The organism is Streptomyces sp. NBC_00377 (genome assembly GCF_036075115.1).
Classification (GTDB): Bacteria; Actinomycetota; Actinomycetes; order Streptomycetales; family Streptomycetaceae; genus Streptomyces.
The window spans coordinates 3,491,784-3,547,964 of record NZ_CP107958.1; the positions used below are offsets into that span (position 1 = coordinate 3,491,784).

52 protein-coding genes (1 of these 52 cut by a window edge) are annotated in these 56,181 nt (G+C 71.6%); 30 read left to right on the forward strand and 22 right to left on the reverse strand.

The features are described 5' to 3' along the window. On the forward strand, positions 1–1,161 hold the 3' portion of the coding sequence (locus OHS71_RS15605) for an amino acid deaminase (protein WP_328479988.1). The gene continues 114 nt to the left of window position 1, outside the view; only the last 1,161 of its 1,275 coding nucleotides appear in the window; the start codon falls outside the window, past its left edge; its stop codon occupies positions 1,159–1,161. A gap of 35 nt (positions 1,162–1,196) precedes the next feature. Next, complete coding sequence (locus tag OHS71_RS15610; protein ID WP_328479989.1) at positions 1,197–2,822, forward strand: N-acyl-D-amino-acid deacylase family protein; 1,626 nt, start codon at positions 1,197–1,199, stop codon at positions 2,820–2,822. Positions 2,823–2,845: 23 nt separating this feature from the next. Here OHS71_RS15610 and OHS71_RS15615 read toward each other — a convergent pair whose 3' ends face one another. Continuing rightward, the gene (locus tag OHS71_RS15615) at positions 2,846–3,733 is read right to left on the reverse strand and encodes a S1 family peptidase (RefSeq protein ID WP_328479990.1); all 888 of its coding nucleotides are present in this window, start codon (positions 3,731–3,733) and stop codon (positions 2,846–2,848) included. A 143-nt stretch (positions 3,734–3,876) separates the two neighbouring features. Continuing rightward, positions 3,877–4,521 carry a hypothetical protein gene (locus OHS71_RS15620; protein ID WP_328479991.1) on the reverse strand — a complete coding sequence of 215 codons (645 nt, stop codon included), beginning with the start codon at positions 4,519–4,521 and terminating at the stop codon, positions 3,877–3,879. A 125-nt stretch (positions 4,522–4,646) separates the two neighbouring features. Between OHS71_RS15620 and OHS71_RS15625 the strand changes: the two genes are divergently transcribed. The 7 genes from OHS71_RS15625 (at position 4,647) to OHS71_RS15655 (ending at position 11,154) form a co-directional block, all read left to right on the forward strand. Next, complete coding sequence (locus tag OHS71_RS15625) at positions 4,647–5,858, forward strand: pyridoxal phosphate-dependent aminotransferase (protein ID WP_328479992.1); 1,212 nt, start codon at positions 4,647–4,649, stop codon at positions 5,856–5,858. A gap of 118 nt (positions 5,859–5,976) precedes the next feature. Then, on the forward strand, positions 5,977–6,408 hold the full coding sequence (locus tag OHS71_RS15630; protein WP_328479993.1) for an SCO4983 family protein: 432 nt from the start codon (positions 5,977–5,979) through the stop codon (positions 6,406–6,408). Between the two features lie 128 nt (positions 6,409–6,536). After that, on the forward strand, positions 6,537–6,665 hold the full coding sequence (locus OHS71_RS15635) for a hypothetical protein (protein ID WP_328479994.1): 129 nt from the start codon (positions 6,537–6,539) through the stop codon (positions 6,663–6,665). A 117-nt stretch (positions 6,666–6,782) separates the two neighbouring features. Beyond that, positions 6,783–7,847, forward strand: a complete 1,065-nt coding sequence (locus OHS71_RS15640) for a substrate-binding domain-containing protein (protein ID WP_328479995.1) — start codon at positions 6,783–6,785, stop codon at positions 7,845–7,847. Between the two features lie 13 nt (positions 7,848–7,860). After that, positions 7,861–9,030 (forward strand): toxic anion resistance protein, encoded by a 1,170-nt coding sequence (locus tag OHS71_RS15645; RefSeq protein WP_328479996.1) that lies wholly within the window; start codon positions 7,861–7,863, stop codon positions 9,028–9,030. Next, complete coding sequence (locus OHS71_RS15650; RefSeq protein WP_328479997.1) at positions 9,027–10,565, forward strand: vWA domain-containing protein; 1,539 nt, start codon at positions 9,027–9,029, stop codon at positions 10,563–10,565. The genes OHS71_RS15645 and OHS71_RS15650 overlap by 4 nt, the downstream gene beginning before the upstream one ends. Then, complete coding sequence (locus OHS71_RS15655; RefSeq protein WP_328479998.1) at positions 10,552–11,154, forward strand: hypothetical protein; 603 nt, start codon at positions 10,552–10,554, stop codon at positions 11,152–11,154. Before OHS71_RS15650 ends, OHS71_RS15655 begins: the two co-directional genes overlap by 14 nt. 229 nt (positions 11,155–11,383) lie before the next feature. Here the strand turns inward: OHS71_RS15655 and OHS71_RS15660 are convergent, their stop codons facing one another. Then, the gene (locus OHS71_RS15660) at positions 11,384–13,207 is read right to left on the reverse strand and encodes a phosphoenolpyruvate carboxykinase (GTP) (protein WP_328479999.1); all 1,824 of its coding nucleotides are present in this window, start codon (positions 13,205–13,207) and stop codon (positions 11,384–11,386) included. Positions 13,208–13,516: 309 nt separating this feature from the next. Between OHS71_RS15660 and trhA the strand changes: the two genes are divergently transcribed. The 4 genes from trhA (at position 13,517) to OHS71_RS15680 (ending at position 17,336) form a co-directional block, all read left to right on the forward strand. Continuing rightward, positions 13,517–14,230 (forward strand): PAQR family membrane homeostasis protein TrhA, encoded by a 714-nt coding sequence (trhA, locus tag OHS71_RS15665; RefSeq protein WP_328480000.1) that lies wholly within the window; start codon positions 13,517–13,519, stop codon positions 14,228–14,230. A gap of 109 nt (positions 14,231–14,339) precedes the next feature. Beyond that, complete coding sequence (locus tag OHS71_RS15670) at positions 14,340–15,941, forward strand: DHA2 family efflux MFS transporter permease subunit (RefSeq protein ID WP_328480001.1); 1,602 nt, start codon at positions 14,340–14,342, stop codon at positions 15,939–15,941. 5 nt (positions 15,942–15,946) lie between these two features. Next, positions 15,947–16,576, forward strand: a complete 630-nt coding sequence (locus tag OHS71_RS15675) for a TetR/AcrR family transcriptional regulator (protein WP_443046959.1) — start codon at positions 15,947–15,949, stop codon at positions 16,574–16,576. A gap of 34 nt (positions 16,577–16,610) precedes the next feature. Continuing rightward, complete coding sequence (locus tag OHS71_RS15680) at positions 16,611–17,336, forward strand: Mut7-C RNAse domain-containing protein (protein ID WP_328480003.1); 726 nt, start codon at positions 16,611–16,613, stop codon at positions 17,334–17,336. A 239-nt stretch (positions 17,337–17,575) separates the two neighbouring features. Here OHS71_RS15680 and OHS71_RS15685 read toward each other — a convergent pair whose 3' ends face one another. After that, entirely contained in the window at positions 17,576–19,621 is a 2,046-nt protein-coding gene (locus tag OHS71_RS15685; RefSeq protein WP_328480004.1) for a thioredoxin domain-containing protein, read from the reverse strand. Positions 19,622–19,787: 166 nt separating this feature from the next. Here OHS71_RS15685 and OHS71_RS15690 point away from each other — a divergent pair, with 166 nt between their 5' ends. Then, complete coding sequence (locus OHS71_RS15690; protein WP_328480005.1) at positions 19,788–22,988, forward strand: tetratricopeptide repeat protein; 3,201 nt, start codon at positions 19,788–19,790, stop codon at positions 22,986–22,988. A gap of 158 nt (positions 22,989–23,146) precedes the next feature. Here the strand turns inward: OHS71_RS15690 and OHS71_RS15695 are convergent, their stop codons facing one another. Beyond that, complete coding sequence (locus OHS71_RS15695; RefSeq protein ID WP_328480006.1) at positions 23,147–23,437, reverse strand: hypothetical protein; 291 nt, start codon at positions 23,435–23,437, stop codon at positions 23,147–23,149. After that, positions 23,430–24,290: a mycothiol conjugate amidase Mca gene (gene mca / locus OHS71_RS15700; protein WP_328484526.1), complete on the reverse strand. Its 861-nt coding sequence runs from the start codon at positions 24,288–24,290 to the stop codon at positions 23,430–23,432. The genes OHS71_RS15695 and mca overlap by 8 nt, the downstream gene beginning before the upstream one ends. A 125-nt stretch (positions 24,291–24,415) precedes the next feature. Here mca and OHS71_RS15705 point away from each other — a divergent pair, with 125 nt between their 5' ends. Together OHS71_RS15705 and greA are read left to right on the forward strand one after the other, a co-directional pair. Next, complete coding sequence (locus OHS71_RS15705) at positions 24,416–24,817, forward strand: DUF4307 domain-containing protein (protein ID WP_328480007.1); 402 nt, start codon at positions 24,416–24,418, stop codon at positions 24,815–24,817. Between the two features lie 193 nt (positions 24,818–25,010). Next, positions 25,011–25,511 carry a transcription elongation factor GreA gene (gene greA / locus OHS71_RS15710; protein ID WP_328480008.1) on the forward strand — a complete coding sequence of 167 codons (501 nt, stop codon included), beginning with the start codon at positions 25,011–25,013 and terminating at the stop codon, positions 25,509–25,511. Between the two features lie 101 nt (positions 25,512–25,612). On the opposite strand, the gene OHS71_RS15715 is transcribed toward greA, so the two are convergent. The 3 genes from OHS71_RS15715 to ilvA form a co-directional block, all read right to left on the reverse strand. Then, positions 25,613–26,476, reverse strand: a complete 864-nt coding sequence (locus tag OHS71_RS15715) for an ABC transporter permease (protein ID WP_328480009.1) — start codon at positions 26,474–26,476, stop codon at positions 25,613–25,615. Beyond that, entirely contained in the window at positions 26,473–27,486 is a 1,014-nt protein-coding gene (locus OHS71_RS15720) for an ATP-binding cassette domain-containing protein (RefSeq protein WP_328480010.1), read from the reverse strand. Before OHS71_RS15720 ends, OHS71_RS15715 begins: the two co-directional genes overlap by 4 nt. 193 nt (positions 27,487–27,679) lie before the next feature. After that, complete coding sequence (gene ilvA, locus OHS71_RS15725) at positions 27,680–28,909, reverse strand: threonine ammonia-lyase (protein ID WP_328480011.1); 1,230 nt, start codon at positions 28,907–28,909, stop codon at positions 27,680–27,682. Between the two features lie 163 nt (positions 28,910–29,072). Between ilvA and OHS71_RS15730 the strand changes: the two genes are divergently transcribed. From OHS71_RS15730 to OHS71_RS15740, 3 genes are all read left to right on the forward strand, one after another. Further along, the gene (locus OHS71_RS15730) at positions 29,073–29,582 is read left to right on the forward strand and encodes a MarR family winged helix-turn-helix transcriptional regulator (protein WP_328484527.1); all 510 of its coding nucleotides are present in this window, start codon (positions 29,073–29,075) and stop codon (positions 29,580–29,582) included. A 257-nt stretch (positions 29,583–29,839) separates the two neighbouring features. Further along, positions 29,840–30,352, forward strand: a complete 513-nt coding sequence (locus tag OHS71_RS15735; protein WP_328480012.1) for a sigma factor-like helix-turn-helix DNA-binding protein — start codon at positions 29,840–29,842, stop codon at positions 30,350–30,352. Then, entirely contained in the window at positions 30,349–30,597 is a 249-nt protein-coding gene (locus tag OHS71_RS15740) for a hypothetical protein (protein WP_328480013.1), read from the forward strand. The genes OHS71_RS15735 and OHS71_RS15740 overlap by 4 nt, the downstream gene beginning before the upstream one ends. 56 nt (positions 30,598–30,653) lie before the next feature. On the opposite strand, the gene OHS71_RS15745 is transcribed toward OHS71_RS15740, so the two are convergent. Further along, positions 30,654–31,808: a cystathionine gamma-synthase gene (locus OHS71_RS15745; protein ID WP_328480014.1), complete on the reverse strand. Its 1,155-nt coding sequence runs from the start codon at positions 31,806–31,808 to the stop codon at positions 30,654–30,656. Between the two features lie 141 nt (positions 31,809–31,949). Here OHS71_RS15745 and OHS71_RS15750 point away from each other — a divergent pair, with 141 nt between their 5' ends. From OHS71_RS15750 to OHS71_RS15760, 3 genes are all read left to right on the forward strand, one after another. Beyond that, positions 31,950–33,068 carry a hypothetical protein gene (locus OHS71_RS15750; RefSeq protein WP_328480015.1) on the forward strand — a complete coding sequence of 373 codons (1,119 nt, stop codon included), beginning with the start codon at positions 31,950–31,952 and terminating at the stop codon, positions 33,066–33,068. Between the two features lie 123 nt (positions 33,069–33,191). Continuing rightward, positions 33,192–33,908 (forward strand): peptide-methionine (S)-S-oxide reductase MsrA, encoded by a 717-nt coding sequence (gene msrA, locus OHS71_RS15755; protein ID WP_328480016.1) that lies wholly within the window; start codon positions 33,192–33,194, stop codon positions 33,906–33,908. Between the two features lie 128 nt (positions 33,909–34,036). After that, on the forward strand, positions 34,037–35,134 hold the full coding sequence (locus OHS71_RS15760) for an AI-2E family transporter (protein ID WP_443047166.1): 1,098 nt from the start codon (positions 34,037–34,039) through the stop codon (positions 35,132–35,134). Positions 35,135–35,189: 55 nt separating this feature from the next. On the opposite strand, the gene OHS71_RS15765 is transcribed toward OHS71_RS15760, so the two are convergent. The 3 genes from OHS71_RS15765 to OHS71_RS15775 form a co-directional block, all read right to left on the reverse strand. Further along, positions 35,190–35,642, reverse strand: a complete 453-nt coding sequence (locus tag OHS71_RS15765; RefSeq protein ID WP_328480018.1) for a DUF5707 domain-containing protein — start codon at positions 35,640–35,642, stop codon at positions 35,190–35,192. Positions 35,643–35,851: 209 nt separating this feature from the next. Then, positions 35,852–37,096 carry a D-mannonate dehydratase ManD gene (gene manD, locus OHS71_RS15770; protein ID WP_328480019.1) on the reverse strand — a complete coding sequence of 415 codons (1,245 nt, stop codon included), beginning with the start codon at positions 37,094–37,096 and terminating at the stop codon, positions 35,852–35,854. A gap of 77 nt (positions 37,097–37,173) precedes the next feature. Then, positions 37,174–38,619 (reverse strand): gluconokinase, GntK/IdnK-type, encoded by a 1,446-nt coding sequence (locus tag OHS71_RS15775; protein ID WP_328480020.1) that lies wholly within the window; start codon positions 38,617–38,619, stop codon positions 37,174–37,176. A gap of 353 nt (positions 38,620–38,972) precedes the next feature. Here OHS71_RS15775 and OHS71_RS15780 point away from each other — a divergent pair, with 353 nt between their 5' ends. The 4 genes from OHS71_RS15780 to OHS71_RS15795 all read left to right on the forward strand — a co-directional run bounded on the left by OHS71_RS15780 (position 38,973) and on the right by OHS71_RS15795 (position 42,261). After that, positions 38,973–39,230, forward strand: a complete 258-nt coding sequence (locus tag OHS71_RS15780; RefSeq protein ID WP_328480021.1) for a hypothetical protein — start codon at positions 38,973–38,975, stop codon at positions 39,228–39,230. A 214-nt stretch (positions 39,231–39,444) separates the two neighbouring features. Beyond that, positions 39,445–40,113, forward strand: a complete 669-nt coding sequence (locus tag OHS71_RS15785) for a DUF4389 domain-containing protein (RefSeq protein WP_328480022.1) — start codon at positions 39,445–39,447, stop codon at positions 40,111–40,113. A 105-nt stretch (positions 40,114–40,218) separates the two neighbouring features. Next, a complete protein-coding gene (locus OHS71_RS15790) occupies positions 40,219–41,349 on the forward strand; it encodes a serine hydrolase domain-containing protein (protein WP_328480023.1) in 1,131 nt (376 codons plus the stop codon). A 75-nt stretch (positions 41,350–41,424) separates the two neighbouring features. After that, a complete protein-coding gene (locus tag OHS71_RS15795; RefSeq protein WP_328480024.1) occupies positions 41,425–42,261 on the forward strand; it encodes a hypothetical protein in 837 nt (278 codons plus the stop codon). Between the two features lie 133 nt (positions 42,262–42,394). Here OHS71_RS15795 and OHS71_RS15800 read toward each other — a convergent pair whose 3' ends face one another. Continuing rightward, positions 42,395–43,438 carry an NAD(P)-dependent alcohol dehydrogenase gene (locus OHS71_RS15800; RefSeq protein WP_328480025.1) on the reverse strand — a complete coding sequence of 348 codons (1,044 nt, stop codon included), beginning with the start codon at positions 43,436–43,438 and terminating at the stop codon, positions 42,395–42,397. 175 nt (positions 43,439–43,613) lie between these two features. Between OHS71_RS15800 and OHS71_RS15805 the strand changes: the two genes are divergently transcribed. Next, positions 43,614–44,519, forward strand: a complete 906-nt coding sequence (locus OHS71_RS15805) for a helix-turn-helix domain-containing protein (RefSeq protein ID WP_328480026.1) — start codon at positions 43,614–43,616, stop codon at positions 44,517–44,519. 92 nt (positions 44,520–44,611) lie between these two features. On the opposite strand, the gene OHS71_RS15810 is transcribed toward OHS71_RS15805, so the two are convergent. From OHS71_RS15810 to OHS71_RS15830, 5 genes are all read right to left on the reverse strand, one after another. Continuing rightward, positions 44,612–45,403: a group II truncated hemoglobin gene (locus OHS71_RS15810; protein WP_328480027.1), complete on the reverse strand. Its 792-nt coding sequence runs from the start codon at positions 45,401–45,403 to the stop codon at positions 44,612–44,614. A gap of 158 nt (positions 45,404–45,561) precedes the next feature. Beyond that, the gene (locus OHS71_RS15815; protein WP_328480028.1) at positions 45,562–46,248 is read right to left on the reverse strand and encodes an ABC transporter ATP-binding protein; all 687 of its coding nucleotides are present in this window, start codon (positions 46,246–46,248) and stop codon (positions 45,562–45,564) included. A gap of 50 nt (positions 46,249–46,298) precedes the next feature. Next, positions 46,299–47,753: an ABC transporter permease gene (locus OHS71_RS15820; protein WP_328480029.1), complete on the reverse strand. Its 1,455-nt coding sequence runs from the start codon at positions 47,751–47,753 to the stop codon at positions 46,299–46,301. 175 nt (positions 47,754–47,928) lie between these two features. Beyond that, positions 47,929–49,176, reverse strand: coding sequence for a L,D-transpeptidase (locus OHS71_RS15825; protein ID WP_328480030.1), 1,248 nt, complete (start codon positions 49,174–49,176; stop codon positions 47,929–47,931). A 217-nt stretch (positions 49,177–49,393) separates the two neighbouring features. Then, the gene (locus OHS71_RS15830; RefSeq protein WP_328480031.1) at positions 49,394–49,750 is read right to left on the reverse strand and encodes a hypothetical protein; all 357 of its coding nucleotides are present in this window, start codon (positions 49,748–49,750) and stop codon (positions 49,394–49,396) included. 109 nt (positions 49,751–49,859) lie between these two features. Between OHS71_RS15830 and OHS71_RS15835 the strand changes: the two genes are divergently transcribed. Together OHS71_RS15835 and OHS71_RS15840 are read left to right on the forward strand one after the other, a co-directional pair. Then, positions 49,860–50,240 carry an LPXTG cell wall anchor domain-containing protein gene (locus OHS71_RS15835; protein ID WP_328480032.1) on the forward strand — a complete coding sequence of 127 codons (381 nt, stop codon included), beginning with the start codon at positions 49,860–49,862 and terminating at the stop codon, positions 50,238–50,240. 42 nt (positions 50,241–50,282) lie between these two features. Then, complete coding sequence (locus OHS71_RS15840; protein WP_328480033.1) at positions 50,283–51,068, forward strand: hypothetical protein; 786 nt, start codon at positions 50,283–50,285, stop codon at positions 51,066–51,068. 270 nt (positions 51,069–51,338) lie between these two features. Here OHS71_RS15840 and hutH read toward each other — a convergent pair whose 3' ends face one another. From hutH to OHS71_RS15855, 3 genes are all read right to left on the reverse strand, one after another. Then, positions 51,339–52,877: a histidine ammonia-lyase gene (hutH, locus tag OHS71_RS15845; RefSeq protein ID WP_328484528.1), complete on the reverse strand. Its 1,539-nt coding sequence runs from the start codon at positions 52,875–52,877 to the stop codon at positions 51,339–51,341. Between the two features lie 99 nt (positions 52,878–52,976). Next, complete coding sequence (locus OHS71_RS15850) at positions 52,977–54,119, reverse strand: GGDEF domain-containing protein (protein WP_328480034.1); 1,143 nt, start codon at positions 54,117–54,119, stop codon at positions 52,977–52,979. Positions 54,120–54,263: 144 nt separating this feature from the next. Further along, complete coding sequence (locus OHS71_RS15855) at positions 54,264–55,067, reverse strand: enoyl-CoA hydratase/isomerase family protein (protein WP_328480035.1); 804 nt, start codon at positions 55,065–55,067, stop codon at positions 54,264–54,266. 242 nt (positions 55,068–55,309) lie between these two features. On the opposite strand from OHS71_RS15855, the gene OHS71_RS15860 reads away from it, so the two are divergent. Then, positions 55,310–55,987 carry a hypothetical protein gene (locus OHS71_RS15860; RefSeq protein ID WP_328480036.1) on the forward strand — a complete coding sequence of 226 codons (678 nt, stop codon included), beginning with the start codon at positions 55,310–55,312 and terminating at the stop codon, positions 55,985–55,987. Positions 55,988–56,181: the final 194 nt, after the last annotated feature.

Genomic DNA, 56,181 nt, shown 5'->3' on the forward strand with positions numbered 1-56,181 from the left:
CAGCGCCGCAACCTGTTCACCGACGGCTTCGCGACCCCCGTGCTGGCCCTCTCCGCGGAGCGGCTCGAGCACAACCTCGCCCTCATGGAGACCTACGCGACCCGGCACGGGCTCGCCTTCGCCCCCCACGGCAAGACCTCCATGGCCCCGCAGCTTTTCCGGCGTCAGATCGACCGCGGCGCCTGGGGCATCACGCTCGCGGTCCCCCACCAGGTGCGGGTGGCCCGGGCCTACGGTGTGCGGCGGATGTTCCTCGCCAACGAACTGGTGGACCCGGCGGCCCTGCGCTGGATCTCCGCGCAGCTCGACGCCGACCCCGGGTTCCGCCTCGTCTGTTACGTCGACTCGGTGCGCGGGGCCGAGTTGATGGACGCGGCCCTGCGCGGCGCCCGGCGCCCGCTGGACGTCGTCGTCGAACTGGCCGCGGGCGAGGGCGCCCGCACCGGAGTCCGTACGGAGGCGGAGTGCGCGGCGGTCGCGGAGGCGGTGGCCGCCGCCCCGACCCTGCGCCTGGTGGGGGTCGCGGGCTACGAGGGCGAGGTCCCGGGGGCCGACCCCGATCGGGTGCGCGCCTGGCTGCGCCGCCTGGTGGCGCTCGCCGCCGACCTCGACCGGGCGGGACGGTTCGCGGACGCCGAGGAGATCGTGGTCAGCGCGGGCGGCAGCGCCTGGTTCGACGCGGTCGCCGACGTCTTCGCGGGCATCCCCGCGCTCTCCCTCCCGGTACTGAAGCTGCTGCGCTCGGGCGCGTACGTCTCGCACGACGACGGCCACTACCGCAAACTGACGCCGTTCAACCGGGTTCCCGGGGAGGGCGCGCTGGAGCCCGCTTTCCGGCTGTGGACGCAGGTCGTCTCCCGCCCCTCCCCCGACCAGGCGTTCGTGAACGCGGGCAAGCGGGACGCGGCCTACGACCTCGACCTGCCCTTCGCCCAGGTGATCCGCCGCGACGGCACGGAACGGCCCGCCACCGGTGTCACGGTGACCGCGCTCTCCGACCAGCACGCCTGGCTGCGCACCACCGCCGAGGCGGACGTCGAGGTCGGCGACTGGGTCGGCCTGGGCCTGTCGCACCCCTGCACGTCCTTCGACAAGTGGCAGCTGATCCCGCTGGCCGAGGCGGACGGCACGGTCGTCGACTACATCCGCACGTTCTTCTAGACGCCACCGGTGTCGGACCTGGCAGGAGGCACGGCATGGAAGACCTCGTCATCCGGGACGCGGACGTCGTCGACGGCACCGGCGCGGACTCCTACCGCGCGGACGTGCTGATCGACGAGGGCAGGATCGTCTCGATCGTGAAGGAGGCGGCGGCGGCCGGCTGCCAGCGCCCCAAGGCGGTACGGGAGCTGGACGCGGAAGGGCTGGTCCTCTCCCCCGGTTTCATCGACATGCACGCCCACAGCGACCTGGCCCTGCTGCGCGACCCCGACCACAGCGCGAAGGCCGCGCAGGGCGTCACCCTCGAAGTCCTCGGGCAGGACGGGCTGTCGTACGCCCCGGTCGACGACCGGACCCTCGAAGGGGTCCGCCGGGCCATCACCGGCTGGAACGGGTACGGCGACGACCTCGACCTCGACTGGCGCTCGGTGGGCGAGTACCTGGACCGGCTGGACCACGGCTTCGGCGGCCGGGGCATCGCCGTCAACGCGGCCTACCTCGTCCCGCAGGGCACGGTCCGCGCCCTCGTCGTCGGCTGGGAGGACCGCCCGGCCACCGACCGGGAGCTGGACCGCATGCGCGGGCTGGTCGCCGAGGGCCTGGAGCAGGGCGCCGTCGGCCTGTCCTCCGGTCTGACCTACACACCCGGCATGTACGCCCCGGGCGCCGAACTGACGGAACTGTGCCGCGTGGTGGCGGAGCACGGCGGCTACTACTGCCCCCACCACCGCAGTTACGGAGCCGGCGCGCTGGAGGCGTACGCGGAGATGGTCGAGCTGACCCGCAAGGCGGGCTGCCCGCTGCATCTCGCCCACGCCACCATGAACTTCGGCGTGAACGAGGGCCGCGCCCCCGAACTGCTGGCCCTCCTGGACCAGGCCCTGGAGTCGGGCGCCGACATCACCCTCGACACCTACCCCTACACGCCCGGCTGCACCACTCTCGCCGCCCTGCTGCCCAGCTGGGCGAGCGAGGGCGGCCCGGCGGAGATCCTGCGCCGGCTCGCGGACGACGACACGGCCGCCCGGATCCGCCACGACCTGGAGGTGACCGGCGCGGACGGCTGCCACGGGGTGCCGGTGGACTGGGAAACGGTCGAGATCTCCGGCGTGGCCGACCCGGCGCTGGGCGACTTCGTCGGCCGCACGGTCCGCGCGTCGGCCGTCCGTCTGGGCGAGGCCCCCTGGACGACGGCACGCCGCCTGCTGATCGAGGACGGGCTCGGCCCGACGATCCTCCAGCACGTCGGCCACGAGGAGAACGTCCGCACGATCATGCGCCACCGCGTCCACACGGGCGGTTCGGACGGCGTCCTGGCGGGCGCCAAGCCGCACCCGCGCGCCTACGGCACGTTCCCGCGCTATCTCGGCCACTACGTACGGGAGCTGGGGATCCTGTCCCTGGAGGAGTGCGTGGCCCACCTGACCGGCCGCCCGGCGGCCCGCCTGCGCCTGCCGGACCGGGGCCTCGTCCGCGAGGGCCATCGGGCCGACCTGGTGCTTTTCGACCCGGCCACGGTGGCGGCCGGCTCCACCTACGACGCCCCCCGCACCCTGCCCACCGGCATCCCGCACGTCCTGATCGACGGCCGTTTCGTCGTCGAGGACGGCCGCCGCACGGACGTGCTGGCGGGGCGGGCGGTCCGTCGCAGTCCCGTGTGACGGAACGCCCCTCCACCGCGCCCCTACGGCTTCGGCAGGGTGCACCCGCTCGCGCTCAGGCTGAGCTGGTTGCCGGTCGTGAAGCAGGCCGGGATCAGGTAGGTCTCCTGGGCGTAGTTGATGCCCTGGCGGACGGTGACGTTGCCGGCGGCGTCGACCTCACAGGGGTTGTTCTCGGTGCAGCGCTCGCCGTCCTCGTTGCCCGTGTTGTTGACGGCGACGACCTTGCCGGTGGCCTGGTCGATCACCGGCGAGCCGGAGGTGCCGCCGATGGTCTGGCAGGCGGAGGTGTAACGGACCGAGTCCTTCCAGGTCCAGTCGCCCTCCTTCATGCGGTACACGAACCCGTCGATGTTGCAGCTGTAGAGCCGCTTCCAGTAGCCGGACGCCACGGTGATGGCGGTGCCGGCGGTCGGGTGGGTGTTCTGCACGGTCAGCGCGGAGATCCCGTACGAGTTCTTGATCGTGGCGTACGTGCTGGTGAGCTGGTAGATCGAGATGTCCGTGTCGGTCATCGTCCCGTAGGCGAGCTTGCTCGCGCGCAGGGTCGCGACCCGCGTGCCGGCCGAGTTGAGCAGGCCGAAGGTGCGGCTGGATGCCTGGTTGACGAGCACCTCGCCCGGCTCCGGGAAACCGGTCGACAGGCAGTGGCCGTTGGAGAGCACCAGCGCCGGGTCGGTGTCCAGGGAGTTCGGGAAGCGGACGACCGAGCCGGAGCAGTTGCTGAGCGCGACGGTCCCTGCGAGGTTGACGGCCTTGAGCGTCGGCGCGGCGGCTGCGGTGTCCGCCTTGACCGGGGTCGCGGAGGCCGGGGTCGCGGGCTTCGCGCTCACCGGCGCGGCCACCGCGGGTGCCGCTCCCGCCCCGGCGATGGCCAGGGCGAAGATCGCGGCAACGAGAGGCTTTCTCATGTGGGGGTCCCCTCTTACGACAAGGCGACCGGAGATCTTCCGGCCGCCCGTTGGTTTTGTCATGCGCATTGTTAGTGCATGAAGAGGAGAGAACAAGGGTCGCTTTTCAGCCGCCGGGGCCGGGATCCACGGGGCGCCCCGGCCTAGGGCGTGCCTTTCTTGCCGGACCCCCGCCCCTTCCCGGGGTTGCCCTTCCCGGGCCTGGACGCCCCGGCGGAGGGAGCGGCGTCCGTCGGACCACCGGTGGCGGCACCGTCCGACGACACGGCGGAGGGGGTCGCGGACGCCGTCACCCCGGAGGAGGGCGTCCCCCCGGCCGAAGCGGACGGCGAGGGCCGCACGGACCTGACGGAACCACCCGGGGAGGGTGTCGGCGCCCCGGAAGGACCGGCCGTGCCGCCCGGCGCCGAGCCCGCCCCCGTCTGCCCACCCTGTTCGGCCCGGCCGCCCTCACCCCGCCGGCCGCCGGCCGGATCGCCGGAGAAGGACACTCCCGCCACCACCGCGGCCAGCGCCACCACACCCACCGCCCCGGCCACGGCCGTCACCCGGCGCGAACGCGCCCCACCCGCCCGCCTGGTCGCGCGCCGGCGTGCCGCGCGCCCGCCGCCCTCGCCCTGGACGGGCGGAACCCGGGGCAGCTCGGTCGTCTCGTCGTAGGCGTTCTCCCAGCCGTGGGCCGCCGCCGGATCGGCGTACCGGTCGTACGAGGACGGATCGGTGTCGGCGTGGGGGTGGTACACGTTCGGCCGCACCCGGGGCGTGCCGCTCTCAGCTGGCCTGGACATGGCCGCGGATTGTAGGGACAGGTGGGTCTCCTGGGACAGCCATCGGCGATACCCATCCAAATCACCCGTCTCACGTGGCGGAAAACACGCCCCTTGACGCGATACCGGGCCGTAAGCTCCCAGACATGCAGGTGATCCAGTCGACCAAGCTCGCCAACGTCTGTTACGAGATCCGGGGTCCGGTTCTCGAGGAGGCGATGCGCCTGGAAGCGGCTGGTCACCGCATCCTCAAGCTGAACACCGGCAACCCGGCGGCCTTCGGCTTCGACTGCCCGCCGGAGATCCTGGAGGACATCCTCCGCAACGTCTCGACGGCGCACGGCTACGGCGACGCCAAGGGCCTGCTGGCCGCACGCAGGGCCGTCGTGATGCACAACCAGACACTCGGCATCGAGACGGACGTCGAGCACGTCTTCATCGGCAACGGCGTCTCCGAGCTGATCGTGATGGCGATGCAGGGGCTGCTGGACGACGGGGACGAGGTCCTCGTACCGGCCCCCGACTACCCGCTGTGGACCGCCGCCGTCTCGCTCTCCGGCGGCACCGCCGTGCACTACCGGTGCGACGAGCAGGCCGACTGGATGCCCGACCTCGCGGACGTCGAGCGCAAGGTCACCGACCGCACCAAGGCGATCGTCATCATCAACCCGAACAACCCGACGGGCGCGGTGTACGACGAGGCGATGGTCCGGGGGCTCACGGACATCGCGCGCCGGCACAACCTCCTGGTCTGCTCGGACGAGATCTACGACAAGATCCTCTACGACGGCGCCGTCCACACCCCGACCGCCAAGGTCGCCCCAGATCTGCTCACCCTCACCTTCAACGGCATGTCGAAGGCGTACCGGGTGGCCGGCTACCGCGTCGGCTGGATGTCGATCTCCGGCCCGCGCGCGCACGCCGACTCCTACATCGAGGGTCTGACGATCCTGGCGAACATGCGGCTGTGCGCGAACATGCCGGGTCAGCACGGCGTGGTGGCGGCGCTCAGCGGACGCCAGACCATCAAGGACCTGGTGCTGCCGGGCGGGCGGCTCAAGGAACAGGTGGACACGGCGTACGAGCTGCTGACGCAGATCCCGGGCGTGACCTGCGTCCGCCCGAAGGGGGCGCTGTACCTCTTCCCGCGCCTGGACCCCGCCGTCTTCAAGATCAAGGACGACCGGCAGATGGTCCTGGACCTGCTGCGCCAGGAGAAGATCATGGTCGTCCAGGGCACCGGTTTCAACTGGCCGGAGCCGGACCACTTCCGGGTGGTCACCCTGCCGACGGCGACGGATCTGCGGGACGCGGTAGGCCGGATCGCCCGCTTCCTGGACGGCTACGGCCAGCCCTAGGGCCGCTCTTTCGGATCTTGCCGGGGGCCACGGGCCCTGGCAGCGGCTCGATGCACGGCTCAACTTTAGACGAGATCTAAGCTAGGATGGTTTCCTGACAGCACAGGAGGCCATCCGTATGTACGAGCCGATCCGCACCAAGTCGGTCCACAGCACGACGATGGCCGGCACACCCTCGGACTTCCCTCACCGCTCCCGCGAGGAAGAACTGGACATCCAGCTCGCAGCCCATCTCGCGGCGCTGCTCGCCGTCACCGACGAGCTGCGCGCAGCGGCACCGTCCGCCGACCTGGACACCGCGGCCGCAGGGCTCGCACAGCAGGTGAGCCGGTTGCGGGGAGGGCGGGCTCCGGTCCGCTCGACCCCCACCGCCGGCCCGGCGGACCCGCACCCCGCGATCCTGCACGAACGGGCGCACGCCCTGGCGGGCCGTGCCCTCCTCGTCGCCGCCTCCCGCGCGGACACGGCGGCGGCGATCCTCGCGGCCCGGCGCATGGACGCGCACACCGCCGCCCTCGTGGAGCAGAAGGAACTGAGCACCGCCGGCTGAACCGCTCACCGGGGCCACCCTCCCGGTGAGCACCTTCCCTCCGGGACCATGAACGGCCCCGGTCCGCGTGCACCCGCAGCGACGCGCGGACCGGGCGCCATCTTTCTCCGTGGCAGGCGGACATCGGCATGGACCACGCCAAGACGCGTGCGATCGCCGAACGACCCGGGGCTTACGCCGAGGGGCCCGAAGGGGCCCGGACTGCCGAGACCGACGGCTTCCGGCGCTACGGCAAGGCCGGTGACCGGACCGGCTGACCGGCGGTCACACGGCAACAGGAACCTCCCCCTCCCGTTGCGTTCCGGGTCACCTCCTTCACCCCCCGTTCACCCGGACCACCCGGGAATGTGTGGTTCCGCGAGCACGCTCCCCCTGTGAGACGAATCGCAGGAATCGTCCTCGCGGTGCTGCTGACGGCGGGTGTGGTGGTCGCCGTCGTCGCGGGCCGCAGCGATGAGGACAAGGGCACGGCAACGAAGACCGTGCGGATGGTGATCGGGTCGGAGAAGGCGGAGTTCTTCACCGACCCTGACGTGGTGAAGGCCCTCGCCGCCAAGGGCTACACCGTCGAGGCCGAGACCTCCGGGTCCTGGGCCATGGAGGGACTGGACCTCAAGGGGTACGACCTCGCCTTCCCCTCCAGCCAGGCGCCCGCCACCGAGCTGGCCGCGAAGTACGCGGTGCGGGGGACCCTCCCCCGCCCCTTCTACTCGCCGCTCGTCGTCGTGGCGCACAAGAACGCCGCCGGGGTGCTCGCGGGCAACGGCCTGGCCACGCTGGACGCCGAGCACCGCGGCACGCTGAGGATGGACGCCTATCTCGCCGCGGCCCGTGCCGACCGGACCTGGCAGCAGCTCAAGGGCGCCGACAAGTACGGGGAGTTGACCGGCACCCTCTACCTGTCCAGCACCGATCCGGAGACCTCCAGCTCCGGCGCCCTCTACCTGGCCGCCACGTCCTACGTGGCCAACGGCGGCAAGGTGGTCGCGAGCCAGGCCGAGGTCGAGCGGACGGCGCCCCTGCTGCACAAGCTGGTCAGCGTCCAGGGCGCCCAGCAGTCCAGCACGGACGCGGCCTTCCGGGACTTCGTCAGCGGCGCCGGCAACCCCCTCGTCCTGGTCTACGAGTCGCAGGTCGCCTCGCTCCTGGCGGACGGGCAGCAGCCGGACGACCTCGTCGTGCTCTACCCGGACACCACCGTCAACAGCGACCACACCGCCGTACCGCTGACCGAGAACGGTGGCGCTCTCGCCCGGCTCCTGTCCACGGACCCGCAGGTGCGCAGGCTGGAGATCCGGCACGGGTTCCGTCCGCAGGGCGTCGCCGCCGAGTTCGCCTCGGCCACCACCTACCTCAAGCAGCAACTGACCGGCGTCCGCCAGGCGCCCGTGCCCACCTCCGCGGTGCTGCACGAGCTGGCGCGACGGGCGCGCGGATAGGGGGAGACAGCAGATGACAGAAGACACCTTCACCCTCACGCCGCCCGAGGCCGTCGCCGCCGTGCCGCGCGAGAAGGCCGGCGGACTCGTCCCCGTCGACGACTCCGTCCGTACGGACATGGCCTCGAAGGCGGCCGCGTACGTCGAGGGGCTCGCCGCCCTCGACGCACGCTCGCCCGAGTTCGCCGGCAAGGTCGGCGAGATCACCGCGCTGGGCGCCGGCGAGATGCGCACGGCCGCCGCGCAGTCCAACCGCATGCTGGAGCGGACCATCAGGAGCCTGCCCGACAAGGGCGGGGACGCCCAGTCGCAGGTCGCGGGCTCGCTCGTGGAGCTGCGGCGGGTGGTCGAGGACCTGGACCCCCGCGACCTGCCGGCGTCCAGGGGACGGAAGTTCCTGTCCCGTCTGCCGGGCGGCAACAAGCTGCGCGACCACGTGGCGAAGTACGCCTCCGCACAGGGCACCCTCAACAGGATCGTTGGCTCGCTGCGCGGCGGCCAGGACGAACTGCGCCGTGACAACGCCGCCTTGCAGACCGAGCGGGTCCGCCTCTGGGAGACGATGGGCAAGCTCCAGGAGTACGTCGTCCTGACCGACGCCCTGGACTCGGCGGTCGGGCAGCGGATCGCCACCGCCGAGGCCACCGACCCCGAGCGGGCCGACCACCTGCGCGCCGACGTCCTCTTCCCGGTCCGGCAGAAGCACCAGGACCTGCTGACCCAGCTCGCGGTCTGCGCGCAGGGCTACCTCGCCATGGACGTCGTACGCCGCAACAACGACGAGCTGATCAAGGGCGTCGACCGGGCCGCGACGACCACCGTCGCGGCGCTGCGCATCTCGGTCATGCTGGCCTCCGCGCTCGACCACCAGAAGAAGGTGATCGAGCAGGTCAAGGCCTTGCGCGGGACCACGGAGGACCTCATCCGGGGCAACGCGGAGATGCTCGCGACCCAGAGCGGGGAGATCCAGCGCATCGCCGCCGACCCGGCGGTCGGCGCGGAGACCCTGCGGTCCGCGTTCCAGCAGATCTACCGCACCCTCGACGCCATCGACACCTACAAGGTGCAGGCGACCGAGGCGATGGCGGTGACCGTGGAGAACCTGACGGCCGAGCTCCAGGAGGCGAGCGGCTACCTGGACCGCAGCCGCTCGCGGGGCGCCCTGGAAGGCGGGCCGGCATGAGACGTTCCCTCCTCGCCGTGACGGCCCTCGCTCTCGTCCTGACCGCCTGCACGGCGCGGCACGGCGACACCGACGACCCCGCCGCGGCCGAGCCCGGCACCCTGCGGATCCTCGCCTCCAGCGAGCTGAGCGACATGGCGTCCGTGCTGGAACAGGTGCGCAAGGACACGGGCGTGAAGGTCCGGCCCACCTACATGGGCACCCTGGACGCCGTGAACCTGCTGGCGAAGGGCGGCGCCGACGGGAAGTACGACGCCCTGTGGCTGTCCTCCGACGCCTATCTGCGGCTGCGCCCGGAAGCGGCGAAGAAGGTGGTCTCACAGACGCCGATCATGTCGAGCCCGGTGGCCCTCGGCGTGCGGACCGCCCGCCTGAACGCCCTCGGCTGGAAGGCCGGCCAGGTCACCTGGACGCAGATCGAGCAGGCGGTCCAGGACGGGAAGCTCACCTACGGCATGACCGATCCCGCCCGCTCCCACTCCGGTTTCGCCACGCTGATCTCGGTCGCCTCGGCGCTCTCGGGGGCCCAGTCGGCGCTCACCGACGCGGACGTCGGCAAGGCGACCCCGCGGCTGAGGGAGTTCTTCAAGGGGCAGCAGCTGACGTCGGGGTCGTCGGGCTGGCTGGCGGCCGCGTACACCCGGCGCGGCGACGTCGACGCGCTGCTCAACTACGAGTCCGTCCTGAAGGGCATCCCGGGGCTGACGGTGATCCGTCCCACGGACGGCGTCGTCACCGCCGACTACCCGCTCTCCTCCCTGACCGCGACCGACGCCACCACCCGGGCGAACGTCAAGCGGGTCACCGACGCCCTGCGCACGGAGGCCGTCCAGCGGCTGATCACCACCAGGACGCACCGCCGTCCGGTCGTCGCCTCGGTGCCGCCCGCGGCCGGCCTCGACAGCACGCGCCGGCGCGAACTGCCCTTCCCCGGCAGCCGTTCGGTGGCCGACGGGCTGCTCGACGCCTACGAGAACGACCTGCGCCGGCCCTCGCGGACGGTGTACGTCCTCGACACCTCCGGCTCGATGGAGGGCGACCGGCTGAGCCGTCTGAAGGACGCCCTGGCCGACCTCACCGGCGACTTCCGCGACCGCGAGGAGGTGACGCTGATGCCGTTCGGGTCGGACGTGAAGCGCGTCACCACGCATGTCGTCAGCCCCGCCGACCCGAAGGCCGGGATCGCGGCGATCCGCGCGGACGGCGAGCAGCTCGAGGCCGACGGCGGGACGGCGATCTACACCTCGCTGGAGAGGGCCTACACCCATCTGGGCAGCGACCGGGACACGTTCACCTCCATCGTGCTGATGACGGACGGCGAGAACACCCAGGGCGACGACGCGGGCGACTTCGACGCCTTCTACCGGGACGACCTGGCTCCGGCCGGGAAACAGGTCCCCGTCTTCACCGTCCTCTTCGGGGACTCCGACCGCTCGGAACTGGAGCACATCGCCGAGCTGACCGGCGGCCGACTCTTCGACGCCCAGCAGGGCTCGCTGGACGGCGCCTTCGAGGAGATCCGTGGCTACCAGTAGGTTCGTCGGGTACCTGGAGTCCCGTAAGAACATCGCCGGGAGCGCCGGCGGGCTGGTCGGCCTGGTGCTGACCTTCACCGGGGTCGCCGGACCGTACTGGCCGGTGGTCGTCGCCGGTCTGTACGGGGCCGGTGCGCTGGTCGCCCCGCCCGAGCGGCCGCCCCTGCCGGACTTCCCGGACGCGTCGGCCCAGCTGGACGAGGTGCGCGGCGACTTCGAACGGCTCGGCGGCTATCTCGCGGAGGTCGAACTGCCCCCGGCGGCGGCCGGGCGCCTCACCGAACTCACCGGCCTGCTGGCGGCGCTGCTGGAGCCCGGCTGGGTGGCCGAGATCCTCGCCCGTGACCCGGAGGGCGTCCACACGCTCTCGCGGACCGTACGGCAGGATCTGCCCGAGGCCGTCGACAGTTTCGTACGGACGCGCTGGTGGACGCGGATGACCCCCGGCCAGGAACCGCCGGAGCGGCACCTGGAACGCCAGCTGACCCTTCTCCAGGAGGAGGCCGAGCGGCTGACGGCGGAGCTGCGCGAGACGGAGGCCAGACGCCAGGAATCACATACCCGCTACTTGGAGGACCGGTCACCGTAGTCGCCCCGGGGGCACGGGCGACCGCGCGGCCGGCGCGACGAAGGGCATCCGGGAAGCACGGAGCGAAGGTCTGTCGTCTGCTTCCCGTCGGGGCGGACGGGAAGCAGACGACAGACCCAGAGCCGCGTACGCCGTTGTGCGCGGCTTCGCCGTACCGCACCGCGGCCGGCCGTGACGATCATTGGTCAGGGCCATCCGTGCCGACCGCGGAGTCTTGTCGGGGCGGGTGTCAGCCCAGGCGCCGCACCAGCGCGCGGTACTCGTCCCACAGTTCCTTCGGGGTGTGGTCGCCGAAGGTGTTGAGGTGCTCGGGGACCAGGGCGGCCTCCTCGCGCCAGACCTCCTTGTCGACGGTGAGGAGGAGGTCGAGGTCCTCGTCGTCGAGTGCGAGGCCCTTGGTGTCGATGGCCTCCTTCGTCGGCAGGATGCCGATCGGGGTCTCGACGCCCTCGGCGTGACCGTCCAGACGCTCCACGATCCACTTCAGGACACGGCTGTTCTCGCCGAAGCCCGGCCACACGAACTTGCCCGCGTCGTTCTTGCGGAACCAGTTGACGTAGTAGATCTTCGGGAGTTTCGCCTGGTCCTTGCCCTTGGCGACGTCGACCCAGTGACCCATGTAGTCGCCCATGTTGTAGCCGCAGAACGGCAGCATGGCGAACGGGTCGCGGCGCAGCTCACCGACCTTGCCCTCGGCGGCGGCGGTCTTCTCGGAGGCCACGTTGGCGCCGAGGAAGACGCCGTGGTTCCAGTCGAAGGACTCCGTCACCAGCGGGACCGCGGAGGCGCGACGGCCGCCGAAGAGGATCGCCGAGATCGGCACGCCCCTGGGGTCCTCCCACTCGGGCGCGATGATCGGGCACTGCGCGGCGGGGACGGTGAAGCGGGCGTTGGGGTGGGCGGCGGGCGTACCGGACTGCGGAGTCCAGTCGTTGCCCTTCCAGTCGGTGAGGTGGGCCGGAGTCTCCTCCGTCATGCCCTCCCACCAGATGTCGTTGTCGTCGGTGAGCGCCACGTTGGTGAAGACCGAGTTGCCCCACAGCGTCTTCATCGCGTTGGCGTTGGTGTGCTCGCCGGTGCCGGGTGCGACGCCGAAGAAGCCGGCTTCGGGGTTGATGGCGTACAGGCGGCCGTCCTCACCGAAGCGCATCCAGGCGATGTCGTCGCCGATCGTCTCGACGGTCCAGCCGGAGACGGTGGGCTCCAGCATGGCGAGGTTGGTCTTGCCGCAGGCACTCGGGAACGCGGCCGCCACGTACTTCGACTCGCCCTGCGGCGGGGTCAGTTTGAGGATCAGCATGTGCTCCGCGAGCCAGCCCTCGTCGCGGGCCATCACCGAAGCGATGCGCAGGGCGTAGCACTTCTTGCCGAGCAGGGCGTTGCCGCCGTAGCCGGAGCCGTAGGACCAGATCTCGCGGCTCTCGGGGAAGTGCGAGATGTACTTGGTCGTGTTGCAGGGCCACGGGACGTCGGCCTCGCCCTCGGCCAGCGGCGCTCCGAGCGTGTGCACGGCACGCACGAAGAACCCGTCGGTGCCGAGTTCGTCCAGCACGGGCTGTCCCATGCGGGTCATGGTGCGCATGGAGACGGCGACGTAGGCGGAGTCGGTGATCTCGACGCCGATCGCCGAGAGGTCGGAGCCCAGCGGGCCCATGCAGAAGGGGACGACGTACATCGTGCGGCCGCGCATGGAGCCGCGGAACAGGCCCTTCTCACCGGCGAAGATCTCCCGCATCTCGGCGGGCGCCTTCCAGTGGTTGGTCGGGCCGGCGTCCTCCTCCTTCTCGGAGCAGATGAAGGTGCGGTCCTCGACGCGGGCGACGTCCGTCGGGTCGGAGGCGGCGTAGTAGGAGTTCGGGCGCTGGACCGGGTCGAGCCTCTTGAAGGTGCCCTTGTCGACGAGCTCGTCGCACAGTCGCTCGTACTCGGCCTCGGATCCGTCACACCAGACCACGTTGTCCGGCTGCGTCAGTTCGGCGATCTCGTTCACCCAGGAGACGAGTTCCTGGTGCTGGGTGGGGATGACGGGGGGAGCCGCGATGTCGCGCGCCACGATTGCTCCTAAATGAGGGATTTTGTGTTGGAGGCCCCGTGGGGGCTGCGACCCGGATGCTTCTGATGACCTTGGCGCTCATCCGGTGTCGACCGCACTCATTTGATCATCCGATGCTACCGCCCATCTGTCCAGAGGGCCTCACAGGTGAGCGGAGTGAGGATGGCCACGCTTAGAGGCGACGTTTTGCGTCCACATGGCGTTCAGCCGAACATCCTTTGACGAACACCCGTGAGACGATGGCCACTCTTCCCCTTCGGGCTCGTCGTACTGACGCGTAACCTACGGTTCCGTAGGTACGATTCGCCCATGACAGCGCCCGTCCCCGACGCGCCCACGGACTCGCAGGCCGCCGGCCCCGCGCCCGTCGCGCACTCCCTGTCGGAAGAGATCAAGCCCAAGCTCCGCGGCTGGCTGCACCTCGGCATGTTTCCGGCCGCCCTCGTCTCCGGACTGGTCCTCACCGCCCTGGCGGACTCGACCCGCGGCCGCGTCGCCTGCGGAATCTTCGCCCTGACGGCCTGCCTGCTGTTCGGGGTGAGCGCCCTCTACCACCGGGGCGACTGGAGCCCGCGGATGGACGGCGTCCTGCGCAGACTCGACCACGCGAACATCTTCCTGATCATCGCGGGCACCTACACACCGCTCACCCTGCTGCTCCTGCCGGAGTCGAAGGGGCGGTGGCTGCTGTGGAGCGTCTGGGCCGCCGCGGTCGCGGGCATCGCCTTCCGGGTCTTCTGGGTCGGCGCCCCGCGCTGGCTGTACACCCCCTGCTACATCGCGATGGGGTGGGCGGCCGTCTTCTTCCTCCCGGACTTCATGCGGGCGGGCGGCATCGCCGTGATGGTCCTGGTGATCGTCGGCGGGCTGCTCTACAGCGCGGGCGGCGTGATCTACGGCATCAAGCGCCCCAACCCCTCACCGCGCTGGTTCGGCTTCCACGAGGTCTTCCACTCCCTGACCCTCGCCGCGTTCGTCGTGCACTACGTCGGCATCTCCCTGGTGGCGTACCAGCACGGATAGCACCCCTTTCCTGACATCCCGGCCACGGCTCTCGAGCCGTGGCCGTTTTTCATGCCCTCAGAACGCTCGATATTGACATTGGCCATCATTTGAAAGCTACTCTCATTTCATGGCCACTCTCAAGAACTCCGCAGCACCGGGGTCCGACCCCCGCCGCTGGTGGGCCCTCGGCGCCCTGGTCGCCAGCATGCTCACGCTCGGCTTCGACACGACGATCCTCAACGTGGCGCTCCCGACGATGGCCGGGCAGCTCGGCGCCGACACCGGTCAGCAGCAGTGGATGGCGGACGCGTACGTCGTCGTCTTCGCCGCCCTGATGCTCCCGGCCGGTCTGCTCGGCGACCGCTTCGGCCGGCGGAACATGCTGATCACCGGGCTCGGCATCTTCCTCGCCGGTTCGCTGGTCGGCACCCTCGCCCAGGACGTGAACGCGGTGATCGCCGCCCGCGCCGTGATGGGCGTCGGGGCCGCGCTGGTCACCCCGCTCGCGCTGTCGGTGCTGCCCTCGCTGTTCACACCCGGGGAGCGCACCAGGGCCGTCGGCATCGTCTCCGCCGGTTCGACGCTCGGGCTGCCGCTCGGACCGATCATCGGCGGCTGGCTGCTCAACCACTTCTGGTGGGGCTCGGTCTTCCTCATCAACATCCCGATGGCCGCGATCGGCATCGCCGCCTGCGTGTTCCTGCTGCCGGAGACCCGCGACCCGTCCTCCCCCGAGGTCGACGTCGTCTCCACCGCGCTCACCGCGGGCGGGCTCGGCACACTCATCTACGCGATCATCGAGGCGCCCACCCGCGGCTGGGGCGACCCGCTGGTGCTGGGTACCGGTGCGGCGGCCGTGGTACTGATCACCGCGCTGGTGCTGCGCGAGCGGCGGGCCGAGCGGCCCATGCTCGACATGGGACTGCTCGCCCACCGCGGCTTCCTGTTCAACACGCTCGCGGCGACCCTCCTCATGTTCGTGCTGTCCGGCCTGCTGTTCGTCCTGCCGCAGTACCTCCAGGCCGTCCTCGGCAACGACGCCCTCGGCACCGGCGTGCGGCTGCTGCCGATGATGGGCGGTCTGATCGTCGCCGCCCGGGCCGCGCAACCCGTCGTGGAACGGTTCGGGGCGCGGGCCGTGGTGAGCGCGGGCCTGGTGGTGCTGGCCTTCGCCGCCCTCCTGGGCAGCCGTACGACGGTCGACTCCGGGTACGGCTTCACCGCGCTGTGGCTGTCGATCGTCGGGTTCGGCTTCGGCTTCTCGATCGTGCCCGCGATGGCCGGCGCCCTGGGCACCCTGCCCTCCGACCGCGCCGGCAGCGGTTCCGGCCTGCTGATGACCCTGCGCCAGGTCGGTGGAGCCATCGGCATCGCCCTGCTCGGCAGTTTGCTCGCGAGCACCTTCCGCGACCGCCTCGACGTCACCGGCCTGCCCGCCGGGACCGCCGACACGGCCGGGGACTCGGTGGTCGCGGCCCGGGTGATCGCCGAGAGGACGAACCTGCCGGACCTCGCCGCCTCCGCGAACGCCGCCTACGTCCACGGCATGAGCCTGGTCATGCTGGTGTGCGGGCTCGCCGCCCTGGCCTCCGCACTGCTGGCGGCGGCGTTCCTGCCGACGGGACCGCAGGCCGAGGGCGTCGGCGCCGAGGACACCTCCACGGGGGACGCCGGGCCGGGGGACGCCGGTGCCGGCTTGGTCACCCCCTCGGCCGATGCCCGACAATGAGCCCCATGACGGCCGCACACACCAACCCTCCCGCCGAGCATCCCCAGCCGGGTCTGCGCGAGCGCAAGAAGATCAAGACCCGCGAGGCCATCCGCACCGCCACCTACGCGCTGGTCGGGGAGCAGGGTTACGAGGCCACGACGATCGACCAGATCGCCGAACGCGCCGAGGTGTCGCCGTCGACCGTCTTCCGCTACTTCCCGACCAAGGAGGACATCGTCCTCACGGACGAGTGGGACCCGATCCTGATGCGGGAACTACAGGCCCGCCCGGCGGACGAACCATGGCCGGAGACCGTCCGCTACGTGATGCTCAAGGCCCTGCGCATGGGCCTCCAGGACGATCTGGAGGTCGCGCGGCTGCGCACCCGCCTGATGGTGCAGGTGCCCGCGGTGCGCTCGCGGATGATGGAGAGCATGTCGGTCACCGGCCGGATGTTCAGCCTCGCGGTCGGCGAGCGCACCGGCCTGGACCCCGACAGCCTGGAAGTCCGCGTCTACACGATGTCCCTCGTGGGCGGCCTGATGCAGACGTCCATGTACTGGGCCGAGCACGGCCACCAGGACGACTTCGAGGACCTGCTCGTGCGCACACTGAACGTCCTGGAACAAGGCCTTCCCCGGCGGAAACCCTGAGACCGGCGCCCCTCCCCCATGCCATCCTGACCAGGTGAACGCATTCGAGATCCGCGTCGAAGTCGCGCCTGACCTCGCCCTGTTCGTCCCGCACGCGCGGCGCGCGGGAGCCACCTCACTCGCCGTCGACGGCGTGTCCACCCTCGGCCATGTCGTCGAGTCGCTCGGGGTGCCACTGACGGAGGTGGGCACCCTGCTCGTCGACGGCCGCGCGGTACCGGTCTCGCACATCCCGGCCGCCGGGGAGGCGGTGGCCGTCCGACCGGTCGCCCGCCCCCAGCGGATCCCGGGAGCGCCGCTGCGCTTCCTCCTCGACGTCCACCTCGGCACCCTGGCCCGCCGGCTGCGCCTGCTCGGCGTGGACACGGCGTACGAGTCGACGGACATCGGCGACCCCGCGCTCGCCACCCGCTCGGCGGCCGAACAGCGCGTGATGCTCAGCCGCGACCGGGGGCTGCTGCGCCGCCGTGAACTGTGGGCGGGCGCGTACGTCTACAGCACCGATCCCGAGGAGCAGCTCCGCGACGTCCTCGACCGGTTCGCGCCCCCGCTGCTTCCCTGGACGCGCTGCACCGCCTGCAACGGTCTGCTGAGGCAGGCCACCAAGGAGGAGGTCGCCGACCAGCTGCGCCAGGGCACCCAGCAGTCCTACGACGTGTTCGCGCAGTGCCTGTCCTGCGGGCGGGCGTACTGGAAGGGCGCGCACCACGAGCAGCTGGTGGCCATCGTGGAGCGCGCCCTGGCGGAGTTCGCGGGCTAAGGGCTGTCCCGCAATCCTGGCGGGCGCGCGACGACAGCTACGGCACCTCGCCGCGTTGTCGGAACGCCCGAATACATCCGGTATGCGGACGTGCCTCCGCCTTGCGATGCACCGCATCTGACGCCGCGCACTGATCCACCAGGGATTACCGGACAGCCCTTAGACGTACGGAGCCGCGCCGCACGGCCTTCGGCCCGCTCCTCCTCACGCGGGTGCCCACCGTGGTGTCCCCCGTCGTCTCAGCCGGTCACCACGGTGGTCAGCGCCGAGCGCAGCCGCTCGGGGTCGGTCGTGGGCGCGTCACAGGTGAAGTCACGGCACACGTACGCGGTCGGCTCGCCGTTGACCGGCGGGCGGTCGGCCAGCAACGGGAACTCGTCGCTCCCGGTGGTGCCGAACGCGACGACGGCTCCCGGGGCCGTGCCCAGCAGCGCCGTCCGCAGCAGGGTCTCCGAGGCCGGGTCGGCTGCGTCGGGCAGGACCACGGCGACCTCGCGCGGTCCGTCGAGCAGCGCCTCGGCGGTGGCGAGCCCCCATCCGATGAACCGGGGCACGCGCGGCCCGAGCGCCTTCACCACACCCAACGCCCGCTCCGCCGCGGTCCGGTGGGGCTCCGAACCGGTGTGGGCGGCGTAGCCGAGCAGCGCGCCGGCGGCGGCCGTCCAGCCCGAGGGCACGGCGTTGTCGGTGGGATCCTGCGGACGCCGGATCAGTCGCTCCGCGTCGGCCGCGGTGTCGAACAGCGCACCGGACTCGTCGTCGACGAACCGGGTCAGGACGTGATCGAGCAGGAACCCGGCGAACTCCAGCCAGACGCCCTCCCCGGTGACGGAGGCCAGGGCGAGGAATCCCTCGGCGACGTCGGCGTAGTCCTCCAGGACGCCCGCGTTGGGCCCGACCTGCCCGTCCTTGCTGGTACGGGCGATACGGGCCTGGTCGTCGAGATGCAGCCGGACGAGCAGATCGGCGGCGCCCACCGCGGCCTCGACGAGATCCGGCCGGTCGAAGTAGGCGCCGGTCTCGGCGAGCGCGGCGATCGCGAGCCCGTTCCAGGCGGCGACGACTTTGTCGTCCAGGCCGGGGGCGGGACGCCCGTCGCGCACCCGCAGCAGCCGCTCCTTGATCCCGGCGATCCGTTCGGCGTCGAACACCTCGTCCTGCTGCGGGAGCTGGAGGACGGAGGAGCCCTCCTCGAAGGTGCCCTCCTGCGTGACGCCGAAGCAGCGGGCGGCGAGCTCCGCGTCCTGCGGCCCCAGCACCTCGGTGAGCTGGGCGGGCGTCCAGACGTAGTAGACGCCCTCGACGTGCCTGCCGCTCCCGTCGTCGCTGTCGGCGTCGAGCGCGGAGGCGAACCCACCCTGATCCGTGCGCAGTTCGCGCACCATGAAGTCGGCGGTCTCCAGGGCGACCCGGCGGGCGAGCTCCGACCCGGTGGCCCGCCAGAGGTGGGCGTAGACGCGGCAGAGCAGGGCATTGTCGTACAGCATCTTCTCGAAGTGCGGCACGGTCCAGTCACGGTCGACGGAGTACCGGGCGAAGCCGCCGCCGAGCTGGTCGTAGATGCCGCCCCTGGCCATCCGCTCGCAGGTGTCCCGCGCCATCTGGAGCGCGCCCTCGGCGCCGGTCCGCGCGTGGTGGCGCAGGAGGAACTCGATCACCATCGACGGGGGGAACTTCGGCGCGCCGGCGAACCCGCCCCGCTGCGGGTCGTACTCCCGGGTCAGCCCGAGCAGCGCCTGCGACAGCTCCTGCTCACCGGGGGGCTGGCTGTCCCCGTAGGAGATCTCCCGTCCCGCCAGATCCCGGACGATCTTCCCGGCGACCTCGGCCACCTCGTCCCGCCGGTCGGTCCACGCCTGCCGCACGCCCTCCAGCACCTGCCGGAAGGAGGGCATGCCCTGCCGGGGCGCGGGCGGGAAGTACGTGCCGAAGTAGAACGGCTCGGCGTCGGGCGTGAGGAACACGGTCATGGGCCAGCCGCCCTGCCCGGTGGCCGCCTGGACGGCCTCCATGTAGACCGCGTCCACGTCGGGACGCTCCTCGCGGTCGACCTTGACGCTCACGAAGTGCGCGTTGAGGTGGTCGGCGGTCTCCTGGTCCTCGAAGGACTCGTGCGCCATCACATGGCACCAGTGGCAGCTCGAATACCCGACGCTCAGCAGCACCGGGACGCCCCGCCTGCGTGCCTCCTCGAACGCCTCCGCCGACCAGGGCCACCAGTCGACCGGGTTGTCGGCGTGCTGGAGGAGGTACGGGGACGTCTCATGGGCCAGTCGGTTCGGCATGGGGTCCATCCTGCCGCAGTACCCCACCCGTCGGCTGTCACGCGCCCACGCGCGGCGACGCGCCCGCTCCGCGAGGCGGCCGGGGGTCCTTTTGTCCCCTCGCTTCGCGGAGCCGCCCGCCGCACACTTGACCAAGGAAAGCTGTGACCGCCGGAGGGGGACGGACATGCGGGACGGCCATAGGGCGGACGCGGAGCGGGTGTTGGCGCGGGCCGTGGAGGAGGAGGTACGGCGGTCCGGCGGCCGCAGCGACCGGCAGGTGCTGATGACGCGGGCCCGCGGCGCACTGGACGCCATGGCGCAGACCGCCGCCGAGGAGTACGAGGCGTACGCGCGTGCCCTGGAGGAGTCGGAGGCCCGGCAGGTCAGTTTCGGGCAGCGGTACGCGCGTGAGGGCGGCCGGACTCCCCTGCTGGTGGCGGGTGTCGCCGCCGTCACGGCGGCGGTCGCCGACCTCGCGCTGGGCACCGGGCCGGGTACCGCTCTCGGTGCCGGGGTGACCGTCGGGGTGGTCGGCGCCGCGGCGACCGTCGTGAAGGTGGCGGGCTCCCATCTGCCGGCCGCGCATCACCGGGCCGGCGAGGCCGGGCAGCCCGGGGGCGCCGAACAACTGCGGTTGCAGTGGCTCACCGCGCTGGAAGTGCGGGGCATCCGGCCGTTCCTGGATCAGCAGCGCATGCTGAGCGCGACGACCGGGCCGAAGAAGGCGCCGGGACCGCAACTGCGCGGCACGGACAAGAGCGCGGCCGCACGCGGACGGACGGTCCTCGCCCAGTCGTTCACCCAACTCCCGCAACCGGTCGACCCGTTCGCCGGGCGCCGGACGGAACTCGCGCAGATCCGCCAGTGGGTGCAGGCCGCCCGGGCCAGTACCCAGACCCGGCCGACGGTCGTCGTACTGCACGGCCCGCCGGGCAGCGGCCGGACCGCGCTCGCGGTGCGGGCCGCGCACGATCTGCGCGACCAGTTCCGCGGCGCCTGTGTGGTGGACCTGCGCGGCGACAGCGCGCGGGAGGCGCCGCTGCCCACCCGGGACGCCCTGCTGCACCTGCTGAACCGGCTCGGCGCACCTCGCGAGCAGCTCCTCTTCCGTGAACGCTCCTCCCCGGACCAGCAGGTCAAGCGGCTGAGCGAGCTCTACCAGCACCATCTGAGCGGCCTGCCGGTCACGGTCGTCCTGGACGACGCCTCCGACCCCGAACAGGTCCGCGCGCTCGTCCCGGAACGCTCCGACAGCCTGGTCCTCGTCACCGCCCGGACCCCACCGGCGCTGCCGGCCGAGCTGTCCGCGTGGGTGCACGAACTGGCGGTGCGCCCCCTGGACTCGGCGGGCGCGGAGGAACTGCTGGGCGCGGCCGCCCAGGACGCCTCGGGTCCCTACGACGCCGAATCCGCCGACCGCATCACGCAGTTGTGCGGCGGACTGCCGCTGGCGCTGCGTGTCGTCGGCTCCTCGCTGGGCCCGCGCTCACCGCGCGCGCTGGCGGCCGACCTCGGGGCGTACGGTCCGGTGGAGCCTGTCGAGCGCGCCCTGTGGCTGCGCTACACCGACCAGCCGGACGCGGCACGCCGTCTGCTGCGCCGGCTGGCGCTGGCCGGGCACGCCTCGCTGGGAGCGGCCGCGGCGGCCGCGCTCCTGGCCACGGACCGCACGGAGGCGGCCCGCCATCTCACGGCCCTCGCCGGCGCCGGCCTGGTCGACCACGTCCGCGGCGACCGCTACCGGCTGCACGACCTGGTCCGCGCCTTCGCGCAGGCCCGGCTCCTCGACGAGGAGGAGCAGACCGAGCGGTCGGCCGCCCAGGAACGCCTGATCGTCAGCTACGCCGAGCTCGCCGACTCCGTGCTGCGGCTGGTCGACGGCAACATGTCGACCCGCTCGGACCGCTTCACCCCGCACGGCTTCACTTCCCTGGACGAGGCGCTGCGCTGGCTGGACGACGAGTCCAGCTTCATCACGGCGACACTGCGGCACGCGGACGGCGTGGACCAGAACGCCGTACTGAGCCTGCTGGGCGCCCTGTGCGACTACTGCCTGCTGCGCGGCGACCTCTACCGGCTCGGTGAGATCAGCGAGCTGGCCCAGTCGGTCGGCCAGGACCTGCTGGTCCGGTCCGTGCAGTGGCGTACGGGTATCGCGGCCCGTCAGCTCGGCGAGCTCGACAAGGCCCGTACGACGCTCAGCTCGGTCGTCGACCTCTACCTCCAGGCCCATCACGACGCGGGGGCGGCGCGTGCCCTGTGCTCGCTGGGCATCACCCTGCACCACCAGGGGCAGCTCACGGAGGCGTCGGCGAAGCTTCGGGAGGCGATGGACCTCCAGGCCGCGCCCGAGCTGGCCACCGACCGGGCCTGGACGATGCACGCGCTCGCGGCGGTGGAGCGGGACAGGGCGCATCTGGCCGAGGCCCTCGACCTGCTCACCCGCTCCCTGGTCCTGCACCGCGAGGGCGGCTCCGTGCACGGCGAGGCCTGGGCGCACTTCCAGCTCGGCCAGCTGAACCTGCGCCGCGGCGACGTCCCGCGGGCGGAGGCCGATCTGCGCAGAGCCCTCGACCTCTACGGCCGCACCCGCGACGCCCGCGGCGAGGCCTGGGCGCTGACCCAGCTGGCCCGGGCCCGCCTCATCGGCGGGGACCCCGCCCCGGCGGCCGAGGACCTGCGCCGGGCGTCTGCCCGGCACCGGGACAACGAGGACGCGCGCGGCGAGGCCTGGACGGTCTACTACCTGGGCCTGGCCCTGGAGGAGACGGGCGACCTGGACCAGGCCGTCCGCGAACTGGAACGCTCCCGCTCCCTCTTCTCCCGCATACGTGACGTCTACGGCCTCGCCTGCGCCCGGCACCACTCGGCCCGGGTGACCCGCGACCAGCGCGCCGCCCAGACCGGCTCGCTGCGCAACTCCGGGTTCGCCCGGCAGCTCCTGGTCGACGCCCGCGCCGACTTCCAGCGCATCGGCGTCGCCCACGGCGAGGCCTGGACCTGCCTGGAGCTCGCGATCGTCGACGCGGGCAACGCCCGTAGCCAGGCGGCCCTCGCCCTGTGCGAGGAGGCGGCGGGTCTGTTCGCGTCGTACGGCGACCGGCGCGGCGAGGACTGGGCACGCTTCCTGCGCTGCACCCTGCTGCCGTACGCCGCCCCGGGCGGTGTCGAGGTCGGCACGGTGGTGGCCCAGGAGGAGCTGGCCCGGCTGGGCGACGAGGCCCACCCGCTGCGGGACGCGCGGCTGAGCGAGTGCCTGGAGGCCTACGGCCTGCTGCTGGAGCGGGGCATCCGCCTGGAGTCCGGCTGGCAGGCCTGGCGTCTGGGCCTGGTACCGGGCAGACACGGGCGCGAGGTCATGGGGGTGGCGGTGGACGCCGGGTAGACAGACGGCACACGAAGGGGGCGCCGGAGGTGCGGGCGGTTCACCCGCGCCCGCCCGCATCCTCGCGCCGGCGCCCTCACAGCCCGCCGTCACCCGCCCGCAGCGCCCCTCACACCCCTGCGCCGCCCGTCACACGCCCGTGCCGCCGGGCGCGCGCCTCACGACGTCGACGAGGGCTTCCCCGTCGGCGTCGCGGAGGTCGGCGCTGCCGGGGCGGCGGACGTCGTCACCCCGTCGGCGGAGGTTCGCTCCGCGTCCGCTGGCTCCTTGAAGTCGACCTTGCCCATGTGCTTGCTCATGGACTTCATCAGGCCCCACACCGCCACCGCCATCGCCGCGAAGACGATGAAGCCGAGGACGCCGGGGGTGACCTTGTTCTCGTCGACCTCCTTGGCCAGGGGGACGAGGTGCGTCATTGCCAGGCTCACGCTTGCGCTCATGTCAGGCATTGTCGCGGATGCCCGCAAAGAGGTCGGCCTCGGGGAGGGAGGTATCGACGCGGGACTTCGCGAGCTCGTACTCCTCCGTGGGCCAGACCTCCTTCTGGATCTCCATCGGCACCCGGAACCAGCCGCCGTCGGGGTCGATCTGCGTGGCGTGGGCGATCAGCGCCTTGTCGCGGATCTCGTAGAAGTCGGCGCACGGGACGTGCGTGGTGAGCGTGCGCTCCTTCTGGCCGAACTCCTCCCACCGCTTGAGCCACTCCCCGTAGGGGGACTCCAGGCCGCGGTCGAGCATCGCGTGGTGCAGCGCCTCGGTGCGGGGCCGGTTGAAGCCCTGGTTGTAGTACAGCTTCAGCGGCCGGTAGGCGGGCCCGAACTCGCCCTCGGGGTACTTCTCGGTGTCGTCCGCGCCCTCGAAGGCCACCATCGAGATCTTGTGGGTCATGATGTGGTCGGGGTGGGGGTAGCCGCCGTTCTCGTCATAGGTGGTGATCACCTGGGGACGGAAGGTGCGGATCTGCTTCACCAGCTCGCCGGCCGCCTTGTCGACGTCCTCGAGGGCGAAGCAGCCCTCGGGCAGCGGCGGCAGGGGGTCGCCCTCGGGCAGACCCGAGTCGATGAATCCGAGCCACTCCTGCCTGATGCCGAGGATCTCGCGGGCCTCGTCCATCTCCTTCTTGCGTACCTCGTGGATGTGCTCCTCGATGTACTTGTCGCCCTGAAGCTTGGGATTGAGGATGGAGCCGCGTTCCCCGCCCGTGCAGGTCACCACCAGCACGTCCACCCCCTCGGACACGTACTTCGCCATGGTGGCCGCGCCCTTGCTCGACTCGTCGTCGGGGTGCGCGTGAACGGCCATCAGTCGCAGCTGGTCAGTCAAGACTCAATCCTCGGTAAGTCGGCGCCCGGTGTGAACCGGCGCGATCGCAGGCTTCTATAGTGACCGAATCGGGGGGCGAATAATTCCGCGCCGGGAGGACGATCATGAGTACGGCGAGCACGCGACTGCCCGAGGGCCGCTACGGCCGTTCCTCGGACGAGCGCGCCGACCGCAAACTCAAGATCGCCGGCGCCGTGCTCGGCGCGTTCCTGCTCGCGCTGATCGGCTACTTCGCCTACCACTACGTCGGCCAGAACAAGATCAGTGCCGAGGTGATCACCTTCAAGGCGACCTCGGACGAGGCGGTGGAGCTCCATCTGGAGGTCCGCAAGGACTCCGGTGCGAGCGGCTACTGCACGGTGCGCTCACAGGCGGCCGACGGCGCCGAGGTGGGCCGGGCGGACTTCCGCTTCTCCGGTTCACACACGCGGATCGACCGGACGGTCACGCTCCGTACGACGGCGAAGGGCACGACGGCGGAGCTGCTCGGCTGTCACGCCGACTGACGGCGGGGCCGCCCGAGCGCAGGGGCATCCTCCGCAATACGTAGGGGCTGACCTGCGGCGACGTAATTCTCATGGCTTATGTCCTCCCCCTTCGGCCGCTGAATTGTTAGGCTCGTGGTTTCGCCCATCACCTGAGGAACATGCTTCTGGTAGGGCGATGCTTTGTATTTCCCAGTACCGACGAGGAGCACCTGTGACCCAGACCAGCGAGTCCGTCACCTGGCTGACCCAGGAGGCGTACAACAAGCTCAAGGTCGAGCTTGAGTACCTTACTGGTCCTGCGCGCACGGAGATCGCCGCCAAGATCGCGGCCGCGCGCGAGGAGGGGGACCTGCGTGAGAACGGTGGGTACCACGCGGCCAAGGAGGAGCAGGGCAAGCAGGAGCTCCGTGTGCGCCAGCTGACCCAGCTTCTCGACAACGCCAAGGTCGGCGAGGCCCCGGCTTCCACGGACGGCGCGGTGGCGCCCGGCATGGTCGTGACGATCGCCTTCGACGGTGACGAGGACGACACCACGACGTTCCTCCTCGCCTCGCGCGAGTACGCGAGCTCCGACATCGAGACCTACTCGCCTCAGTCCCCGCTCGGCACCGGCGTGATCGGCCACAAGGTCGGCGAGGACGCGGAGTACGAGCTGCCCAACGGCAAGAAGGCCTCCGTGCGCATCCTCAAGGCCGAGCCCTACAGCGGCTGACCGGCCACCGTCCGTCGCCCTTGCTGTGCCGAAGCCCCCGGCGCCCACCCGCCGGGGGCTTCGTCATGCCCGGGCTGCGTTGCTCCCGATCCCGGGGACGATCACGCCGTTGCCGAGCGGTACTTGCGGACCGCCAGCGTCCGGAAGATCACGACGATCAGGATCGAGTAGATGAGCGAGGCCCAGACCGGGTGCTGCATGGGCCAGGCGTCGGACGACGACTGACCGGGGTTGGCGAAGAGCACCCGGCACGCCTGGACGGTGGCGCTGAACGGGTTCCACTCGGCGATGTGACGCAGCCAGGGCGTCATGTTGCTGGTGTCCACGAAGGCGTTGGAGATGAAGGTCACCGGGAAGAGCCAGATCAGTCCGCCGGAGGTGGCTGCCTCAGGAGTGCGGACGCTCAGGCCGATCAGAGCGCCGATCCAGGTGAACGCGTAGCCGAGCAGGAGCAGCAGCCCGAAGGCGGCCAGCACCCGGGCGGCGTTGGTGTCACCGTAGGAGCCCACCCGCCAGCCGACCAGGACGGCGACCACCGCGAGGACCAGCAGCGTGAGCGCCGTCTGCACGAGGTCGGCGAGGGTACGGCCGGTGAGCACCGCGCCGCGCGCCATGGGCAGGGAGCGGAAGCGGTCGATGAGGCCCTTGTGCATGTCGTCGGCGATGCCCGCGCCGGCGCCTGCGGTGGCGAAGGTGACGGTCTGCGCGAAGATGCCCGCCATCAGGAAGTTCGTGTAGGCGGTGGCGCTCGTACTGCCGCCGATCTTCATGGACCCGCCGAAGACGTAGGTGAACAGCACCACGAACATGATCGGCTGGATGAGCCCGAAAATGACCATCTCCGGGATGCGGGACATCCGGATCAGGTTGCGCTTGGCGATGACCAGCGAGTCGCGGACGGACTGTCCGAGGGGATGTGCGGGCTTGGGCGCCGGGCCGCGTACGGCGTCGGTGACGGCACTCATTTGACGGTCTCCCTCTCGGTCTGTCCGGTCTGGCCGTTGCGTCGGTTCTCTTCGTTCTCCTCGGCCTCGCGCTCGGCCACGTGCCCGGTGAGGGACAGGAAGACGTCGTCGAGGGTGGGGCGGCGCAGGCCGATGTCGTCGATCTCGATGCCCCGGGTGTCGAGCTCGCGGATGACCTCGGCGAGGAGCTTGGCGCCGCCGGTGACGGGCACGGTGAGCTTGCGCGTGTGCTGCTCGACCGTGGTCTCGCCCTTGCCGAACCCGGTCAGTACCTCGACGGCGGTGGCGATGTGGTCGCGTTCGTGCACCACGACCTCCACGCGCTCGCCGCCGGTGCGGGCCTTGAGCTCGTCGGAGGTGCCGCGGGCGATGACCCGGCCGTGGTCGACGACCGCGATGTCGTGCGCGAGATGGTCGGCCTCTTCGAGGTACTGGGTGGTGAGCAGCAGCGTCGTGCCGCCGGAGACCAGTCGCTTGATCACTTCCCACAGCATCTGGCGGTTGCGCGGGTCGAGGCCGGTCGTCGGCTCGTCCATGAACATCACGGGCGGCGAGACGACCAGCGCCGCGGCCAGGTCGAGCCGGCGGCGCATGCCTCCGGAGTAGGTCTTGGCGGTGCGGTCGGCGGCGTCCGCGAGGTCGAACTGCTCGAGGAGTTCGACGGCCCGGGCCTTCGCCGCGCCGGACTTCATCTGGTAGAGCCGGCCCACCATCTGGAGGTTCTCGCGGCCGGTGAGGTATTCGTCGACCGCCGCGAACTGGCCGGACAGGCCGATCGAACGGCGCACCTCGTTGGGGTGCTTGAGCACGTCGAGGCCGGCGACGACGGCCCGGCCGCGGTCGGGGCGCAGGAGTGTGGTCAGGCAGCGGACCGTGGTGGTCTTGCCCGCGCCGTTCGGTCCGAGCAGGCCCAGCACGGTGCCCTCCGGGACGTCCAGGTCCACGCCGTCCAGAGCCTTTACGTCACCGAAGGTCTTCACCAGGCCTTCGGCGTAGATGGCACCTGGCATATCAGTCTCCACGTCGTTGAGGATTCTTCGGAAAGCCTAGGTTCGTGCTTGTTCGTTCCGCCCGGTCGGACATGGGGGGACGGCGTGACACACACCATAACGCGATGTATCGCGTCTCACAACGGTGTTTCTCGAACGAGTGACGCAGGGACCCCCGACCTCGGAACGGGGCCCCCGAAGCTCCCCGCCGACCTCAGTCGATGACGGTGTAACCGGCGTCGCGCAGGGCTCGGCCGACCTCGGCGCAGTGCGCCGGTCCCTTCGTCTCCAGGTGCAGTTCGACCTCCGCCTCGGTCAGCCCGAGCCGGGGGTCGGTCCGCAGATGGCTCACGTCCAAGACGTTAGCGTCCACCACTGACAACGCCCCCAGAAGTGTGGCGAGAGCGCCCGGCCGGTCCGTCAGCCGCAGGCGTACGGCCAGGTAGCGGCCCTGCGCCGCCATTCCGTGCCGCAGGACGCGCTCCATCAGCACCGGGTCCACGTTGCCGCCGGACAGCACGGCGACGACCGGGCCCTCGAAGGCGCCGGGCGCGCTGAGCAGAGCGGCCACCGGGCTCGCCCCCGCCGGCTCGACGACCAGCTTGGCCCGCTCCAGGCACAGCAGCAGCGCCGCGGCCAGCTCGTCCTCCGTCACCGTGCGCACCTCGTCCACCAGGTCGCCGACGAGGGAGAACGGCACATCGCCCGGGCGGCCCACCTTGATGCCGTCGGCCATCGTGACCGGGTTGCTGATCGCCACCGGGCGCCCGGCCGCCAGCGAGGGCGGGTACGCCGCCGCCCCCGCCGCCTGCACCCCGACGATCCGCACGTCCGGCCGCAGCGCCTTCACCGCGACCGCGATACCCGCCGCCAGCCCGCCGCCGCCGATCCCGACGACGATCGTGCGCACCTCGGGGCACTGCTCCAGGATCTCCAGACCGACCGTGCCCTGCCCCGCGATGATGTCGGGGTGGTCGAAGGGGTGGATGAACACCGCCCCCGTCGCGGCCGCGTACTCCTGCGCCGCGGCCAGCGTCTCGTCGACCACCTGACCGTGCAGGCGCACCTCGGCGCCGTACTCACGGGTGGCGCTGATCTTGGGGAGCGGGGCGCCCTGGGGCATGAACACCGTGGAACGCACACCCAGCACCGTCGAGGCCAGCGCCACGCCCTGCGCGTGGTTGCCCGCGCTCGCCGCCACGACCCCGGCGGCCCGCTCCTCGGGCAGCAGCCCGGCGATCCGCACGTACGCCCCGCGCAGCTTGAACGAACCCGTCCGCTGGAGGTTCTCGCACTTGAAGTGCACCGGCGCCCCGACCAGCTGGGACAGGTGTCTGCTGCCCTCCATCGCTGTCGTCCGCGCCACGCCCGACAGCATCTTCTGGGCTCCTCGCACATCGTCGAGAGTGACGGGACGCAAGGAGTCAGCCGTGCGGTAGCTCATGACACCAGCATCGCAGTTCACAGGCGGGAAGGGCCGCTGTGACCAACCTCCGAGACCGGTTTCCCCAGCGCCGGTACGACCCGCCTTCCGGCCGCGTACTCTGTCCCCCATTCCAGCAGCCCCTTCATGAAGTGAGCCTCCGGCCATGCCCACAACGCCTGAAATGTCGATGGACATGACGACCGTCGGTGACAGCGGTCTCCTCGACACGCTGCAACACGAGGTCGCGGTGTTCGCCCGCCGTGCCGAACAGACCCGGCTCGGCGGCGTGGGGCAGGTGCGCAACTCCATGGACCGCGCCGCGTACCTGCTGCTCAACCGCCTCGACAAGGAAGGCCCGATGGGCGTCAAGGCTCTCGCCGCGAGCATGGGCATCGACTCGTCGACCGTCACCCGGCAGGTGGCTCCGCTGGTCGACACCGGCCTGGTCAAGCGGACCTCGCACCCCGAGGACGGCCGGGCCGTGGTGCTCCAGCTGTCGCCGCGCGGACAGGCCCGTCTGGAGGAAGTGCGGTCCTCCAGACGTCAGTTGATGGCCGAGCTGACGGAGGACTGGGCGCCGGAGGAGCGCGACGCGTTCTGCACGCTCCTGACCCGCTTCAACACCGCGCTGTCCTCCCGGATGGGGGCCCAGGGCGTTCCAGGCGCGGAGCCGTCCTCGGCCGCTTCCTGAACCAGGGGCACGCGCGTCCACGGCGATGCACGCACGCGCGCGTAGTCGTGCGCCGGGTACTTCGCGGCGGGCACGGCGACTTCTCGACGGGCGTGGGGGCGGCTTCCCCGCGGGCATACGCAGGGGCTTCGCTGCGGGCGTACGTGGCGACTTCGCTGCGGGCGTGCGCGGCTCTTGACCGAAACACCGCGCCTGGCCTCATATGAGACCGGGGCGTATGGCCCTCCAGGGGGACGCCGTCAGGCGGGAGGCTCGGTGTGCGAGAGAGGCGTGCGGCCCAGGAAACCCGCCGGGCACGGGAGTTCGAGGCGTTCGTCGCCGGTGCGGGCGGGCGGCTGCTGCACGCCGCCACCCTGCTCACGGCCGAGGACGCGGACGCCAACCCGCGCGCGCGGCGCCTGCTGACGCTCGCCCTCGCGCACACGTACGCGTGCTGGGACCGGCTGCACGGCGAGGACCCGTACAACCGGGCCCGCGAATATCTGGCCACCCGCTTCGCGCACGGCGCCTGGCACCACTACGGCGCCCTGCCGCTCGGCCGTGCGCGGCCGCACGCCGCCGTCGGCCCGCTGGCGGGGCTCAGCCCTCACGAACGCCTCGTGCTGGTGCTGCGGCTCTACGAGGGCGTCGCCGAGGAACAGGTGGCGGCCCTGCTCGGTCTGCCCACGGAACGCGTCCGCACGGTCTGCGACCGGGCCACGGCGACGCTTCTGCATCCGCCGCGCGGCCCGGCGCCCGCGGTGGCCCGGGCGAAGGCGGCGGCCTCGTGAACCGGCCCGAGCGGGAGGCGGCCGTACGCCGGATCATGGAGCGGACGGCGCCCCACGTGCCGGCCGAGCTGCACGCCGACGTCGTACGCCGGGGCGGGCGCATGCTGCGCCGCCGGACGATCGCCCGGCGGGTGCTGTGGCTGCTGCTGTGCGCCGCCACGCTCACGTTCGTGGTCTGGGCGCTGGTGGCCCAGCCCTGGGTGGAGCCGCCGTCACAGACGACTCCACCGGTCACCGGCTGGTGACCTCCGTCGGAGGCCGGCCGTCGGAGGCCGGCCGTCGGAGGCCGGCCGTCGACTGTCTAGCCGAGAGCCTGCTGAAGGTCCTCGAGGAGGTCGTCGATGTTCTCGATGCCGACGGAGAGCCGGACGAGGTCGCCGGGAACCTCCAGCGCCGAGCCGACCACGGACGCGTGCGTCATGCGACCCGGGTGCTCGATGAGGGACTCGACGCCGCCCAGCGACTCACCGAGGGTGAACACCTTGGCGCGGTTGCACACCTCGACGGCCGCTTCCTCGCCGCCGGCGACCCGGAAGGAGATCATGCCGCCGAAGGCCCTCATCTGCTTGGCCGCGACCTCGTGACCGGGGTGCTCCGGCAGACCCGGGTACAGCACGCTCGTCACCCGCGCGTGCCGGGTCAGCATGTCGGCGACCTTGGTGGCGTTCTCGCTGTGCCGGTCCATGCGCACCGACAGCGTCTTGGTGCCGCGCAGCACCAGCCAGGAGTCGAAGGGCCCGGCGACCGCGCCCATCGCGTTCTGGTGGTAGGCCAGTTCCTCGCCCAGCTCCGCGTCACCCGTGATCAGCGCGCCGCCGACGACGTCCGAGTGGCCGCCCATGTACTTGGTCAGGGAGTGCACCACGACGTCCGCGCCGAGCGCCAGGGGCTGCTGGAGGTACGGCGTCGCGAAGGTGTTGTCGACGACGAGGCGGGCGCCCGCCTCCCGGGCGACCTGGGCGACGGCGGCGATGTCGGTGATGCCGAGCAGCGGGTTGGACGGGGTCTCCACCCACACCGCCTTGGTCTTCGGGGTGATCGCGGCCCGTACGGCGGCGGGATCGCTGGTGTCGGCGACGGACCACTCCACCCCCCAGCGGGCGACGACCTTGGCGAAGAGCCGGAACGTGCCGCCGTAGGCGTCGTTCGGGATGACCACGTGGTCGCCGGGGCTGAGCAGCGTACGCAACAGGCAGTCCTCGGCCGCCAGTCCGGAAGCGAACGCGAGACCTCGGCGACCGCCCTCGAGGGCGGCGAGGTTCTCCTCCAGGGCGGTCCTGGTCGGGTTGGCGCTGCGGCTGTACTCGTAGCCGCCGCGCAGACCGCCGACGCCGTCCTGCTTGTAGGTCGAGACCTGGTAGATCGGCGGGACGACCGCGCCGGTGAGGGGATCGGCGGTGTTGCCCGCGTGGATCGCGAGGGTCTCGAAGTGCTGACTGATGTGCCTGTCGCTCATGGGGACCGAGCGTAGTCCGCTCGCGGGCGTGGTGCGGGACGGCGGGAGCGCGCGGGCGCGGGCGGACGTGCCTCCCGGAGGTTTTCCACAGGTGCGGGGGCGGGTTCGCCATTTGCCGGCGCGGTCTGGTTCGCTTGTGGCATGGAGATTCTGTTCGTCCTGATGGCGCTGCTCATGGTCGGCTTCGTGCTGCTGCCGTTCCTTCGGCGCAGGCGCGGCATGGTCGAGCAGGTCCCGGCGGGCCACCCGGACGCCGCGGACCCGGCGACCTACGGGTTCGTGCGCACGGAGGAACTGGACATCCGTATGCCCGGCCCCGACCAGGACCTGCTGGACGTCCTGGACGTGGTGCAGCACACGCAGGACTACCGGGCCGCGCAGCAGCTGCTGGCCGGCACGGAGACGGAGGGCGAGCTGCGCTGGCAGCGCGTGCAGGCCTTCGCGGGCGCGGCCGCGCTGGAGCTCCAGCAGCGGCCGGGCGGGGTCGGCGAGACGCCGGGCGGGCAGTGGCTGCGGGTGTGGCGCGCAGAGGCGCCGAAGGACGCGGGCGGTGCGGCCGTGCACGCCGAGTTCCTGGTGCAGCAGGCATGGCGGACGTCGACCCGGGGCACGGACGAGTTCCGGATCATCATGGAAGAGGCCAGGGACGCCTGCGGTCAGGCGGCGCTCCTGTCCCCCGGCGACCCCGTCCCCTACATCGTCGAGTTGTCGGTGGCCCGCGGCCTCCAGTACTCGCAGACGGAGTTCGAGCGGCTCTGGCTGGAGATCCTGGACCGCGCCCCGGCGCACATGGGCGCGCATCTGGCGGCCCTGCACTACTGGTGCGAGAAGTGGCACGGCACGCGCGAACTGGCGTACTCGTTCGCGGAGGCGGCGGCGGCGAGAGCCCCCCGGGGCTCCCTCCTCGCGGCCATGCCCCTGTTCGCGGTCTTCGAGCACCTCCCCGAGGTGAACCTGGTCAGCACCTTCTACCAGAGCGAGGTCGTGACCAAGGCGATGCACGGGGCGCTGTTCGCGGTGCACGCGGCCCGGCCCGACGACCCGATGCTGGCGCACGTCCGTCACCTGCTGATCTTCTTCCTGGTGCGCTCCGAGCGCTGGTCGGAGGCGATGAACCAGCTCATCCACGTGGACGGTCATGTGGGCGCCCTCCCGTGGACCCTCTCCCCCGACCCGGCCGGCGAGTTCGCGGTCTACCGCGCGCTGGCCGTCGCCGGCTACGAGGCGAACGGCGGCAGCCCGGCGACCCTGCCGCACTGACGCCGGAGAGCCCAGGGAGGCCGGCAGGACCCGGGAGCCCGGCAGGACCCGGAATGCACCGAACCCGGCGCCGGTTGTCATGCGCGGACCCCGATTCGCGGACCCCGATCCTCTGGAGACCGCATGTTCCCGCACAGCCGCACGCCCCAGCTGCCGACGCCCGAGCAGGCTCTGGAGGGCCGTCCGAGGCCGGTGTACTCCGTGCCCGACCGCCACACCGTCCTCGGCACGCCGCTCCTCGGCCCCTACCCGGAGGGCCTCGAGGTCGCCGACTTCGGCCTGGGCTGCTTCTGGGGAGCGGAGCGCCGGTTCTGGCAGCTCCCGGAAGGCGTGTGGACGACCCTGGTCGGCTACCAGGGCGGCCACACCGAGCACCCCACCTACGAGGAGGTCTGCTCGGGCCTCACCGCCCACACGGAGGTCGTCCGCGTGGTCTTCGACCCGAGGGTGATCTCCTACGCGAGCCTGCTGAGGACGTTCTGGGAGTCCCACGACCCCACCCAGGGCTTCCGCCAGGGCAACGACGTGGGCAGCCAGTACCGTTCCGCGATCTACACCCACTCCCCGGCCCAGGCGACGACGGCCGACGCCTCCCGCGTGTCCTACCAGCAACGCCTCACAGCCTCGGGCCACGCCGGCATCACCACGCAGATCCTCCCGGCACGCGACAACCCGTTCTACGCGGCCGAGGGCTACCACCAGCAGTACCTCTCCGACGCCAAGAACCCGAACGGGTACTGCGGGCTGGGCGGGACGGGGGTCCGCATGGTCGACCCGTACGAGACGCACCGGGGTGCGTCATGCCCGACGGGCCTCACGTCGGCGCCGACGGGCGACTGACCCCGAGCGGGGTGTCTCCGGCGTATTCGGGAGCGGTCCGGCTTCGGGAGCCGCTGTGAGCGGTGATGCCCACGGGGTCCATGTGGCCGTTGCCCGGGTACCCGTAGGGTGCATCCGTGACTGCCATAGTGAGTTCCACGAGAGCCCGCGCCGCGCTCCGCACGTCGGCGCGTGCCTCCGCGGAGTTGCTGCTCATATTCCTGATGCTCGCGGTGACCTTGTGGATCCTGGGCCGGATGTGGTCGGTCGTCTGGCCGCTCGTGGTCGGACTGCTCATGACCACGCTGACCTGGCCGCCGACCCGTTTCCTGCGGCGCCGCGGATGGAGACCCGCTCTCGCCGCATCGGTCGTGACCGTGCTGTTCCTCCTGATCGCCCTGGGCGTCGTCGCGTTGATCGCGGTGCCGGTGGCATCCCAGTCCGGTGATCTGACCGACGGAGTGGTCGAGGGCATCCAGAAGGTGCGCGAGTGGGCCGCCGGGCCGCCGTTGAACATCAGTGACGCCCAGATCGACAAGGCGTTCGACAGCGCGGTGGCCCGCGCGCAGGACGGGCTCGGCAGCATGGTCGGCGCTGTCGTCACCGGAGTGAACACCGTGCTGAACGGCCTGGTGACGGCCGTCCTGGCCCTCTTCCTGATGTTCTTCTTCCTCAAGGACGGCCCTCGGTTCCTGCCGTGGCTCGCGCGTCAGCTGCCCGGTCGGCTCGCCACCGACGTCCCGGTGGTGGCCGCGCGCAGCTGGGACACCCTGGGAGCGTTCGTGCGTTCCCAGGCGGCTGTCGGGCTGCTCGACGCGGTCCTGATCGGCCTGGGCCTGTGGGTGGTGGGGGTGCCGCTGGTCCTTCCGCTGGCGGTGCTGACCTTCGTCTCCGCGTTCGTGCCGATCATCGGTGCCCTGTTCGCGGGGTTCGTCGCGGTTCTCATCGCGCTGGTCTCCAACGGCCTGACGGACGCGCTGATCGTGCTGGCGATCATCGTGGTGGTGCAGCAGCTCGAGGGCAACGTGTTCCAGCCCATGATCCAGAGCCGTGGGCTCGGCCTCCACGCGGCGGTGGTCCTGCTGGCGGTGACGCTGGGCGGCAGTCTGGCCGGCATCGTGGGCAGTCTGCTCGCGGTGCCGATCGCCGCGCTGATCGCGGTGGTCTGGGACCACGTCCGCGAGCAGCTCCGGGAACCGCCCCGTCCGGGGACCGACGAGCCGGAGTCCGCAGCCGTCCCGTCCTAGGACCTGGGATTCCTGCTTCCCGGGACGCGGGTCTCCTGTTCGGTGACCGTCCGGGTCACCGGACGGTGAAGTCGGTCGCCTCCGTGTTCAGGGTCGTGGTGCCGTCCTGCGCGGTGGCCAGGACCGCGATGTGCCAGACACCCCGCGGGGACGACTCGGCATCGGAACTGGTCACCGCGATGGTGTAGGTGCAGCGCGAGGTGTCCTCACCGGAGGGCTTGCAGACGGCCGACTCCACCTCGGCCATGTCCTCGGCGGTCAGCCCCTTCTCGGCGAAGGGCGAGCTCTCCGGCCACGCCAGCACCTTGACGCGCTTCACGCCGGAGGCGGCCGTGACATCGGTGACGAAGGTCAGCGACCCGTCACGGTCGCCGTCGGGAGCGGTGTAGCGGGCGGCGTTGTGCGCCAGTGCCGGGGAGCGGCCCTCGGCGTGGGCGAGAGCGAAGGCACCGGCGCCACCGAGGAGGACGACACCGGCGGCGACGGACAGGGCGATACGTCGGGACATGGGATTCTCCGTGATTTGTCGGCTGGACCGGGCCGGCGCTCGTCGACCGCGCCGCTGCGCCGATACTCGCCGCGCGAGGCCCCGCCGGGCATGAGCACGTCTACTCATCCCCCTGTGAGTAAGCCTTCCGATCGCGCCCCTCGCCACGGCGTGCCGGGCCGACCCGGCGGCCGGTGCGCGCGGTGCGCCACCTGCCGCCGGGAGACGGGTCACCAGTCGTGCACGGTCCCGTCCAGCAGCCTGTTGACCGGCAGGTATGCCGCCTCGTAGGGGAAGCGTTCCGCTGCCTCGGTGTCGAGTTCGACTCCCAGGCCCGGGTTGTCGGACGGGTGCAGCAGGCCGTCCTCGAACCGGAACGAGGTACGGAAGACCTCCAGCGTCCGCTCGGAGTGCTGCATGTACTCCTGGATGCCGAAGTTGTGGACGGCCAGGTCCAGATGGAGCGCCGCGGCCATGCCCACCGGGGAGATGTCGGTCGGGCCGTGCATCCCTGACCTGACGCCGTAGACGTCCGCGAGATCGAGCAGCTTCTTCATGGCGGTGACACCACCGGTGTGGGTGACGGCGGACCGCACGTAGTCGATCAGCCGCTCGCTCAGCAACGTGGTGTAGTCGTAGACCGAGTTGAAGACCTCGCCGATCGCCAGCGGCGTCGTCGTGTGCTGCCGGATCAGGCGGAGCGCCGCCTGGTCCTCCGCGGGCGTCGCGTCCTCCAGCCAGAACAGGTCGTACGGTTCCAGCGCCTTGCCCAGCTGAGCGGCCTGGATCGGCGTCATCCGGTGGTGTCCGTCGTGCAGCAAGGGCAGTTCGGGGCCGAACTCCGCCCGGACGGCCTCGAAGACGGACGGCATGTGCCGCAGGTACGCACGGGTGTCCCAGGTCTCCACCGCCGGGAGGGGCCGCCCGCCGGCGGCGGCCCGGCGCGCGGGCTCGTAGTCGTAGCGGTCCCCGCCCCGCGCGCCCGAGGCGGCGACCCCGTACACCGAGTCCAGGCCCGGTATCCCGCTCTGCACACGGATGGCGCGGTAGCCCAGCTCCAGATGCGCCCGCACGGAGTCGAGCAGTTCGGGCACATCGCGTCCCGAGGCGTGCCCGTAGGCGAGGGCCCCGCGGCGGGACGCGCCGCCGAGGAGTTGGTACAGGGGCATCCCGGCGCACTTGGCCTTGATGTCCCACAGCGCCGTGTCGACCGCCGCGACGGCCGCCATGGTGACGGGGCCGCGCCGCCAGTAGGCGCCCCGGTAGAGGTACTGCCAGGTGTCCTCGATGCGCGAGGCGTCGGCTCCGAGGAGCAGGGGGACGACGTGGCTGTCCAGATAGGACCGGACGGCCAGCTCCCGGCCGTTCAGCGTGGCGTCGCCGAGGCCGGTCACGCCGTCCTCGGTGGTGATGCGCAGGGTGACGAAGTTCCGTCCCGGGCTGGTGACGATCACCTCGGCGGACACGATCCGCATGGCGAGGTCCCCTCTCATCCGTCGGTTCGAACGGTCCGGTCTGTCGGTAAGTCAGGTCCGCGTCCGCGTGGAGCGTCTCAGCGGCCGCGTGTGCGTCGGGCCAGCTCGGTCTGGACCTCGGCGACGATGCGTTCGACGGGCAGGGTCGCGTCGACCGTCATGCCGGCCTCGTCCTCCTCGAGCGGTTCGAGGTCCTCGAACTGCGAGGAGACCAGCGAGGCCGGCATGAAGTGCGACCGCCGGCCGGACACACGGGCGGTGGCCTCGTCCCGGCCGAGTTCCAGGTGTACGAAGAAGGCGTCGGGACGGGCCACCCGGAGCATCTCGCGGTAGATGCGTTTGAGAGCCGAGCAGGTGATGACCAGCCCCTCCTCCGAGCCCGCCGCGCGCATGCGGCCCGCGACAGCCGCGAGCCAGGGGCTGCGGCTGCGGTCGTCGAGACGCTCGCCGTTCTCCATCGACTCCACGTTGCGCCGGGGATGGAAGCGGTCCCCCTCCTCGAAGGGCACCCTCAGCGACTCCGCCAGGTACTGGCCCGCAGTGGACTTGCCGCACCCGGTCACCCCCATGACGACGACGGGGGCGCGCCGGGCCCGGACCAACGCGGCCATGGCGTCCTTGAAACCGTCCCGGTGGGCGGTCGGCAGACCGTTCGCGTTGAACTCGTCGAGCCCTGCCCGCAGATGGTCGAGCACCACGGGATCCTGGAGCCGTCCGCCGCGGATCTCGGCGAGGATGGACTCCGCGAAGGCCTCCGCGGCCGTCGGCAGTCCTTGGTCGACGGCGTAGGCCAGCCCCATGTGCAGCCACATGGCGATCGGCAGCGGCCGCGTCGGATAGCTCTGTACGGTGTCGGCGCCGACGACGGCGCGTGCCGGAGTGACCCTCACATCCTGGTGACCGCCCGCCCAGTCACGGTCGATCCGGTGGTTCAGCGCCATGACGACCGGGTGGGAAAGCCGCAGGAACAGCTCGTTGCGCGAGCCGGCCAGCAGGGTGCGGTGGAAGGCTGCGTCGACGTCCCGGAAGCGCTGCCGGATCGGCGCACCCTCGCGGGGGCGGTCGAAGTCCGGCTCCTCGCTCAGGGTGAGCAGGGTGCGGGCGTGGCTGGTCAGATCGTGGCATACCTCCGCGGACCTGCTCAGCGCCGCGAGCCTGGCCGCCCGGGGCTCGATCACCTCCCGCAGCTCGGTGAGCGACCGCATCTGGCTGTCGGGGGCCACCTCGAGTCGCCACGCGATCACTTCGGGGTCCAGCAGGTCCCACCGTTCCAGCGCCTGAACGGTGGCTCCGATCCGCGGCTGGAGCTTGACGAGGCCCTTCTGGTGCAGGGTGTGCAGCGCCTCGCGCGCCATGGGCCGGGTGATCCCGAACTCGTGCATGACGGCGTCCACGGTCAGATGCCGGTCGCGCGGTTTTCCCCCCTCCACGATCTGGCAGCCCAGTAGCTCCACCACATGGGCGGTGGAGCCTCGTAGCGCCTCCTCGGAATCCACACGAGGCTCTGATGCGGGACCAGTCATGGTCGGAATGCTAGGTCACAGGGCTCCTGTGGTCAGCCGTCCGTTCGGGGCGGACAGAAGTGCAGGCAGCAAAGAGGGCCGCACGGGCGCACAACGGGGCGCGCAACCACCCACTGCCACCCGCGAGTGCGCCTACCGAGGCGTTGATACCTCATCAGAAGCCTTCTCTGATACCGCTCATACGCTTACCGTGGTCACTCATTCGAGAGGGTTCCGGTAGTGCCGACACCGGCCCGGGTCAGTTCCGTCCGACGCCATCCGACCCGGTGTCAGCGCGCGCGGCAGCCGGCTCAGGGCTGCCTCACCCCGTCCCGTACAGCCGACGCAACCGACGCAACCGCCAGGAGTGCCGTATGTCCGAACCGTCCTCACCCCCGCCACCGTCCCAGCCTCAGCCGCAGCCCCCGCCTCTTGCACCGGCACCGGCACCGGCCCCGTCACCTCCGGAGCGGCTGTCCCTGCGCTGGGCCCTCATCCTGTTGGCCGCGGTCGTGGCGGGGCTGCTCGCGGGGCTGCTGACCTACGCCCAGTCGGGCAACTGGCCCGGGTCCCTCATGGCGGCGCTCGGCGCGAGCGGCGCGGCGCTGGTGGGGCTCCCGCTGCTGCTCTGAGGCGAGGCGGCGATCGCGCAGCACCTTGCCGGGGCCTCTTCCCAGCACCCTTGTCCAGGGCCTCTCGTCGAGCGGAGGCGCCCGGTCGCAGCCTCCCGGTTCCTGTGCGAGCCTGAATCCAAGATCAGGAAGCCGCCTGGCCGCCGGCCCGTCCGGGCGAGGGCACAGACGGTGGCCGCCGAGCGGGGGGCGCCCCCGAGAGGAGCTGATCCACATGAATCCGGTCGCCGCGTCGCCCGTGCGTATCGAGGCGTTTCTCGACCCCCGGTTGTCCAGATGGCTGTGGCTGGTGAAGTGGCTCCTCGCCGTCCCGCACTACATCGTGCTGTTCTTCCTGTGGATCGCGTTCTTCTTCGTGACCGTCGTGGCGTTCTTCGCCATCCTGTTCACCGGCCGCTATCCCCGGGCCCTCTTCGACTTCAGCGTCGGTGTGCTGCGCTGGAACTGGCGGGTCGGCTACTACGCCCACACCGCGCTCGGCACCGACCGGTACCCGCCGTTCACCCTCGCCGAAGTGGCCGACTACCCGGCCCATTTCGACGTGGCCTATCCGGAGCGCCTGTCCCGGGGGCTGGTCCTGGTGAAGTGGTGGCTGCTGGCCATTCCGCAGTACATCGTGGTGGAGATGTACGTCGGCGGCTGGGGATGGGGCGAGACCGACCACTGGTACAGCGGCGGCCTGGTCTTCTTCCTCTCGTTCGTCGCCGTGATCATCCTGGCGTTCACCGGCCGCTACCCGGTCCACCTCTTCGACTTCCTCCTCGGGTTGGCCCGCTGGGTCGCCCGGGTGGCCGCCTACGCGGCGCTGATGACCGACGCGTACCCGCCGTTCCGCCTCGACATGGGCGCGCAGGCCACCCCGCCCCCGCTGACGAAGACCTAGCCGGCCGGGGCCTGGGCACGCGGCTCCGGTCCGTGGTGGCCGGCCGGCGCCGACGGACGGTATTTCGGTTGCCGTCGACGGTGGGTCCGGGGCTGAATGGCGGGCATGGCTGACATCCAGGGCTCGTACGACGACCTGTTCGCCGCGGTACCCACCGCACTGGCCGAGCTGCTGGACGGCGGCGACGCGGGCGGTTCGGTGGCCGTGTTCGTGGACGGCGAGCCGGTGGTGGATGTCTGGGGCGGGTTCGCCGACGTGGCGGGCGGGGTCCCCTGGCAGACGGACACCGTCGTCAACGTCTACTCCGTCACCAAGACGATGACGGCGCTGTGCGCGCTGGTTCTGGCCGACCGGGGCGATCTCGATCCGGACGCGCCGGTCGCCCGGTACTGGCCGGAGTTCGCCGCGGCGGGCAAGGAGGCGGTGCTGGTACGGCATCTGCTCTCGCACACCGCGGGCCTGCCGGACTGGGTCGGCCCGGTGGCGGAGATCTACGACTGGCCCGCCGCGACGGCCCGGCTGGCCGCGCAGGCTCCGCTGTGGGAGCCGGGCAGCGCGGCCGGGTACCACTCGCTCACCCAGGGCTTCCTGGTCGGCGAGGTGGTACGCCGGATCACCGGCCGGAGCCCGGGTGACTTCTTCGCCGACGAGATCGCCGGGCCCCTGGGCGCCGACTTCCACATGGGCCTGCCGGCCGAGGACGACCACCGGGTGGCGCCGACGGTCCCGCCGCCGTCCCGGGACGAGGACTACACCGCGAGCGCGCCCGGCGCCACCCCGGCCGCGGCGGAGGCGGGTCCGGCCGGCGCACCGACCGCGATCCGGGTCCGCGACGGCAACAGCGTGGCCTGGCGCCGGGCGCAGATCCCGGCGGCGAGCGGCTTCGGCAACGCCCGTTCGGTGGCCCTCGTCCAGTCGGCGATGGCCTGCGGGGGTTCGGTGCGCGGGGTGCGGCTGCTGTCGCAGGCGGGCTGCGACCGTGCCTGGGAGGAGCAGTTCAGCGGCGAGGACCGCAGGCTGGGCATGCCGGTCAGCTGGGGGCTGGGCTACGGGCGGTTCGGCGGCACGTACGGGTGGGGCGGCTGGGGCGGCTCGATGGTCATGATCGAACCCGAGTCGCGCATGGTGGTGGCGTACGTGACCAACCAGATGCGGGAACCCGCGCAGGACACCCGGGGCATGGACCTCGTCATGGCCGCCTACGACGGTCTCCAAGGACTCCGGGCCGATGGCTGAGGCGCCCGACGCCGAGCGAACGGGCTTCATGAGTCACTTGCCCGAGTCGTCCGTGAACCCAGGGGAGAAACGCACGTGAACAGCGTCACGGAGAGCGGCAGCGGCAGCGGCAGCGGCAGCGGCAGGGTGTTCCTGATCGGTGGCGGGTGGGACGCGACGGTGGCCGACGTCGTCCACGGGCCGTTTCTGCGCGCCGCTTCGGCGGTGTCCGGCTCCGACGGGTCGCGCTCCGGGGCCGGGGCGGTTCCCCGCATCCTCTGCGTGCTCGTCGACGAGGGTGAGGGAGCCGAGCAGTTCGCCCGCTACGACGTCGCGTTGCGGAAGGCCGGCGACTGCGTGCCCGTACCGCTGCTGGTGCCGGTCGGGGAGCGGGTGGACGCCCGCGCGGTCCCCGAGGACGTGGACGGGGTGATCGTCTGCGGCGGACTGACGCCCGCGTATCAGGAGGCGTTCGGCGGGGACCCCTCCTCCCCCGGCGGCCTGCCCGCGCTGCCCTCCGCGCTGACCCGTCGAGGCATTCCCTACGCCGGGTTCTCCGCGGGAGCCGCGATCGCGGCGCGGGACGCGGTGGTCGGGGGATGGCTGGTGGACGGTGTTGCCGTGTGCCCGCCGGACACCGCCGAGGACCTGGAGGAGATCGAGGTCCGGCCCGGGCTGGGGCTCGTGCCGTTCGGGGTGGACGTCCATGCCGCGCAGTGGGGGACGCTGGGGCGGCTGGCGGCGGTCGTGGCGGCCGGACGGCTCGCACACGGGGTGGCCATCGACGAGAACACCGTGGTGGAGGTCGGGGGCGGGGACGCGGCCCGCGCGCGGGTGGCCGGGCTCGGGCGGGCCCACTGCGTACGTCCCGCTCCGGGCGGCGGGGTCCTCGTACGGTCCTACGGCCACGGCGAGTCGTTCCCCGTGGTCTGATCCCCGGGGACCGGGCCGGGCGCCGATCCCGGGGAGGGCCGCAGGCGCCCCGGGGGTGTCCTGCGCCCGTCCCGGAGACGTGCGAAGGGCCCCCGGCCGGATCGCCGGGGGCCCGTTCTTCGCGCGCGGTCCGTCAGATCGTCGAGGTGTCGATCACGAAGCGGTAGCGGACGTCGCTGGTCAGCACCCGCTCGTACGCCTCGTTTATCCGGTCGGCGCTGATCAGCTCGATCTCGGCGCCGAAGCCGTGCTCGGCGCAGAAGTCCAGCATCTCCTGGGTCTCCTGGATGCCGCCGATCCCGGAGCCGGCGAGGGTCTTGCGGCCGCCGATCACCGAGAACAGGTTGAGCGCGACGGGCTCCTCGGGCGCGCCGACGTTCACGAAGGCACCGTCCGTCTTCAGCAGGGACAGGTAGGCGTCCAGGTTCAGCGGCGCCGAGACCGTGGAGAGGATGAGGTCGAAGCTTCCGCGCAGCTCCTCGAAGGTCTTCTCGTCACTGGTGGCGTAGTAGTGGTCGGCGCCCAGCTTCAGGCCGTCGTCCTTCTTGCGCAGCGACTGCGACAGCACGGTCACCTCGGCGCCGAGGGCGTGCGCGATCTTGACACCCATGTGACCGAGGCCGCCCATGCCGAGGATCGCGACCTTCTTGCCGGGGCCGGCGTTCCAGTGCTTGAGCGGGGAGTACGTGGTGATGCCGGCGCAGAGCAGCGGCGCGGCGACGTCGAGCGAGAGGCCGTCGGGGATGCGGACGACGTAGTTCTCGTCGACGACGATCTTCTGCGCGTAGCCGCCGTAGGTGGGCTCGCCGTCCTTGTCGACGGCGTTGTACGTGCCGGTCATGCCGCCGCCGGTGCAGTACTGCTCCAGACCGGCCTTGCAGTTGTCGCACTCACGGCAGGAGTCGACCATGCAGCCGACACCCACCCGGTCGCCGACGGCGTACTTGGTGACGCCGGGGCCGACCTCGGAGACGACGCCCGCGATCTCGTGGCCGGGAACCATCGGGAAGATCGCCTCACCCCAGCCCTCCCGGACCTGGTGGATGTCCGAGTGACAGATTCCGGCGAACTGGATGTCGATCAGGACGTCGAACTCACGCACCGCACGGCGTTCGATCGTCGTGCGCTCCAGCGGAGCCTTGGAGGAGGGTGCGGCGTACGCGGCAACGGTGGTCATGCCGGGGTCTCCTAGCGGGGGGTTTCGTGTTCCGGCCTGCCTTCGGGCCGGGGTAACGACGATCAGCCTGCCCCATCGCGGAGGAATCACCCAGGTCACACCTCGACGTACGTCTGCTGTGCCTACCACTGGCGGGGTCAGGATCGTGTGCGTACGACCATGAATACTGGACGGCATGGACGAACGCCCCGAACCGCCCGGCGCCTCCCTGGACCGGCGTGCCGAGCTCAGCGAATTCCTGCGTACCCGGCGGGCCAGGCTGAAGCCGGAGGACGTGGGCCTGCCGGACTTCGGACGGCACCGCAGGGTGCCGGGTCTGCGGCGCGAGGAGCTGGCGCAGCTGGCCGGGGTGTCCGTGGCGTACTACACACGCCTGGAGCAGGGCAACGGCCGGAACGTGTCGGCGGAGGTGCTGGACTCGATCGCCAGGGCGCTGCGGCTCTCCGACGCCGAGCACGCGCATCTCACCCACCTCGCCAAGCCGAAGCACAAGAAGAAGCAGAGCGGGCCGTCCCAGCAGGTCCGCCCCGCGCTGCGGCAGCTGCTGGACGCGATCGACTCGGTGCCGGCGTATCTGGTCGGGCGTCGCTCGGAGATCCTGGGCTGGAACCGGATGGCGGCGGCGCTCTTCGGCGACTGGGCGGAGCTCCCGGCGGCGGAGCGCAACTGGGCGCGGCTGGTCTTCCTGCACCCCGCCTACCAGGACCTCTTCGTGGACTGGGAGCAGAAGGCGATCGACATCGTCTGCGTCCTGCGCATGGACGCGGGCTGCTTCCCGGACGATCCCCGGCTCTCCGCCCTGGTGGGTGAGCTGTCCGTGAAGAGCGAGGACTTCCGGCGGCTGTGGGCGACCCACGACGTCAAGGAGAAGAGTCACGGCGTCAAGCTGCTGAGGCATCCGCTGGTCGGTGAACTCTCCCTGCACTTCGAGGGGTTCAGGGTGGCCGGGGACACCGAACGGACCCTGTTCACCTACCACGCGGAGCCCGGCTCGGCCTCGGCGGAGGCGTTGCGGTTGCTGGCGAGCTGGGGCGCGGACGCGACACGGGCGGGGGCCGGCTCCCAGACACCGTCCGCCTGAGAGTCGCCCCCACTGCCCGCCGCCCACCGCCCGCCGGGCGCCTCACCGCGGAGTGCGCGACCCGTGATATCCGGAAGGCCGGGTTTCGGCCGTCAGCCCCGGTACGGCGGAGCCGCGCCCCAGCCCCACGTCGGGACCGGCTGTTCGGCGGGCGGCTTGGCGTCCGGGCCGGAGAAATGGACGGCGAGCCGCGTGCCCCACTCCACATAGGCGAGGAACGCCGACCGGAACTCGGCGTCGGCCGGCAGCCCCGCCTCGTCGGCGGCGTCCTGGATGAGGTTGACCCAGCGGCGGCGCTGGGGTTCGGTGATGTCCCGCCCGAAGTGCTTGGCGACCATGTGACTGTGGCCGCCCTGCGTCGCCGAGTAGCTCCCCGGCCCGCCGAAGACCTCCGCGAGCCAGAGGGCGACGTGCTCGGCGTGCTCGGGGGCGAGGCCCTCGAAGACCGGCGCGAGCAGGTCGTCCCGGAGCACCTTGGCGTAGAAGGCGTCCGTGAGCCGGGTGAAGGCCTCCGCCCCGCCCGCCCACTCGTACAGCGTGGGCACGGCGGAGCCCGCTCCACGCACCGAGGTGACCTTGTAGTGCCGCATCTCGTCGATGTCCCCGACGTACGGCCTGATCTCCGCGAGGAAGGCGGGGAACAGGTCCGAGGCCCGGAAGCCCTTGAGGTGGTCCTCGGTCGACGTCCAGGTGATCCGCAGAATGAAGTGTCCGAAGTCCTCCTCGCAGCGGGCGAGTTCGTAGTCGACGCAGTGCGGGGAGGCCGCGAGCTCGCGCGCGGCTCGGGTGTACGCGGCCAGGAACTCCGCGGACCGCTCCTGCGGGATGCGGTACCGGATGTACTCGACCGTGGTGCGGGGCGTGGCTGTCTCGGGTGCCGTCATGGGGCCACGCAAGCACGAACGGCCCGTCGGAGGCTCCCCTTCCGGCGGGCGTTCGCTCAGCGCTCAGCGAACCGGCGGCGGCCCGGCCCTCCGGGGCGCGGCCCCGGCACGGCCCCGGAGCCCCCCGGCACGGCCCCCCGACGCTCTCCCGAGACCGCTCACTTGGACGCCGCGTTCTCCTTCACCGTGATCCTGCCCTTGCGGATCGTGGCCAGGCGCGGGGCCTTCTTCGCGATCGCAGAGTCGTGCGTGACCATGATGAAGGTCAGTCCGTGCTCCTTCCACATCGCGTACAGCACGTCCATGATCTCGTCGCGCATGCTCTCGTCGAGGTTGCCGGTGGGCTCGTCGGCGAGCAGCACCTTCGGCTGCTTCACCAGCGCGCGGGCGATCGCGACGCGCTGCTGCTGGCCGCCGGACATCTCGGACGGCAGATGCCCGAGGCGCTCGCCCAGGCCCACGGACCTCAGCGCCTCGGCGGCCCGTTCGCGTCGCTCCCTGACCTTCACGCCCAGCGGGACGAGGGCCGTCTCGACGTTCTCCTGGGCGTTGAGCGTCGGGATGAGGTTGAAGGACTGGAAGACGAAGCCGATGTTCTCGCTGCGCACCTTCGTCAGCCTGGCCTCGGAGAGCTTGGCCAGGTCGACGCCGTCGAGGACGACCTCGCCCTCGGTGGGCCGGTCGAGCGCGCCGATCATCTGGAGCAGCGTGGACTTGCCGCCGCCGGTGGGGCCCTGGATGACGAGCCGGTCGCCGTCCGGGATGGTCAGGTCGACGCCGTCGAGGGCGTGGACGGTCTCCTTGCCCCGGGTGTAGCGCTTGGTGACGCCTCTGAGTTCGTACATGGGGACAACAACTCCTGGGTCGCATATGAGGGTTGGGGGCAGCGGCTCGGCTACTCGACGCGGCGCAGGGCGTCCGCGGGACGCAGCCGCGAGGCGCGCCAGCCGCCGAACGCTCCCGCGATCAGACCGCCGGCCACGGCGAGACCGACCGCCATGGCGACCGTGGTGGCGCTCACCGGCGCCGTCAGCGCCACGTCGAGGGTCTTGGCCGCCGCCCGGCGGCCGAAGCCGCCGAAGCCGCCCCCGCCTCCGGGGCCGCCCTGGCCGCCGCCTCCGCCGCCCAGCTGGGCCTGAAGCGTCGGGCTGATCGCGGTCACGGCGTACGCGCCGGCCAGGCCCAGCGCGATGCCGAGGGCACCGCCCAGCAGACCGTTGACCATGGCCTCGCCGACGACCTGCCGGGTGACCCGGCCGGACTTCCAGCCCAGCGCCTTCAGCGTGCCGAACTCACGGACGCGGCGGGAGACCGCCGAGGAGGTGAGCAGTCCGGCGACCAGGAACGCGGCGATCAGGACCGCGATGGACAGCCACTTGCCGACGTTGGTGGCGAGCGAGGAGGCCGTGGAGAGCGAGCCGGAGACGGTGTCCGCGAGGTCGGCCGAGGTCGTCACCGTCGTGCCCGAGACGTTCTTCTGGATGGTCGACTTGACACTGCCGATCTTCTGGGAGTCGGTCGCCTTGACGTAGATCGTCGTGACCTTGCCCTTGGAGTCGCTGAGCGTCTGGGCCTGGGTCAGCGGGATGTAGACGTTGGCAGCGGCGTCTCCGCTGTCGGCCGTGGCGATGCCGATCACCGAGAACTTGACGCTGCTGATGGTGAGCGTGGAGCCGACCTTGAGCGACTTCTCCTTGGCGTACGCCGAGTCGACGACGGCGACCTTGCCGTTGCTCTCCGAGGACTTGAAGGTGCGGCCGCCGGTGAGCGTCGAGGAGGTCAGCGGACCGAGCGCGGGACGGGTGACGTCGGTGCCGTAGACGGAGTAGCTGTTGACGTCGAAGTTGGCGCCGCCGCCCCGCACTTCACCCTGCGGCCCGCCGTTGCCGCCGCCCTGCCGGCCACCGCCGCCCGCTTCGCCGTTCTGCTGGAACTGGCCGCGGGTGAACTGGCCGTTGACCTTGAGGACCTGGAGGCTTAGTCCGCCGACCGCGTCGGAGACACCGCTCTGCTCGCCGACCTCGGTGACGGTCGAGGCCGACAGGGTCTGGAAGCCCTGCACCATGACACGGTCGGTGCTCTGCTCCGCGTCGGAGCCGTTGTCCTGCGCGTCGAACTGGAAGCGCGGCCGGTCCGAGGCGCTCGCGGTCGGCGAGGCGGCCTTGGTGACCGTCATGTCCGTACCGAGGCCGTACAGGGACTGGAGAACCTTGTCCTGGGCCTTCCCCATGCCGGAGGACACGGAGGTGACCACGATGACCAGCGCGATGCCCAGCGCGAGCCCGGAGGCGACGACGAGGGCCGCCTTTCTGCGGCGGCGCAGTTCGCGCCTCAGGTAGGTGAAGAACATGGCCGCACGGTAGGTACGGCGCGTGATGAAGGGATAAGGCCGTAATAAGAGAACGATGAGAAGGCTGTGATCGACCCCGGAAACACCGGTGCCGCCCCTGGGGGCGGCACCGGAAAACTGTGCGAGGACTGTCGGACCGACCGCCCGACCTGCCGTCGGACCGTCAGGAACCGTCTCAGACGGCCGAACCCGCCTTCCACTGGGCCCAGTCCATGTTCCAGCCGTTGAGGCCGTTGTCCGGGGCCACGGTCTTGTCGCCGGTGTTCTTGACCACCACGACGTCACCGACGATCGAGTGGGTGTAGAACCAGTAGCCCGCGGTGCCCGAGTCGTTGGCGCCCTTGGTGTCGGACAGGCCCACACAGCCGTGGCTGGTGTTCACCGAACCGAAGACGGACTTCGCGCCCCAGTAGTTGCCGTGCACGAAGGTGCCGGAGTTGGTGAGGCGGATGGCGTGCGGCACGTCCTTGATGTCGTACTCGCCCTTGCCGTCGTCGTCGGTGAAGCCCACGGTCGCGCCGTTCATGCGCGTCTCCTTGAACTTCTCCGACATCACCATCTGGCCCTCGTACGTCTTGTTGTCGGGCGAGCCGGCGGAGATCGGGATGGTCTTGATGACGGCGCCGTTGTGCGTGATCTTCATCTGCTTGGTCTTGGCGTCGACATAGGAGACCTGGTTGCGGCCGACCTTGAAGGTGACCGTCTTCTGCTGGACACCGATGACACCGTCCGCGCCCTCCACCCCGTCGAGCGCGAGCTTCAGCGTGACGGTGGAGTTCTCCTTCCAGTAGTCCTCGGGACGGCAGTCCATCCGCTGGGTGGAGAACCAGTGGCAGACGACCTCCTGACCGCTGGTGGAGGTGACCGTGACGCCCTTCTGGACGGCCGCCTTGTTGGTGATCGCCTTGTTGAAGGTGATCGACACGGGCATGCCCACGCCGACGGTCGAGCCGTTCTCCGGCGTGAAGTTGCCTATGAAGCTGTTGTTCGGGGAGACCGTCGTGAAGGAGGCGTTCTCGTGCGCCACGAGGCCACTCGCGTCCTTCGCCTCGGCCGCGACCTTGTACGTGGTGGAGCGCTCCAGCTGGGTGTTCGGCTTCCAGCTGGTCTTGTCGGCGGAGAGCGCGCCCTCGACGGCGGTGCCCTCGGTGGTGGTCATCGTCACCGCGGTGAGCGTGCCCTTGCTGACCGTGACGGCCGCGGAGTTGTTGATGGAGGCGTTGTCCGAGCCGTCCGCGGGTGTGATCTTGATCTGGGCCTCGGAGGACTTCTTGGCCGCCGCCTCGTCGGCCTTGGCCTGCGAGGAGCTCCCTCCACCGTCGGAGGCGCCGCTGTCGCCGCCGGAACACGCAGAGAGCACCAGAACACCGCCGAGCAGGGCGGACGCGGTCATCAGACCCCTGCGCCGCCTACTGTCCGTCATCACACGCTTCTCCATCGTTGCCGATTGCCAGAACCCAGAGAGTCCCCGTCAGGAACATCAACGCTACGACCGGTACGTCCCGTTCCACATTCCCGAAGGTGTGGGGCACGCCACGTTCGCGGTGTGCGGATGGTGCGGGTGTCGGTTCGTGCGCCTGCTGAGACGACGAAACCCCGGTCGGCGGTTGCCGTCCGGGGTCACGAGTTTCCCGGAACGCTCAGCCGATGCGGCCCACTTCACCGTCCGCCTCGTCATCCTCGCCGACATCATCCTCGTCGAGGTCCCACTCCGCCGAATCCGGGTCGTGCTCGACCCGTTCACTGGACCAGGAGGCCTGCTGGAGCTCCACCCCGGGCACCTCGCCCACCAGGTCGAAGGGGTCGACGAGATAGGCGAGGGCCTCCGCGGTGTCCTCCGTCACAGCACCCTCGGTGTGCGCGCGTTCGGCGTCCGGGATCTCCGCGTCGTCGGCGAGCCGCCGCAGCGCCGCCTGCGTCACGGCGTCCTCGTCGTGCACCTCGAGGAGAATCTCCACCCGAAGCCGCACAAAACGTGATGTCTCTTCAGTGCTCATGGCCGGAGCGTACGGCTCACGGCTCCCGTAACTTTCCCGCGACCCGTGACTTTCATTAGCATCAGGTCACACGGCCAATTCGCCAGCGCCACAAGGGGATCGATATTCCGTGTCATCCGCTCGACGTTCGTTGCTGACCGCCACCGCCGCGGGGACCCTGCTGGGCGCCCTGTGGTTCGTCCCGTCCGCGAACGCGTCCCAGGACACCCCGGTCAGAACGGTCACGACGACACAGGTCACGACCCAGGCCCGGGTCGCTTCGACGACCGCGACCGACGCCGCGGCCTACCGCGCCACCGGCTCCAGGGTCGACGACGCGGCCGGTACGACCGCCGAGTCGCTGGCCGGCACCACGGAGGACGACGGCACCCGGCTCGCCGACACCGGAAGCTTCGACACGACCCCGTACGTCGTCGGCGGGACCACCCTGCTAGCACTGGGCGCGGGTTTCGTGGTTTATTCCGTTCGCCGGGAACGTCTGGGTTTTTGAATTAACTTGACTGTTCTTTGACAGCTTCTTCATAGTTCGCCCATGAAGAGATCATCGGGGGCGCGGCTGTGCGCCACTGCCGCACTGGGTGCACTGTCGCTCTCCCTCCTTACCGCGTGTTCGGACGAGGGATCGAAGGAATCCGCGGATCCCAAGGCATCGTCGTCCTCGTCCGCCCCCGCCTCGTCGGCTCCGGCCGCGAAGGCGCTCACCACCGCCGAGCTGGAGAAGCTGCTGCTCGCGCAGGGCGAACTCAAGGGCTACAAGGTCGATTCGGGCAATGACACCCTCCCGGCCTCCAAGAAGCAGGTGAAGACCGACAAGCCGGCCTGCGACCCGCTCGCCTGGGCCACCGCCGGTCTCGCCCCGGGCGACACGGACGCGAACGCCAGCAACACGGTCTCCGAGGACAAGTCGTCGGCCGCCACCGCGAAGCCCACGGACATCGAGGCCGCCTTCGACGTCGACCTGACGTTCGTGGGCCTCTCCTCGTACGAGGGCGACGGCGCCGAGAAGGCCATGAAGGCCGTCTCCGACGGCGTGACGGCCTGCGCCGGCGGGTACGGCCTGGCGGCGGACGGCGAGAAGTCGAAGGTCACCAAGGTCGCCGCCGAGAAGGGCGCCACGAAGGGCGACGAGACGGTGGCGTTCTCCGAGGACGTCGACATGGACGGCGAAGGCACGGCCACCTTCCACACCGTGGTGGTGCGCAAGGGCAACACCCTCGCCTCGTTCTACACGGTGAACTTCGCCGCGTTCTCCAAGGGCGGCGAGATGGGCGACATCCCGGCGGCCGTGGTCGACGCACAGGTCGCCAAGCTCAAGTGACCCGCCGGCCCGCCGACGGACTGACCGGCTGACCGGCTGACCGGCTGACCGGCCGCAACGCGCAGGGGCCCCGCCGTCACATCCGTGCGGCGGGGCCCCACCGCTCTAGTGCCGCGGCGGGCAACGTTTGCCCGTCAAGGAGCGGCGTCCGGTGCGTGCTCTCGGCGTGCCGGCCGGAAGTCCTCGTACTGGACGTACCTGGGCTTTCGGCCGGTGCGGCGAGAGTGCGTGCCGGGCGTCGCGACGGGGCGAACGTTGCCTGTCGCGGCACTAGCGCAGCGGTCCGGTGACCGCCTCCACCGCGGCGACGAGCCGTCCGTCGCGCACGAAGGCGTCCGCCGCCGCGAGGTCGGGCGCGAGGAACCGGTCCGGTCCCGGGCCCTGCACGCCCGCCTTGCGGACGGCCTCGATGACGGCCCGGCTGGCCGGCGCCGGGGTCAGTCCCTCGCGCAGCTCCACCCCGCGGGTGGCGGCGTACAGCTCGACGGCGATCACCCGGGTGAGGTTGTCGACGGCGGTGCGCAGCTTGCGGGCCGCGGACCAGCCCATCGACACATGGTCCTCCTGCATCGCGGAGGACGGGATCGAGTCGGCGGACGCCGGTACGGCCAGCCGCTTCAGCTCGCTGACCAGCGCGGCCTGCGTGTACTGGGCGATCATCAGTCCGGAGTCGACACCGGCGTCGTCCGCGAGGAACGGCGGGAGGCCGTGGCTGCGGTTCTTGTCCAGCAGCCGGTCGGTGCGCCGCTCGGCGATGGAGGCCAGGTCGGCGACGGCGATGGCGAGGAAGTCCAGCACGTAGGCGACCGGCGCCCCGTGGAAGTTGCCGTTGGACTCCACACGGCCGTCGGGAAGCACCACCGGGTTGTCGACGGCCGAGGCCAGCTCCCGCTCGGCGACGAGCCGGGCGTGCGCCATGGTGTCGCGGCCGGCCCCGGCGACCTGCGGGGCACAGCGCACCGAGTAGGCGTCCTGGACCCGGGGGGCATCGTCCTGGTGGTGGCCGGTGAGCTCCGAACCCGCGAGCACGGCCAGCATGTTGGCGGCCGAGGCGCCCTGCCCCGGGTGCGGGCGGATGGCGTGCAGCTCGGGCGCGAGCACCTTGTCGGTGCCGAGCAGCGCCTCCAGGCTGAGCGCCGCCGTGACATCGGCGGACTTGTAGAGCATGTCGAGGTCGGCGAGGGCCATGACCAGCATGCCGAGCATGCCGTCGGTGCCGTTGAGGAGCGCGAGACCCTCCTTCTCGCGCAGTTCGGCCGGGGCGATGCCGTGCTCGGCGAGCAGCTCACCGGCCGGGCGCACCACACCGTCGGGGCCCTCGGCGTCCCCCTCGCCCATCAGGGTGAGGGCGCAGTGCGAGAGCGGGGCCAGGTCGCCGGAACAGCCCAGGGAGCCGTACTCGTGCACGACCGGGGTGATGCCGGCGTTCAGGATGTCGGCCATGGTCTGCGCGACCTCGGGCCGCACGCCGGTATGTCCGGAGCAGACGGTCTTCAGCCGCAGGAACATCAGCGCCCGGACGACCTCGCGCTCGACCCGCGGGCCCATGCCGGCGGCGTGCGAGCGGACGATGTTGCGCTGGAGCCGGGCGCGCAGCTCCGGGCTGATGTGCCGGGTGGCGAGGGCGCCGAACCCGGTGGAGACGCCGTAGACGGGCTCGGGCTTGGCCGCCAGCGCGTCCACGATCTCGCGGGCCGCGGCGAGGGCCGCCACCGCCTCCGCGGAGAGTTCGATCCGGGCGCCGTCGCGGGCCACGGCGAGCACGTCGGACGCGGTCACCCCGGACGTCCCCACCACCACAGTGTGCATATCCATATTCAGGAGCGTACGCAGTGAAGACCTGGATGTCACCAGTGGGTGCGCGGTTCACCCCTTACCGAATAGGTCACACCGTCGGCGGCCGCTTCCTCAGCGCCGCCCCCTGAACCGCCGCCGCTCGCCGGTCCGCTCCCGGGGCGGCTCGTCGGCGAGGCGTACGACGGGGTCGTCCGGGCCCGCCCGCCCGGCGACCACCGGCCGGGCGGCCCGCACGGCCTTGGCCCGGTACTGGGCCGCGTCGGCGAGCCGGAACAGCCGACGGGCGGAGGTCACGGGCCCGATGGGGTCCTGGGTGGAGGCGACCCCGCAGGCCACGCCCTCACCGAGCTCCAGTTCCCCGGCCCGGCGGCAGAGGTCGTCGGCGACATGGACGACATCGTCGGCGGGCGACCCGACGGCCAGCAGACAGAACTCGTCGCCGCCGAGCCGGGCGGCCAGCGCGCCGGGCAGCATGGCCCCGCACAGCGACAGCACCGACCCGAACCGCTCGAGGAGCCGGTCGCCGACGGCGTGCCCGCGGGTGTCGTTGACCCGCTTCAGCCCGTTGAGGTCGCACACCACGAGGCTGACCACGATCCCCTCCAGGCGGTGCCGCTCGACCGCCGCCTCCAGCCGTACGTCGACGGCGCGGCGGTTGGCCAGACCGGTGAGGGCGTCGGTGAAGGCGAGACGGCGGGCCTCCTCCAGCCGTTCGGTCTGGGCGAGCCCGGCGGCGACGACGGCGGCGAGGACGGTGGCGAAGTCGGCGTCGGCCCGGTCGAAGACGGCGGCGCCCACCGGACGGGCGACGTACAGCTCGCCCCAGGCCCGGCCGTGCAGCACGATGGGCGCGACGACACAGGAACTCCGGCCCCGGCGGCGCAGTGCGGCGACCCTCTGGTGACAGTAGCCGGGGCGTCCGGCGGCGGGGCCGCGGGCCGTTTCCACCCAGGCGTTGGGCTCGCCCCCGGCCACCCAGCGCTCGTGCAGGAACTCGGTGATCTCCGGGAACTGATGCACCGGATACGCCTCGGCGTCCGGGAACTCGTCCTCGTCGGCTGCCCGGTCCCCCACGTTCACGAGGACGCGCAGCCGCCCGAGATCCCGCTCCCAGACCGAGAGGGCCGCGAAGCCTCCGGACAGCGCCTGGCAGGCTCCGAGAGCCGCCGCACGCCATGACTCGCGGGGGGTGTGCGCGGCCGCCATCCCCTGCGCGAGCGCCACCACGGCCACCAGGCGTCTGTCCTCACCCATCTCCCCAGGCTAGGGACATTCAGTTCAAAAGGGGACACCGAAGGGCCACGGAGAGTGAGAGGCACGGCCGTACCCGCCCGCGCGCCCCCCGCCGCCCCCTACTCGCCCGCTCCCCCGCCCCACCACCGGGCAGCACGCGCCCTCTCACTCACCGGGCCACTGCGGCTTCCGCTTCTCGTTGAAGGCCGCGACCCCTTCCGCCCGGTCCCCGGAGAAGGCCACCGACCGCCACGCGGCGTCCTCGACCTCGAGCCCGGCCCGCAGGTCCAGCCCCTGCCCGAGGCGCAGCGCCCGCTTCGCCGCCCGCAGCCCCACCGGCGAGTTGGCGCCGATCCGCCCGGCCAGTTCCAGCGCCTCCTCGCGGTCCCGCCCCTCCTCCACCAGAACGTCCACCAGGCCCAGGTCCCGCGCCTCGGCCGCCTCCACCCGGCGCGCCGTGAAGACCAGCTCGGCCGCCCGCGCCGCTCCCACCCGGCGCGGCAGCAGCTGGGTGCCGCCGCCGCCCGGGATCACGCCCACGGACACCTCCGGCAGCCCCACCACGGCCGTCGGGTCGGCCACGATGACGTCGCACGCCAGCGCCAGTTCGAACCCGCCGCCCAGCGCGAAGCCGTGCAGCGCCGCGACCGTGGGCACCGGCAGCTCCAGCACCCCGGTGTACGCACCGCGCGTGAGCGGCCGCTGCCGCAGCAGTTCGGCGTCGCTGAGGGAGTTCCGCTCCTTGAGGTCGGCGCCGACGCAGAACGCCCGCTCGTGCGTCGAGGTCAGCACGACCACCCGCACGTCCCGGTCCGCGCCCAGCGCCGCGCACGCCCCGGCGATCGACCGGGCCATGTCGGTGGAGACCGCGTTCATGGCCTTCGGCCGGTCGAGGACCAGCTCGGCGACGTGCCCACCGTCCCCGTGCCGCCGCACGAGGACGAACTCCCCGAACCGCTCCTCGCTCATGCCACCGCTCCCGACACCGCTCACGACACCCTCCGGTTAACGCGGGTTAACAACGCTCACCCGATCATCGCAGCCGGGGCCGGGAGACGAAAGGGCGGACCGGCTCCCCTCGTCCCCGCCCTGCACCGCCCACCCGTTCGGGTGACATCCCGCCCAACTCCCCCCGCACCGCCCACGGGAGCGCATAACGTGCGTCCGCCCCGGCGCACCGGGGGCCGCGACCGCACCGGGGAGAGAACGCGATGACGAGCACACCGGTGAGCACGTGGACCGGGTCCTACGAGACGGCTCGGGACGAGCCGGCCGGCGAGGAGACCGGCGGACTCTGGGCGCCGCGCCCCCGGGGCCGGCACCGCCGTCCCCGCCCCCGCAAGGTGCTGTTCGCCGCCGGCGGCCTCGCACTGGCCGCCGGAGTGCTGAGCCTCGTCCGGCTGACCCCAGACCCGGGCGGCGTCGGCGGTCCGGGCACCGCGGAGGCGGAGTCCCAGCCCGACCCCGTCGCGAGCACGGAGACCGACACCGGCGTCGACGCCCCCACCGGTGCGGACCGCCCGCCGGGCGCCGACCGGCCGGGCACCACCGCCACGCCCTCGCCGACCGCGCCCAGCCCGATGGGCGGAGCGAGTCCCACCCCCGCCGCCCCCGCCGCGTCCGACGTCGGCCTGCTCCCGGGTGTCCCCGGTTCGCCGACGTCCGTCGCCCTGACCCCGGGGGCCACCTACAGCCCGGCGGCGCCCCCGCCACGGGCTCCGGCGCCCTCGGCGACCGCCACCCCGCGGCCCACGCCGCCGGCTGCGCCCGCGCCCGCCCCGGCCACCCCCGCGCCCGAGAAACCCGCCGACCCGCGCCGGCCCGACGTCTGCGTCCCCGTCATCGGTCTCTGCGTGAACCCGCTGGTCGCCGCCGTGCCGAAGCTCTGACCGCCGACGCGGTGCCCTCGACGCGGCTTTCGCCGCGGCCCTGCCGCGACCGGTTCAACGGCTCGCGACGCCCGGCACGGCACTCCCCCAGCCTTCGGCCGGGGGTCCCCCACGCCGCGCTGTCGCGTCACCCGAGTGCATCCATGACACGGGCGATGCTCCGCCCTCCGACACACCGCACCGGACGCCGCGGG

Bases quoted from the DNA above. Each gene is read 5' to 3' on its own strand.
- mca (WP_328484526.1), bottom strand. From the start codon at position 24,290: ATGGCCGTTCACGCGCACCCCGACGACGAGTCGAGCAAGGGCGCGGCC.
- OHS71_RS15860 (WP_328480036.1), top strand. From the start codon at position 55,310: ATGACGAGCACACCGGTGAGCACGTGGACCGGGTCCTACGAGACGGCT.
- manD (WP_328480019.1), bottom strand. From the start codon at position 37,096: ATGCGGATCGTGTCCGCCGAGGTGATCGTCACCAGCCCGGGACGGAAC.
- OHS71_RS15650 (WP_328479997.1), top strand. From the start codon at position 9,027: ATGAGACGTTCCCTCCTCGCCGTGACGGCCCTCGCTCTCGTCCTGACC.
- OHS71_RS15670 (WP_328480001.1), top strand. From the start codon at position 14,340: ATGGCCACTCTCAAGAACTCCGCAGCACCGGGGTCCGACCCCCGCCGC.
- OHS71_RS15620 (WP_328479991.1), bottom strand. From the start codon at position 4,521: ATGTCCAGGCCAGCTGAGAGCGGCACGCCCCGGGTGCGGCCGAACGTG.
- OHS71_RS15745 (WP_328480014.1), bottom strand. From the start codon at position 31,808: ATGAGCGACAGGCACATCAGTCAGCACTTCGAGACCCTCGCGATCCAC.
- OHS71_RS15825 (WP_328480030.1), bottom strand. From the start codon at position 49,176: ATGACGGACAGTAGGCGGCGCAGGGGTCTGATGACCGCGTCCGCCCTG.
- OHS71_RS15805 (WP_328480026.1), top strand. From the start codon at position 43,614: ATGGACGAACGCCCCGAACCGCCCGGCGCCTCCCTGGACCGGCGTGCC.
- OHS71_RS15645 (WP_328479996.1), top strand. From the start codon at position 7,861: ATGACAGAAGACACCTTCACCCTCACGCCGCCCGAGGCCGTCGCCGCC.
- OHS71_RS15830 (WP_328480031.1), bottom strand. From the start codon at position 49,750: ATGAGCACTGAAGAGACATCACGTTTTGTGCGGCTTCGGGTGGAGATT.
- OHS71_RS15850 (WP_328480034.1), bottom strand. From the start codon at position 54,119: ATGGGTGAGGACAGACGCCTGGTGGCCGTGGTGGCGCTCGCGCAGGGG.
- OHS71_RS15780 (WP_328480021.1), top strand. From the start codon at position 38,973: ATGTCCGAACCGTCCTCACCCCCGCCACCGTCCCAGCCTCAGCCGCAG.
- hutH (WP_328484528.1), bottom strand. From the start codon at position 52,877: ATGCACACTGTGGTGGTGGGGACGTCCGGGGTGACCGCGTCCGACGTG.
- OHS71_RS15840 (WP_328480033.1), top strand. From the start codon at position 50,283: ATGAAGAGATCATCGGGGGCGCGGCTGTGCGCCACTGCCGCACTGGGT.
- OHS71_RS15785 (WP_328480022.1), top strand. From the start codon at position 39,445: ATGAATCCGGTCGCCGCGTCGCCCGTGCGTATCGAGGCGTTTCTCGAC.
- OHS71_RS15800 (WP_328480025.1), bottom strand. From the start codon at position 43,438: ATGACCACCGTTGCCGCGTACGCCGCACCCTCCTCCAAGGCTCCGCTG.
- OHS71_RS15765 (WP_328480018.1), bottom strand. From the start codon at position 35,642: ATGTCCCGACGTATCGCCCTGTCCGTCGCCGCCGGTGTCGTCCTCCTC.
- OHS71_RS15630 (WP_328479993.1), top strand. From the start codon at position 5,977: ATGTACGAGCCGATCCGCACCAAGTCGGTCCACAGCACGACGATGGCC.
- OHS71_RS15675 (WP_443046959.1), top strand. From the start codon at position 15,947: ATGACGGCCGCACACACCAACCCTCCCGCCGAGCATCCCCAGCCGGGT.
- OHS71_RS15635 (WP_328479994.1), top strand. From the start codon at position 6,537: ATGGACCACGCCAAGACGCGTGCGATCGCCGAACGACCCGGGGCTTAC.
- OHS71_RS15775 (WP_328480020.1), bottom strand. From the start codon at position 38,619: ATGACTGGTCCCGCATCAGAGCCTCGTGTGGATTCCGAGGAGGCGCTA.
- OHS71_RS15855 (WP_328480035.1), bottom strand. From the start codon at position 55,067: ATGAGCGAGGAGCGGTTCGGGGAGTTCGTCCTCGTGCGGCGGCACGGG.
- OHS71_RS15610 (WP_328479989.1), top strand. From the start codon at position 1,197: ATGGAAGACCTCGTCATCCGGGACGCGGACGTCGTCGACGGCACCGGC.
- OHS71_RS15810 (WP_328480027.1), bottom strand. From the start codon at position 45,403: ATGACGGCACCCGAGACAGCCACGCCCCGCACCACGGTCGAGTACATC.
- OHS71_RS15720 (WP_328480010.1), bottom strand. From the start codon at position 27,486: ATGCCAGGTGCCATCTACGCCGAAGGCCTGGTGAAGACCTTCGGTGAC.
- trhA (WP_328480000.1), top strand. From the start codon at position 13,517: ATGACAGCGCCCGTCCCCGACGCGCCCACGGACTCGCAGGCCGCCGGC.
- OHS71_RS15695 (WP_328480006.1), bottom strand. From the start codon at position 23,437: ATGCCTGACATGAGCGCAAGCGTGAGCCTGGCAATGACGCACCTCGTC.
- OHS71_RS15815 (WP_328480028.1), bottom strand. From the start codon at position 46,248: ATGTACGAACTCAGAGGCGTCACCAAGCGCTACACCCGGGGCAAGGAG.
- OHS71_RS15790 (WP_328480023.1), top strand. From the start codon at position 40,219: ATGGCTGACATCCAGGGCTCGTACGACGACCTGTTCGCCGCGGTACCC.
- OHS71_RS15625 (WP_328479992.1), top strand. From the start codon at position 4,647: ATGCAGGTGATCCAGTCGACCAAGCTCGCCAACGTCTGTTACGAGATC.
- OHS71_RS15715 (WP_328480009.1), bottom strand. From the start codon at position 26,476: ATGAGTGCCGTCACCGACGCCGTACGCGGCCCGGCGCCCAAGCCCGCA.
- ilvA (WP_328480011.1), bottom strand. From the start codon at position 28,909: ATGAGCTACCGCACGGCTGACTCCTTGCGTCCCGTCACTCTCGACGAT.
- OHS71_RS15615 (WP_328479990.1), bottom strand. From the start codon at position 3,733: ATGAGAAAGCCTCTCGTTGCCGCGATCTTCGCCCTGGCCATCGCCGGG.
- OHS71_RS15705 (WP_328480007.1), top strand. From the start codon at position 24,416: ATGAGTACGGCGAGCACGCGACTGCCCGAGGGCCGCTACGGCCGTTCC.
- OHS71_RS15820 (WP_328480029.1), bottom strand. From the start codon at position 47,753: ATGTTCTTCACCTACCTGAGGCGCGAACTGCGCCGCCGCAGAAAGGCG.
- OHS71_RS15750 (WP_328480015.1), top strand. From the start codon at position 31,950: ATGGAGATTCTGTTCGTCCTGATGGCGCTGCTCATGGTCGGCTTCGTG.
- OHS71_RS15730 (WP_328484527.1), top strand. From the start codon at position 29,073: ATGTCGATGGACATGACGACCGTCGGTGACAGCGGTCTCCTCGACACG.
- OHS71_RS15690 (WP_328480005.1), top strand. From the start codon at position 19,788: ATGCGGGACGGCCATAGGGCGGACGCGGAGCGGGTGTTGGCGCGGGCC.
- msrA (WP_328480016.1), top strand. From the start codon at position 33,192: ATGTTCCCGCACAGCCGCACGCCCCAGCTGCCGACGCCCGAGCAGGCT.
- OHS71_RS15685 (WP_328480004.1), bottom strand. From the start codon at position 19,621: ATGCCGAACCGACTGGCCCATGAGACGTCCCCGTACCTCCTCCAGCAC.